At 69.5% G+C, this 52,723-nt stretch carries 59 protein-coding genes (1 of these 59 cut by a window edge); 37 read left to right on the top strand and 22 right to left on the bottom strand.

Going from position 1 to position 52,723, the window contains the following annotated elements; genetic code table 11:
- Positions 1-1,800, top strand: the 3' portion of a protein-coding gene (locus ACRWK7_RS22360) for a potassium transporter Kup (RefSeq protein ID WP_431858511.1). The gene continues 99 nt to the left of window position 1, outside the view; the window shows 1,800 of its 1,899 coding nt (coding positions 100-1,899); its start codon lies beyond the left edge, outside the window; the stop codon is at positions 1,798-1,800.
- A gap of 16 nt (positions 1,801-1,816) precedes the next feature.
- Here the strand turns inward: ACRWK7_RS22360 and ACRWK7_RS22355 are convergent, their stop codons facing one another.
- Positions 1,817-2,026 carry a hypothetical protein gene (locus ACRWK7_RS22355; RefSeq protein WP_431858510.1) on the bottom strand — a complete coding sequence of 70 codons (210 nt, stop codon included), beginning with the start codon at positions 2,024-2,026 and terminating at the stop codon, positions 1,817-1,819.
- Between the two features lie 102 nt (positions 2,027-2,128).
- Here ACRWK7_RS22355 and ACRWK7_RS22350 point away from each other — a divergent pair, with 102 nt between their 5' ends.
- The gene (locus ACRWK7_RS22350) at positions 2,129-2,479 is read left to right on the top strand and encodes a hypothetical protein (protein WP_431858509.1); all 351 of its coding nucleotides are present in this window, start codon (positions 2,129-2,131) and stop codon (positions 2,477-2,479) included.
- Between the two features lie 4 nt (positions 2,480-2,483).
- Here ACRWK7_RS22350 and ACRWK7_RS22345 read toward each other — a convergent pair whose 3' ends face one another.
- Together ACRWK7_RS22345 and ACRWK7_RS22340 are read right to left on the bottom strand one after the other, a co-directional pair.
- The gene (locus ACRWK7_RS22345) at positions 2,484-3,500 is read right to left on the bottom strand and encodes a lysophospholipase (RefSeq protein ID WP_431858508.1); all 1,017 of its coding nucleotides are present in this window, start codon (positions 3,498-3,500) and stop codon (positions 2,484-2,486) included.
- The gene (locus ACRWK7_RS22340) at positions 3,487-4,485 is read right to left on the bottom strand and encodes an ABC transporter ATP-binding protein (protein ID WP_431858518.1); all 999 of its coding nucleotides are present in this window, start codon (positions 4,483-4,485) and stop codon (positions 3,487-3,489) included. The genes ACRWK7_RS22345 and ACRWK7_RS22340 overlap by 14 nt, the downstream gene beginning before the upstream one ends.
- A 147-nt stretch (positions 4,486-4,632) precedes the next feature.
- Here ACRWK7_RS22340 and ACRWK7_RS22335 point away from each other — a divergent pair, with 147 nt between their 5' ends.
- Complete coding sequence (locus ACRWK7_RS22335; RefSeq protein WP_431858507.1) at positions 4,633-4,812, top strand: zinc-finger domain-containing protein; 180 nt, start codon at positions 4,633-4,635, stop codon at positions 4,810-4,812.
- A gap of 190 nt (positions 4,813-5,002) precedes the next feature.
- On the opposite strand, the gene ACRWK7_RS22330 is transcribed toward ACRWK7_RS22335, so the two are convergent.
- The 4 genes from ACRWK7_RS22330 to ACRWK7_RS22315 form a co-directional block, all read right to left on the bottom strand.
- Positions 5,003-5,527: a copper chaperone PCu(A)C gene (locus ACRWK7_RS22330; RefSeq protein ID WP_431858506.1), complete on the bottom strand. Its 525-nt coding sequence runs from the start codon at positions 5,525-5,527 to the stop codon at positions 5,003-5,005.
- A 244-nt stretch (positions 5,528-5,771) separates the two neighbouring features.
- The gene (locus ACRWK7_RS22325) at positions 5,772-6,182 is read right to left on the bottom strand and encodes a hypothetical protein (RefSeq protein ID WP_431858505.1); all 411 of its coding nucleotides are present in this window, start codon (positions 6,180-6,182) and stop codon (positions 5,772-5,774) included.
- Between the two features lie 79 nt (positions 6,183-6,261).
- Positions 6,262-6,651: a response regulator gene (locus ACRWK7_RS22320; protein WP_431858504.1), complete on the bottom strand. Its 390-nt coding sequence runs from the start codon at positions 6,649-6,651 to the stop codon at positions 6,262-6,264.
- Positions 6,648-8,153, bottom strand: a complete 1,506-nt coding sequence (locus ACRWK7_RS22315; protein ID WP_431858503.1) for a sensor histidine kinase — start codon at positions 8,151-8,153, stop codon at positions 6,648-6,650. The genes ACRWK7_RS22320 and ACRWK7_RS22315 overlap by 4 nt, the downstream gene beginning before the upstream one ends.
- Positions 8,154-8,574: 421 nt before the next feature.
- Between ACRWK7_RS22315 and flgB the strand changes: the two genes are divergently transcribed.
- The 9 genes from flgB to alaS all read left to right on the top strand — a co-directional run bounded on the left by flgB (position 8,575) and on the right by alaS (position 18,788).
- Positions 8,575-8,982 (top strand): flagellar basal body rod protein FlgB, encoded by a 408-nt coding sequence (gene flgB / locus ACRWK7_RS22310; protein ID WP_431858501.1) that lies wholly within the window; start codon positions 8,575-8,577, stop codon positions 8,980-8,982.
- A gap of 46 nt (positions 8,983-9,028) precedes the next feature.
- The gene (flgC, locus tag ACRWK7_RS22305) at positions 9,029-9,439 is read left to right on the top strand and encodes a flagellar basal body rod protein FlgC (RefSeq protein ID WP_431858500.1); all 411 of its coding nucleotides are present in this window, start codon (positions 9,029-9,031) and stop codon (positions 9,437-9,439) included.
- A 26-nt stretch (positions 9,440-9,465) separates the two neighbouring features.
- Entirely contained in the window at positions 9,466-9,771 is a 306-nt protein-coding gene (locus tag ACRWK7_RS22300; RefSeq protein WP_431858499.1) for a flagellar hook-basal body complex protein FliE, read from the top strand.
- Positions 9,772-9,793: 22 nt separating this feature from the next.
- On the top strand, positions 9,794-10,069 hold the full coding sequence (locus tag ACRWK7_RS22295) for a flagellar biosynthetic protein FliQ (RefSeq protein ID WP_431858498.1): 276 nt from the start codon (positions 9,794-9,796) through the stop codon (positions 10,067-10,069).
- Positions 10,069-10,839: a flagellar biosynthetic protein FliR gene (fliR, locus tag ACRWK7_RS22290; RefSeq protein WP_431858497.1), complete on the top strand. Its 771-nt coding sequence runs from the start codon at positions 10,069-10,071 to the stop codon at positions 10,837-10,839. Before ACRWK7_RS22295 ends, fliR begins: the two co-directional genes overlap by 1 nt.
- A 17-nt stretch (positions 10,840-10,856) precedes the next feature.
- Positions 10,857-11,936, top strand: a complete 1,080-nt coding sequence (gene flhB, locus ACRWK7_RS22285) for a flagellar biosynthesis protein FlhB (RefSeq protein WP_431858496.1) — start codon at positions 10,857-10,859, stop codon at positions 11,934-11,936.
- Between the two features lie 54 nt (positions 11,937-11,990).
- Positions 11,991-14,480 carry an ATP-binding protein gene (locus tag ACRWK7_RS22280; RefSeq protein WP_431858517.1) on the top strand — a complete coding sequence of 830 codons (2,490 nt, stop codon included), beginning with the start codon at positions 11,991-11,993 and terminating at the stop codon, positions 14,478-14,480.
- A gap of 228 nt (positions 14,481-14,708) precedes the next feature.
- Positions 14,709-15,791, top strand: coding sequence for a recombinase RecA (gene recA / locus ACRWK7_RS22275; protein WP_431858495.1), 1,083 nt, complete (start codon positions 14,709-14,711; stop codon positions 15,789-15,791).
- Between the two features lie 327 nt (positions 15,792-16,118).
- On the top strand, positions 16,119-18,788 hold the full coding sequence (gene alaS / locus ACRWK7_RS22270; protein ID WP_431858494.1) for an alanine--tRNA ligase: 2,670 nt from the start codon (positions 16,119-16,121) through the stop codon (positions 18,786-18,788).
- Here alaS and ACRWK7_RS22265 read toward each other — a convergent pair.
- Positions 18,785-19,186 carry an Mpo1-like protein gene (locus ACRWK7_RS22265; protein ID WP_431858493.1) on the bottom strand — a complete coding sequence of 134 codons (402 nt, stop codon included), beginning with the start codon at positions 19,184-19,186 and terminating at the stop codon, positions 18,785-18,787. The genes alaS and ACRWK7_RS22265 overlap by 4 nt on opposite strands.
- 102 nt (positions 19,187-19,288) lie before the next feature.
- Between ACRWK7_RS22265 and ACRWK7_RS22260 the strand changes: the two genes are divergently transcribed.
- The gene (locus tag ACRWK7_RS22260) at positions 19,289-20,134 is read left to right on the top strand and encodes an AAA family ATPase (protein ID WP_431858492.1); all 846 of its coding nucleotides are present in this window, start codon (positions 19,289-19,291) and stop codon (positions 20,132-20,134) included.
- A 271-nt stretch (positions 20,135-20,405) separates the two neighbouring features.
- On the opposite strand, the gene ACRWK7_RS22255 is transcribed toward ACRWK7_RS22260, so the two are convergent.
- Positions 20,406-20,624 (bottom strand): DUF3072 domain-containing protein, encoded by a 219-nt coding sequence (locus tag ACRWK7_RS22255; RefSeq protein ID WP_431858491.1) that lies wholly within the window; start codon positions 20,622-20,624, stop codon positions 20,406-20,408.
- 97 nt (positions 20,625-20,721) lie between these two features.
- Positions 20,722-21,153 carry a CBS domain-containing protein gene (locus tag ACRWK7_RS22250; protein WP_431858490.1) on the bottom strand — a complete coding sequence of 144 codons (432 nt, stop codon included), beginning with the start codon at positions 21,151-21,153 and terminating at the stop codon, positions 20,722-20,724.
- Between the two features lie 192 nt (positions 21,154-21,345).
- On the opposite strand from ACRWK7_RS22250, the gene ACRWK7_RS22245 reads away from it, so the two are divergent.
- The 5 genes from ACRWK7_RS22245 to ACRWK7_RS22225 all read left to right on the top strand — a co-directional run bounded on the left by ACRWK7_RS22245 (position 21,346) and on the right by ACRWK7_RS22225 (position 24,719).
- Positions 21,346-22,026: a MotA/TolQ/ExbB proton channel family protein gene (locus tag ACRWK7_RS22245; RefSeq protein WP_431858489.1), complete on the top strand. Its 681-nt coding sequence runs from the start codon at positions 21,346-21,348 to the stop codon at positions 22,024-22,026.
- Entirely contained in the window at positions 22,019-22,630 is a 612-nt protein-coding gene (locus tag ACRWK7_RS22240; RefSeq protein ID WP_431858488.1) for a hypothetical protein, read from the top strand. Before ACRWK7_RS22245 ends, ACRWK7_RS22240 begins: the two co-directional genes overlap by 8 nt.
- 5 nt (positions 22,631-22,635) lie before the next feature.
- Positions 22,636-23,142 carry a hypothetical protein gene (locus ACRWK7_RS22235; RefSeq protein WP_431858487.1) on the top strand — a complete coding sequence of 169 codons (507 nt, stop codon included), beginning with the start codon at positions 22,636-22,638 and terminating at the stop codon, positions 23,140-23,142.
- Positions 23,143-23,332: 190 nt separating this feature from the next.
- Positions 23,333-24,160 carry a hypothetical protein gene (locus tag ACRWK7_RS22230; RefSeq protein ID WP_431858486.1) on the top strand — a complete coding sequence of 276 codons (828 nt, stop codon included), beginning with the start codon at positions 23,333-23,335 and terminating at the stop codon, positions 24,158-24,160.
- A gap of 70 nt (positions 24,161-24,230) precedes the next feature.
- Entirely contained in the window at positions 24,231-24,719 is a 489-nt protein-coding gene (locus tag ACRWK7_RS22225; RefSeq protein WP_431858485.1) for a YajQ family cyclic di-GMP-binding protein, read from the top strand.
- A gap of 4 nt (positions 24,720-24,723) precedes the next feature.
- On the opposite strand, the gene ACRWK7_RS22220 is transcribed toward ACRWK7_RS22225, so the two are convergent.
- From ACRWK7_RS22220 to ACRWK7_RS22195, 6 genes are all read right to left on the bottom strand, one after another.
- Complete coding sequence (locus ACRWK7_RS22220) at positions 24,724-25,050, bottom strand: hypothetical protein (protein ID WP_431858484.1); 327 nt, start codon at positions 25,048-25,050, stop codon at positions 24,724-24,726.
- A gap of 37 nt (positions 25,051-25,087) precedes the next feature.
- Positions 25,088-25,864, bottom strand: coding sequence for a sulfotransferase (locus ACRWK7_RS22215; RefSeq protein WP_431858483.1), 777 nt, complete (start codon positions 25,862-25,864; stop codon positions 25,088-25,090).
- Between the two features lie 136 nt (positions 25,865-26,000).
- Positions 26,001-26,756 (bottom strand): metallophosphoesterase, encoded by a 756-nt coding sequence (locus ACRWK7_RS22210; RefSeq protein WP_431858482.1) that lies wholly within the window; start codon positions 26,754-26,756, stop codon positions 26,001-26,003.
- A 109-nt stretch (positions 26,757-26,865) separates the two neighbouring features.
- Positions 26,866-27,339 carry a hypothetical protein gene (locus ACRWK7_RS22205; protein WP_431858481.1) on the bottom strand — a complete coding sequence of 158 codons (474 nt, stop codon included), beginning with the start codon at positions 27,337-27,339 and terminating at the stop codon, positions 26,866-26,868.
- Between the two features lie 365 nt (positions 27,340-27,704).
- Positions 27,705-28,694, bottom strand: coding sequence for a hypothetical protein (locus ACRWK7_RS22200; protein ID WP_431858480.1), 990 nt, complete (start codon positions 28,692-28,694; stop codon positions 27,705-27,707).
- 55 nt (positions 28,695-28,749) lie between these two features.
- Positions 28,750-30,045: an NAD(P)/FAD-dependent oxidoreductase gene (locus tag ACRWK7_RS22195; RefSeq protein WP_431858479.1), complete on the bottom strand. Its 1,296-nt coding sequence runs from the start codon at positions 30,043-30,045 to the stop codon at positions 28,750-28,752.
- Positions 30,046-30,257: 212 nt separating this feature from the next.
- On the opposite strand from ACRWK7_RS22195, the gene ACRWK7_RS22190 reads away from it, so the two are divergent.
- The 11 genes from ACRWK7_RS22190 to ACRWK7_RS22140 all read left to right on the top strand — a co-directional run bounded on the left by ACRWK7_RS22190 (position 30,258) and on the right by ACRWK7_RS22140 (position 40,153).
- Positions 30,258-31,601 (top strand): glutamine synthetase family protein, encoded by a 1,344-nt coding sequence (locus tag ACRWK7_RS22190; RefSeq protein ID WP_431858478.1) that lies wholly within the window; start codon positions 30,258-30,260, stop codon positions 31,599-31,601.
- Positions 31,602-31,610: 9 nt separating this feature from the next.
- On the top strand, positions 31,611-31,964 hold the full coding sequence (locus ACRWK7_RS22185) for a nucleotidyltransferase domain-containing protein (RefSeq protein WP_431858476.1): 354 nt from the start codon (positions 31,611-31,613) through the stop codon (positions 31,962-31,964).
- Positions 31,939-32,409, top strand: a complete 471-nt coding sequence (locus ACRWK7_RS22180) for a hypothetical protein (RefSeq protein WP_431858475.1) — start codon at positions 31,939-31,941, stop codon at positions 32,407-32,409. The genes ACRWK7_RS22185 and ACRWK7_RS22180 overlap by 26 nt, the downstream gene beginning before the upstream one ends.
- Before the next feature lie 69 nt (positions 32,410-32,478).
- Entirely contained in the window at positions 32,479-33,579 is a 1,101-nt protein-coding gene (locus tag ACRWK7_RS22175) for an AI-2E family transporter (RefSeq protein WP_431858474.1), read from the top strand.
- A gap of 218 nt (positions 33,580-33,797) precedes the next feature.
- Positions 33,798-34,895 (top strand): extracellular solute-binding protein, encoded by a 1,098-nt coding sequence (locus ACRWK7_RS22170; RefSeq protein WP_431858473.1) that lies wholly within the window; start codon positions 33,798-33,800, stop codon positions 34,893-34,895.
- Positions 34,896-34,981: 86 nt separating this feature from the next.
- A complete protein-coding gene (locus ACRWK7_RS22165) occupies positions 34,982-36,133 on the top strand; it encodes an ABC transporter ATP-binding protein (protein WP_431858472.1) in 1,152 nt (383 codons plus the stop codon).
- Positions 36,130-37,050: an ABC transporter permease subunit gene (locus ACRWK7_RS22160; RefSeq protein WP_431858471.1), complete on the top strand. Its 921-nt coding sequence runs from the start codon at positions 36,130-36,132 to the stop codon at positions 37,048-37,050. The genes ACRWK7_RS22165 and ACRWK7_RS22160 overlap by 4 nt, the downstream gene beginning before the upstream one ends.
- Entirely contained in the window at positions 37,047-37,883 is an 837-nt protein-coding gene (locus ACRWK7_RS22155) for an ABC transporter permease subunit (protein ID WP_431858470.1), read from the top strand. Before ACRWK7_RS22160 ends, ACRWK7_RS22155 begins: the two co-directional genes overlap by 4 nt.
- 107 nt (positions 37,884-37,990) lie before the next feature.
- Positions 37,991-39,043: an agmatine deiminase family protein gene (locus ACRWK7_RS22150; RefSeq protein ID WP_431858469.1), complete on the top strand. Its 1,053-nt coding sequence runs from the start codon at positions 37,991-37,993 to the stop codon at positions 39,041-39,043.
- 164 nt (positions 39,044-39,207) lie between these two features.
- A complete protein-coding gene (locus ACRWK7_RS22145; RefSeq protein WP_247878061.1) occupies positions 39,208-39,501 on the top strand; it encodes a hypothetical protein in 294 nt (97 codons plus the stop codon).
- A gap of 16 nt (positions 39,502-39,517) precedes the next feature.
- Positions 39,518-40,153: a DUF1345 domain-containing protein gene (locus ACRWK7_RS22140; RefSeq protein ID WP_431858468.1), complete on the top strand. Its 636-nt coding sequence runs from the start codon at positions 39,518-39,520 to the stop codon at positions 40,151-40,153.
- 81 nt (positions 40,154-40,234) lie between these two features.
- Here ACRWK7_RS22140 and ACRWK7_RS22135 read toward each other — a convergent pair whose 3' ends face one another.
- Positions 40,235-40,699 carry a GNAT family N-acetyltransferase gene (locus tag ACRWK7_RS22135; protein ID WP_431858467.1) on the bottom strand — a complete coding sequence of 155 codons (465 nt, stop codon included), beginning with the start codon at positions 40,697-40,699 and terminating at the stop codon, positions 40,235-40,237.
- A gap of 73 nt (positions 40,700-40,772) precedes the next feature.
- On the bottom strand, positions 40,773-41,402 hold the full coding sequence (locus ACRWK7_RS22130) for an ATP-dependent Clp protease proteolytic subunit (RefSeq protein WP_431858466.1): 630 nt from the start codon (positions 41,400-41,402) through the stop codon (positions 40,773-40,775).
- 164 nt (positions 41,403-41,566) lie between these two features.
- On the opposite strand from ACRWK7_RS22130, the gene ACRWK7_RS22125 reads away from it, so the two are divergent.
- Both ACRWK7_RS22125 and ACRWK7_RS22120 read left to right on the top strand, forming a co-directional pair.
- Positions 41,567-42,406, top strand: coding sequence for a glycosyltransferase family 2 protein (locus ACRWK7_RS22125; protein WP_431858465.1), 840 nt, complete (start codon positions 41,567-41,569; stop codon positions 42,404-42,406).
- A gap of 58 nt (positions 42,407-42,464) precedes the next feature.
- Positions 42,465-42,776 carry a polyhydroxyalkanoic acid system family protein gene (locus tag ACRWK7_RS22120; RefSeq protein ID WP_431858464.1) on the top strand — a complete coding sequence of 104 codons (312 nt, stop codon included), beginning with the start codon at positions 42,465-42,467 and terminating at the stop codon, positions 42,774-42,776.
- Between the two features lie 8 nt (positions 42,777-42,784).
- On the opposite strand, the gene ACRWK7_RS22115 is transcribed toward ACRWK7_RS22120, so the two are convergent.
- A complete protein-coding gene (locus tag ACRWK7_RS22115) occupies positions 42,785-43,102 on the bottom strand; it encodes an STAS domain-containing protein (RefSeq protein ID WP_431858463.1) in 318 nt (105 codons plus the stop codon).
- Positions 43,103-43,317: 215 nt separating this feature from the next.
- On the opposite strand from ACRWK7_RS22115, the gene ACRWK7_RS22110 reads away from it, so the two are divergent.
- The 3 genes from ACRWK7_RS22110 (at position 43,318) to ACRWK7_RS22100 (ending at position 48,179) form a co-directional block, all read left to right on the top strand.
- Positions 43,318-43,710: a hypothetical protein gene (locus tag ACRWK7_RS22110; RefSeq protein ID WP_431858462.1), complete on the top strand. Its 393-nt coding sequence runs from the start codon at positions 43,318-43,320 to the stop codon at positions 43,708-43,710.
- A 149-nt stretch (positions 43,711-43,859) separates the two neighbouring features.
- Positions 43,860-45,062 carry an efflux RND transporter periplasmic adaptor subunit gene (locus ACRWK7_RS22105; RefSeq protein ID WP_431858461.1) on the top strand — a complete coding sequence of 401 codons (1,203 nt, stop codon included), beginning with the start codon at positions 43,860-43,862 and terminating at the stop codon, positions 45,060-45,062.
- A gap of 3 nt (positions 45,063-45,065) precedes the next feature.
- The gene (locus ACRWK7_RS22100; protein ID WP_431858460.1) at positions 45,066-48,179 is read left to right on the top strand and encodes an efflux RND transporter permease subunit; all 3,114 of its coding nucleotides are present in this window, start codon (positions 45,066-45,068) and stop codon (positions 48,177-48,179) included.
- Positions 48,180-48,210: 31 nt separating this feature from the next.
- Here the strand turns inward: ACRWK7_RS22100 and ACRWK7_RS22095 are convergent, their stop codons facing one another.
- A complete protein-coding gene (locus tag ACRWK7_RS22095; RefSeq protein ID WP_431858459.1) occupies positions 48,211-48,555 on the bottom strand; it encodes an endonuclease domain-containing protein in 345 nt (114 codons plus the stop codon).
- Positions 48,556-48,611: 56 nt separating this feature from the next.
- Positions 48,612-49,031 (bottom strand): bacteriohemerythrin, encoded by a 420-nt coding sequence (locus ACRWK7_RS22090; protein ID WP_431858458.1) that lies wholly within the window; start codon positions 49,029-49,031, stop codon positions 48,612-48,614.
- 154 nt (positions 49,032-49,185) lie between these two features.
- Between ACRWK7_RS22090 and ACRWK7_RS22085 the strand changes: the two genes are divergently transcribed.
- Positions 49,186-49,932 (top strand): Fic family protein, encoded by a 747-nt coding sequence (locus ACRWK7_RS22085; protein WP_431858457.1) that lies wholly within the window; start codon positions 49,186-49,188, stop codon positions 49,930-49,932.
- A gap of 206 nt (positions 49,933-50,138) precedes the next feature.
- Here the strand turns inward: ACRWK7_RS22085 and ACRWK7_RS22080 are convergent, their stop codons facing one another.
- Positions 50,139-50,654, bottom strand: a complete 516-nt coding sequence (locus tag ACRWK7_RS22080; RefSeq protein WP_431858456.1) for an adenine phosphoribosyltransferase — start codon at positions 50,652-50,654, stop codon at positions 50,139-50,141.
- Between the two features lie 160 nt (positions 50,655-50,814).
- Between ACRWK7_RS22080 and ACRWK7_RS22075 the strand changes: the two genes are divergently transcribed.
- The gene (locus tag ACRWK7_RS22075; protein ID WP_431858455.1) at positions 50,815-51,954 is read left to right on the top strand and encodes an MlaE family ABC transporter permease; all 1,140 of its coding nucleotides are present in this window, start codon (positions 50,815-50,817) and stop codon (positions 51,952-51,954) included.
- 3 nt (positions 51,955-51,957) lie between these two features.
- Positions 51,958-52,723: ABC transporter ATP-binding protein (locus tag ACRWK7_RS22070; protein ID WP_431858454.1), on the top strand; the 766-nt coding region annotated here is incomplete at its 3' end.

Raw genomic sequence — 52,723 nt, 5'->3', positions numbered from 1 at the left:
AGCCCGCTGTACACCCTGCGCGAATGCTTCTCGCCGGAGCACGGGCTGCCGCTGACGCCGGAGAACATCCTCGGCATCATGTCGCTGATCGTGTGGGCGCTGATCGTCACGGTGTCGGTGAAGTACGTGCTGTTCGTCATGCGCGCCGACAACAAGGGGGAGGGCGGCATCCTGTCGCTGCTGGCGCTGGCGACCAGCAGCCGCCCCGACGCCACCGGCCGCCTGACCAAGCTGATGGCGCTGGGCCTGTTCGGCGCCGCGCTGTTTTACGGCGACGGCATGATCACCCCGGCCATCTCGGTGCTCTCCGCGGTCGAGGGCCTGGAGGTGGCGCAGCCGGCGCTGCACGAGGTGGTGGTGCCGGTCACCGTCTGCATCCTGATCGTGCTGTTCGCGATCCAGAGCCACGGCACCGGCAAGGTCGGCACGCTGTTCGGCCCGATCATGATCGCGTGGTTCGCCACGCTGGGCCTCGCCGGACTGGTCGAGGTGGTGCAGGAGCCGCACATCCTCGGCGCCGTCAACCCGCTGTACGCGATCAACTTCTTCCGCAACAACGGCGTGATCGCCTTCCTGGTGCTGGGCTCCGTCGTGCTGGCGGTCACCGGCGGCGAGGCGCTGTACGCCGACATGGGCCATTTCGGCCGCATCCCGATCCGCACCGCGTGGTTCTACGTGGTGCTGCCGTCGCTGCTGCTGAACTATTTCGGGCAGAGCGCGCTGCTGCTCGGCGACCCGGAGGCGGTGCGCAGCCCCTTCTACCTGCTGATGCCGGAGTGGGGCCTGTACCCGATGATCGGGCTGGCGACGCTGGCCACCGTCATCGCCAGCCAGGCGGTGATCTCCGGCGTGTTCTCGCTGACCCGGCAGGCGGTGCAGCTTGGCCTGTGCCCGCGCCTCGACATCCGCCACACCTCCAGCGAGGAGGAGGGGCAGATCTACATCCCGCGCGCCAACTGGGGCCTGCTGCTGGGCACCATCGGGCTGGTGGTGTGGTTCCGCTCGTCCTCGAACCTCGCCGCCGCCTACGGCATCGCGGTGACCGGCGACATGGTGATCACCACCATCCTGGCGCTGGTGGTGGCGCACCGCCGCTGGCGCTGGCCGGTGCCGGCCTGCCTGGGGCTGGGCGGGCTGTTCCTGTCGGTGGACCTGTCCTTCTTCTCGGCCAACGTCATCAAGATCCCGCACGGCGGCTGGGTGCCGCTGGTGATCGCGGCGATGACGCTGGGCCTGATGTCGACGTGGCGGCGCGGCCGCGCCGTGCTGGCCCGCCGGCTGGCCGAGGAATCGCTGCCGCTCGAGCAGTTCATTAAGCGCACGGTGAAGTCCAACGACATCCACCGCGTCAAGGGCACCGCCGTGTTCATGACGTCGAGCGGCGACACCGTGCCGATCGCGCTGCTGCACAACCTGAAGCACAACCAGGTCATGCACGAGCGCGTGATCTTCGTGACCGTGCTGGTCGAGGACGTGCCGCGCGTGCCCGCCAAGGACCGCGTGCTGGTCGAGGGGCTGGCCGAGGGTTTCTACCGCCTGACGGTGCGCTACGGCTTCTCGCAGGAGCCGAACATCCCCAAGGCGCTGCGCCTGTGCAAGGCGTTCGGCCTGGAGTTCGACCTGATGGCGACCTCGTTCTTCCTCGGCCGCGAGACGCTGATCCCGCGCATCAACCCGCAGATGGCGCAGTGGCGCGAGAAGCTGTTCGTGGTGATGTCTCGCACGGCGGTGTCGGCCACGGACTTCTTCAAGATCCCGCCGAACCGCGTGGTCGAGCTGGGCACGCAGGTGCAGTTGTAGGGGAGCGGGCGGCGCCTCAGGCCGCCGGCTTGCGCGGCGGGTTGACCGGCGCCATCAGCGCGGTGAAGCGCTGATCGATGGACTGCATCCACGCCGCCATGATGGACATCTGTCCCTTCAGTTCGCGGATGTCGCCTTCCATGGCCGTCTGCCGTTCGGACTGACGTTCAAGGACGGTCAGCACCGTGTCGAGCTTGCTCAGGATCTCGGCATCGCGCTCCGACATATAGCGCGATAAGACCCCTGTGCCCAGCCGCCGCCAAAGCCCTTGCGCCGCCGTCCCCGATCGTTTGAGATGGCCGGACCGCATTCGACCAGGGGCCGCTCCATGCGCAAGGCACTCGTTCTGGCATCCATGCTGGCCCTGGCGTCCCCGGCCGCGCAGGCGGCACCGCCGGGCGTCATCGGCTGGGGCTGCTCGCTCGCCGGCACGGCCGCGGTCACCGCCGCCGTGGTGATCAACGCGCAGACCTTGAGCAGTGTGGTGTCGGGCGCCGCGGTGGTGCCGCTCAGCCCGGCGCTGCTGTACGGCGGCCTGGGGGCGATCATGGTGTCCAGCGTCTGCGCGCTGGGCTACCACGTGGCGCCGGTGTTCGTGCCGTCCGGCAGCCCGGCCCCCGCGCCGGCGCCGGCCCTCCCGGCGACCGGCGGCGGCCGCATGGCGCAGCTGGAACCCTGAGCGCTCAGCCGCCGGACGCGGACCGGTTGCCGGAGGCCACCAGCTCGCGCGGGGCGCGGTCGGCGCCGCTGGCCAGGGGGATGTCGGGCGTGCGGATCCATGAGGCGACGTCGCGCACCACGGCATCGCCCTTCAGGTCGCGCAGCAGCATGTGGTAGCCGTCCGGGTAGACCGCCACGGTGTGCCGGGCGTTCAAGCCCAGCGCCGCGATGGCGCGCTTCACCGGCCGGGGCGGCAGCACCTGCTCGTGCGCGCCGTACAGCACCAGTGTCGGCACCTGCAGGTGGTCGCAGGCCTGCAGCGCCTCGTCCATCAGGTCGGTCAGGCCCTCCAGCGCATCGACGCGGCTGCCCTTGATGACCAGCGGGTCGCGGCCCAGCGCCCGCAGCATCTCGATGTTGTCGGAGGGCTGGATCTTCAGCCCCTTGGGCGCCGTCACCGTCATGCCCGGCACCAGGTTGTAGCTGATCCACAGCGCCGCGCGCGGAAAGAAGCCCATGGTCTCGCGGCCCCAGACGGCGGGGGCGACCAGGATGGCGCCGTCCACCTTCGGCGCGTCGCGCCGCGTCAGGGTGGCCAGCGTCACCGCCCCGCCCATGCTCTCGCCCATCAGGTAGACCGGCACGTCCGGGTGCTTGGCGCGCACCAGCTCGACCGCGGCGTGGGCGTCGGCGACCATGGTGTCCTTGCCGGCCCAGATGCCGGGCGCGGAGCCGGCGCCGAAGCCGCGCTGGTCGTAGGCGTAGGTGGCGATGCCGTAGTCGGCGAAGCTCCGCCCCGTGCCCTCGAACGCCTTGGAGTAGTCGTTGAAGCCGTGCAGCGCGACGACCGCGGCGCGCACCGGCTGCTGCTCGGGCAGCCAGGAGCGCAGCGGCAGCGCCACGCCGTCCGCGGCGATGATGGCGGTGTCGGTCATGCGGGCCGGCGTCACGCTCGTCCCCATCGGCTGGTAGTTGGCGGCGCAGCCGGCCAGGACGGCAGCGGCAACAGCCAGGGCGGCGATCCGGTCACGCAGCGCCACGGGATACCTCGTTGTCATGGGCGCCGGCGGTGAGCTGGAGGAAGATGTCCTCCAGGTCCGACTCCTCGGTGGAAAGATCGACGACGGACAGCCCGGCCGCCCGCACCGCCGCCAGGATGGCGTCGGCCTTCTGCCGGCTCGGCTGGTAGCGGACCACGAGGCGGCGCGGCTCCGGCAGCTCGGCGTGCAGCGCGGCCAGCGGCTCGGGCACGGCTTCCAGGTCGCGGTCCAACTCGAAGGTCACCGCCTTGGCGTCCACCCGGCGCAGCAGCTGCGCCTTGGGCTCGCAGGCGACGACCTCGCCGTGGTTGATGATGGCGATGGTGTCGCACAGCTCCTCTGCCTCCTGGAGGTAGTGCGTGGTCAGCAGCACCGTGGTACCGGCCTTGTTCAGGCGGCGCACGTGCTCCCACAGCAGGCGGCGCAGCTCGATGTCGACGCCGGCGGTCGGCTCGTCGAGCACCAGCACCGGCGGCGTGTGCACCATGGCCTTGGCCACCATCAGGCGCCGCTTCATGCCGCCCGACAGGGTGCGGGCGTAGGCGTTCGCCTTGTCGGACAGGCCGACGGCGGCCAGCAGCTCGTCGGTGCGGCGCTCGCCCTTCGGCACGCCGTAGAGGCCGGCCTGCAACTCCAGCATCTCACGGGGCGTGAAGAACGGGTCCATGTTGAGTTCCTGCGGCACCACGCCGATCGACGCACGCGCCTGGCGCGGGTTGGCGTCGATGTCGGTGCCCCAGATGCGGACCTCGCCGGCGGTCTTGTTGACCAGCCCGGCCATGATGTTGATCAGCGTCGACTTGCCGGCGCCGTTCGGCCCCAGCAGCCCGAACAGCGAGCCGCGCGGGATCGTCAGGTCGATCCCCTTCAGCGCGTGCTTCGGGCCGGTGCGGCCGGAGCCCTGGTACATCTTGGTCAGGCCGCGGATCTCCACGGCGTTGGCGGGAAGGGGGATGGGGGACACGGGAACGGTGGTCTCGGCCATGGCGTCGGTCGGGCTCGCGGAAAAGGTCACGTCCGGTGAGTTTAAGACCATTGATCGGAAATGCGCGATCGGTATGATCCCGCCGCATCCCACCGCATCTTAGCGTCGGGTTGCTCCGAAGTGTGTGTCAATAAGGGGAACGGTCCCATGCAGCCCATCGAAACGATCCAGGTCGAGACGGAAACGGTCGGCTGCGACGGCGGCGGCGGCGCCCTCGGGCATCCGCTGGTCTACCTGACGCTCGGCAAGGAAGGCCGCGTCGACTGCCCGTATTGCTCGCGCCGCTTCACGCTGAAGGAAGGCGCCAAGGTCGCGCACGGCCACTGACCGGTCCGGCGACCGGACGACGTGCGCCCGCCCCCTGGCCTTCTGGACAGGGGTGACGGCGGCGCCCGGAGGTGGTTGAAGCGACGGAGCCGCCCGCATATGGCGGTGTTCCGTCGCTTTTCAACAGGGTACGCCCCGCGTTTCTCGACTTCGCCCCGGACGGCTCGCCGCCGCCCGGGGTTTCCGTGTTTCAGTTGGTCTTGTGCTGGGCGCCGCCCTGGTGCATGGGCTGGCCATGCTGCGCCGGAGCGCCGGGATGCATGGATTGCGCACCGGGCGCCGCCATGGCGCCGGCCTCCTGCACCGGCACCTGGACGGTGACCGCGCCGGCCTTGGCGAAGGTCAGCGTCACCGGGAAGCTGGCGCCGGGCTTCAACTGCTGCTTCAGGCCCATCAGCATGATGTGGTTGCCGCCGGGGCGCAGCACCTGCGGCTCGCCGGGGGCGACCTCGAAGGCCTCGACCGGGCGCATCTTCATGACGCCGTTGTCCATCAGGTGGGTGTGCAGTTCGGCCTTGTCGGCGACCGGGCTGCTGGCCGAGACCACGCGGTCCGGCTCCTTGCCGGTGTTGACGATCTCCAGGTAGCAGGCGCCGTTCGGCGCGCCCGGCGCGCTGGCGCGGGCCCACGGCGACGAGACGGCGATGTCGGCGGCGACCGCCGGGGCGGAGAGAGCCAGCGCGCACAGCGCGGCCAGCGTGGGCAGAACCTTCATGGCGATGTCCTCAATGGTTTGTTAGCCCCTCCCCCCTTGCGGGGGAGGGGTTGGGGAGAGGGGGGCGCGGGCGAAGCCCGCAGGTGCGCTTGCCACCCTCTCCCCAACCCCTCTCCCGTCAAGGGAGAGGGGCTTGAAAGCGGCGCCGGTGCGGTCGCGGCGCGCCCGGGGCCGTCCCGCGGAGGAAGGAGCGGACGGACCAGGGGCGCGGCCGGCGGCGCACCGGCGCCGCGGCGGTCGGGAATCAGGCGCGGGCCGGGGGCGCGTGGCCCGGCGGGCCGTCCATGTAGGGCGGCTGCACCACGTCGAAGGACACCACCGGCTGCCGGTCCGCCGCGGGCGGCGGCGGGGGCGGGGCCAGCGCCAGAGGCGGCGGTGGTGGCGCGACCGAGCCGGGCGCGGCGGTGCAGTCCAGGCAGTGCACGGGTTCGGCGGCCGGTTGCCCTCCGGCGCTGCCACCCCCGTCCTGCGCCGGGCCCGCGGCCGGCGTGACCGAGCAGATCTCGTCCAGCTCGCCCGCCGCCGCCTTCGTGGCGTGGATGGCCAGCGCGGTCTGGGCGAGCAGCGCCAGCACCGCCAGTCCCGCGGCCAGCCGCCGCCACGTCCCGGCCGGGACGGCGTCGGTGGTGCGGGTGCTGGGCTTGGGCAGGCGCATGAGCTCCGGTCGGACGATCGTTGCGGCCCGCACAGTACCACAGCGTTGCGGTCGGACAACTGCGGCAATAGGTCCGCGTTCAGCCTGTCAGCGCATGCATCAGTCCGCGCACCAGCGAGGACTCGGTGAACGGCTTCTGCACCATCGGCCAGCGGCGGTAGCGGCGCAGGAGGTTGTCCTGGGCGTAGCCGGTGACCAGCACGAAGCGGATGCGGCGGGCGTCCAGCGCCTCGGCCACCGGCAGCACCTCCTCGTGCGTCAGGTTGATGTCCAGCGTGGCGCCGTCCAGCGGGGTGTCGTCCAGCAGCTTCAGCGCCTCGCGCGTCGTCGCCACCGGGCCGATCACCTCGCAGCCCTGGTCCGTCAGCGTGTCGGCGATCATCATGGCGACCAGCGCCTCGTCCTCGACCACGAGGATCCGGCGCCCGGCCAGCGGACGGGCCGGCCCGGTCTCAGTCGTGGCGCTCACTCCTGGCCGTCCCTCTCCAGGGCCCCGTACGGCACGCTGATGGCGCAACGCACGCCATCCGGCTCGAAGGCCAGTTGGATGCTGCCATTCAGGTCGTAGGCCAGGCCCTGCTCGATGACGCGCGAGCCGAAGCCGCGGCGCGTCGGCGGCGCCACCGGCGGGCCGTCGTGCTCGCACCACCGCACCTCCAGCCGGCGCTCGCCGCCGCCGGCGTCGGCCAGCGACCATGTCACCTCGATCCAGCCCTGCGGGACCGACAGCGCGCCGTACTTGGCGGCGTTGGTGGCCAGCTCGTGGAAGGCGAGGCCGAAGGCCACCGCCGCCTTCGGGCCAATGCGCAGCGGCGGGCCCGACAGCCGCACGCGGCGCTGTCCGCCGGTCTCCTGGGGGGTCGTTTCGTACGGCGCGGTCTCCAGCTCGATCAGCGTGCGCAGCTCGGCGCCCAGCCATTGCGTTTCGGTCAGCAGGTTGTGCGCCTGCGACAGCGCCGCCAGACGGCTGGTGAAAGCGACGCGGAACGCCTCCGGCGCCGGGGTGTGCCGCAGCGTCTGCATGGCGATCGACTGCACCGTCGCCAGCGTGTTCTTCACCCGGTGGTTCAGTTCGTTGATCAGCAGCCGCTGGTGCTCCGCGGCGCGGCGCTCCTCGGTGATGTCCAGCGTTGTGCCGAACAGCCGCACCGGCATGTCGTCCTCGAACGCCGCCCGGCCGCTCTCCGCCACCCAGTGCTCCATCGGGTCGGTCGGGTGCAGCACCCGGTACTCCACCGTGTAGTCGGCGGCCTCGCCGGCCAGGATGCCGGCGATCGCCTCGGCGCGGATGTGGCGGTCGGCGGGGTGGATGGTCGCCTCGAACACGGCGCGGTCCATGGGCGACCCGACCGGGACGTTCTGCGGCAGGCCGCGCAGCACCCGGCAGCGCTCCGACACGATCATGGTGTCGTCGGCGAGGTCGAGGTCCCAGGTGCCCAGCCGCGCCAGCGCGACGGCGAGGCGCAGGCGCTCCTCGCTGCGGCGCAGCCCGGCCTCCATGTCCTTGCGGCGCAGCACCTCGCGGGTCAGCGCGTGGACCTTCTCGGTCAGCATGGCGAAGCTTGCCGCCGCCTGCCCGTGCGGCCGGCAGCGCAGCAGAACGGTGCCGGACGGGCCGTGCGCCCCGCGCACCGCGGCGCCTTCGCAGGCGAGGCGTGCCTCGGCGGCCCCGGCGCCGCGCAGCGCCAGCGCGCCGGGGATCGGCTGCGGGGTGGCGGCGCACCGCCGCAGATAGGCGGCCAGCTCGTCCGCCGGGGTGGCGGACAGCTCGGCCAGCGACCGGCCGGCCAGCGCGCCGCGCGGCTGCCCGGCGTGGGCGGCGAAGGCGTTGTTGGCGTGCAGGATGCGGCCGTCGCCGCCGACCAGCGCCGCCGGTTCCGGCAGCAGGTCGATGACGCCCTCGGCGGTGGCGCGCTCGGTGGCGACCTCGGCAAGCGTGGCCGTCGTGTCGTTCTGGATTGCCGTGCTCATTGCGGGGGTCAGTGTCGGCTGCCAGGGGCGGTGCGCACATACAGCGACCATGGAAATATGTCGCGCCCGTGTGGAATGTCGAGACCACACACCTCTATGCGGACATCGATCGGAGCGGCCATCGATGACTTCTCCCGTACTTGCGTCAAAGTCCTCAGTTCGGCTATGGTCTTGCAGCAATTCAGGAATTTGCCGCTGAGCGGACCGTAGCATGGGGCGTCGGCGGGCGGACACCTACCCGATCGTTTTACCCATTCTGGAAGTGGTGCGGGCAGGGCCGGAAACTCCCCGCAAATTGCGTAAAATCCACGATATTCAGGCTTTGTTAACGAAGAACGGCGAGGATCGGACTGACCCGGTGTGCCGGGCGTCCCGCGCCGGTGCGGGGCGGGATCATCCCTGGTGGACGGGGCAGGGCGCCATGGACCTCAGCAACCTCGGGCTTTTCAAGCTCATGTCGCGGAAGATGGACTGGCTGACCCAGCGCCAGGAGGTCGTCGCGCAGAACATCGCCAACGCCGACACGCCGGAATTCAAGGGCCGCGACCTCAAGCCCTTCAACTTCCGCGACGCGCTGGCCGACAGCCGCCGCCTGACCCCGACGGCGACCAGCCCGACCCACTTGGCTGGCACGGTGCCGGCCGGCGGCAGCAACAAGGAACAGCGGGTGCGCAACCCGTACGAGACCGCGCCGGACGGCAACAACGTCGTCATCGAAGAGCAGATGATGAAGCTGTCCCAGAACAGCATGGACTACCAGACGATCACCAACCTCTACCGCAAGCAGGTCGGTCTGCTGAAGACCGCCATCGGTCGTGGCGGCCAGTAAGGTTTTGCGGGATTTAGGGCGGCAGGATTAAGGGCGGAGGTGTCGGATGGATCTCTACAAGGCCATGACGGTGTCGGCGGCGGGCATGAAGGCGCAGGGCACGCGCCTGAAGGTCATCGCCGAGAACCTCGCCAACGCCAACACCACGGCGGAGACGCCGGGCGACATGCCGTACCGGCGCAAGGTCGTCACCTTCCAGAACATGCTGGACCGGCAGTCCGGCGTGGACACCGTGCGCGTCAACAAGATCGACGTGGACAAGAGCGACTTCCAGCGCAAGTACGACCCTTCGCATCCCAGCGCGGATTCGGAGGGCTACGTGCTGATGCCGAACGTCAACACGCTGGTCGAGGCGATGGACATGCGCGAGGCGCAGCGCTCCTACGAGGCCAACCTGTCGGTCATCGAATCGTCGCGCCAGATGCTGAACCGCACCGTCGAACTGCTGCGCACCTGATAGTCTGAATTCCGGGGAACACCGCCATGGTCGCCAACGTCGCCAACGCCGCCGCCGCCTACGCCAGCACCGCGCTGAAGACCTCCGGCGTCGGCATGGTCCCGCGCGAGGAGGGGCCGAGCTTCGGCGCCATGCTCCAGGAGGCGGCGAAGGGCGGCATCGACACCCTGAAGAAGGGCGAGGCGCTGACCGCCAAGGCCGCCGTCGGGCAGGCCGACATCGCCGACGTGGTGCAGGCGGTGACCAACGCCGAAATGACCCTGCAGGCCGCCACCAACATCCGCGACAAGGTGATCGGCGCCTACCAGGAAATCCTGCGCATGCCGATCTGACGGCGCGCCGGGGCTTCTTCCCATGAACGAGACCGACGTCGTCGAGATCTGCCGCACCTCGATCATCACCCTGCTGATGGTGGCGGGGCCGATCCTGCTGATCGAGATGCTGTTGGGCACGGCCATCTCGGTGTTCCAGGCGGTCACCCAGATCAGCGAGCAGACGCTGGCCATCGTGCCCAAGGTGCTGGTGGTGTTCGGCCTGTCGATCCTGCTGATGCCCTACATGCTGAACGAGCTGGTGCACTTCTTCCAGGCGGAGGTCGCCGACCGGATCGTCGCCATCGGCATGCACTGATGGGCGCGCTCCAGGTCCTCGTCGGCGACCAGCTCTACGTGTGGATCATCGTCTTCATGCGCGTCGGCGCGGCGTTCATGGCGATGCCGGGCTTCGGCGACCAGTTCGTATCGACGCGCACGCGCCTGCTGCTGGCGGTGGCCGTCACCTTCGTCGTCTCCCCCGTGCTGCGCCCGCAGCTGCCGGCGGAGCCGACGCACGTCCTGCGGCTGACCATGCTGATGCTCGGCGAGATCACCGTCGGCATCTTCCTCGGCACCGTGGCGCGGCTGCTGTTCAGCGCGCTGGAGGTGGCGGGCTCGGTCATCGCCACGCAGTCGGGCCTTGCCAACGCGCAGATCTTCAACCCGGCGATGGCGTCGCAGGGCACGCTGCCGGCGGCGCTGCTTGGCTGGCTGGGGCTGCTGCTGATCTTCCTGACCGACCTGCACCACGTCATGATCATGGCGGTGGTGGACAGCTACACGCTGTTCCGGCCGGGGGCGGCGCTGCCGATCAACGACATGGCCAACATGATCGGCCGCCTGGTGGCGAAGAGCTTCGTCATCGGCCTGCAGATGTGCGCGCCGTTCATCGTCATCGGCATCCTGTTCGCGCTGGCGCTGGGCCTGCTGAACAAGCTGGCGCCGCAGATCCAGGTGTTCTTCCTGTTCATGTCGACGCAGGTGGCGCTGGGGCTGTTCCTCTTCGCCATCACGCTGTCGGCGATGATGATGTTCTGGCTGGGCTATTTCGAGTCCACCTTCATCGAATTCCTGAACCCGGCCTGAGGACGTGAGGGGAGCCCATGTCCGAAGACGCCGATGACGCCTCCAAAACAGAAGAGCCGACAGCCAAGAAGCTCGAGGACGCGCACCGCAAGGGCAACTTCCCGGTCAGCCGCGAGATCCACAACTGGCTGATGATGGCGGCGGCGCTGGTGCTGCTGATCGCGGTGATGCCGGGGACGGCGGCGGGGCTGCAGCGGCGGCTGGCCTTCTACGTCGAGCACATCCACGAGCTGACCATCGACCGCGGCAACGCCGGCATGCTTCTGCTGCGCGCGGCGAAAGACATCTTCTGGGCGCTGTGGCTGCCGGTGCTGCTGCTGATGATCGCCGGCGTGCTCGGCTCGATCGCGCAGACCGGCTGGATGGTGGTGTGGGAGAAGATCGTCCCCAACCTGGAGAAGATCAGCCCGCTGGCCGGCTTCAAGCGGGTGTTCGGCAGCATCAACCAGCTGGTCGAGCTGCTGAAGGGCATCGCCAAGATGGCGGTGGTGGGCGGCGTGGCCTACCTGGCGCTGCTGCCGATGGTGACCTCGGTCGAGCACTTCACCGGCATCGACGTCATGGCCCTGCTGGCCGAGATGAAGGAGCTGACCTACCGCCTGTTCGTCGGGGTGCTGGGGGTGCTGACGCTGATCGCCGGCGGCGACCTGCTCTGGCAGCGCCACACCTACAACAAGCAGATGAAGATGACGAAGCAGGAGGTGAAGGACGAGTACAAGCAGCAGGAAGGCGATCCCATGGTCAAGGCCAGGGTCCGCCAGCTGCGCATGGAGCGCACGCGCAAGCGCATGATGGCCAACGTGCCGCACGCCGACGTGGTGGTGACCAACCCGACCCACTACGCCGTGGCTCTGAAGTATGACCCCGAAAGCATGGGGGCGCCCACCGTGCTGGCCAAGGGCGTCGACGTCATCGCCCTGAAGATCCGTGAGATTGCGAAGGAATCCGACGTTCCCATCGTCGAGAACCCGCCGCTCGCCCGCGCGCTCTACGCCACGGTCGAGATCGACGAGGAAATTCCCGGCGAACATTATCGTGCGGTGGCGGAACTCATCACCTATGTTTTCAAGTTGAAGGGGCGTTCGGTCGGGGGCTGACGGACGCTGCCGGCGAACCGTTGCGGGTAATCTCGGGTGAACGAAGCATCGTCCATGGTGGAGGGGGCTCCGGGTCCGGCGCGCGGCCGGGGCGGGGCCGCGCCGGGGGCGCTCCTGGCCGCCGCCATGCAGCTGGCCGCCATCGGCGGTCTGGCGGCGATGGCGGCCGGGCTGGCGCTCGACCAGGAGGCGCTGGCCTGGGCCGGCACCGCGCTGGCGACGGCCGGCATCGTGGCGCTGGGCGTGCGCGTCGCCCGCCTGCGCCGCCGCGTCGCGCACGACGAGGCGCTGCTGACCGGCGCGCTGGAGGGGCTGGGCAGCGGCCAGCTGGTGACCGACGCCGCCGGCGGCACCGTGTTCGTCAACAGCGCCTTCCGCACCCTGGTCGACGCCGCCCCCGGCGAGGCGCCCCTGCAGGCGCTGGAACGCCAGCTCGGCTCCGACCCCGACAGCCTGTCCGAGTTCACCCGCGTGCGCGAGCGCGCCCGCGCCGGCGTCCCCGCGGCGGCCGAGCTGACCGTGCTGCGCGAGGGGCGCAGCCCGGAATGGCGCCGCGTCCAGGCGCAGCCGATCTCCGACTTTCCCGGCGCCGTGCACTGGCGCGTCGAGGACATCACCGCGCGCCGGGAGCTCGAGCACGTCATGCTGCGCGAGCAGGCCAAGCTCGTGGATTTCATGGACCACGCGCCGGTCGGCTTCTTCTCGGTGGACCAGGACGGCATCTTCCTGTTCGTCAACGCCACGCTGGCCAAGTGGCTGGGCTGCACCCCGCGCGATCTGGTGGACGCCGGCCGCACCCTGCACGACGTGCTGGCCAGCCCGCCGCGCAACGCCAAGCCCTACGACCTGTTCGACGGCGGCGGCCTCGAGCAGCGCGGCGAGCTGACCATGCGCGGCCTGCAGGGCCGGCGCTTCCAGGCATCGGCGGCGCAGACGGTGGTGGTGTCGGACGACGGCAGGACGGTGCACACCCGCTCCGTGATCCGCGACCTGACGCCGGAGCGCGAGTGGCAGGAGGCCCTGCGCCTGTCCGAGCAGCGCTTCCAGCGCTTCTTCGAGGACGCGCCGGTGGGCATCGCGCTGCTCAACGAGGCGGGCGTCCTGTCGGAGTGCAACCACGCCTTCCTGGCGCTGATCGGCGCCGAGGGGCCGCAGGTGATCGGCCGTCCCTTCGCCGACCTGATCGAGCCGAAGGAGCGCGACATGGTGGCCGAGCGGCTGACCAGCGTGGTCCGCGGCCACGACCCGGACGCACCGCTGGAGGTGCGCATGACGGCCGGCCGCGACCTCGTGGTGCAGCTCTACGCGCGGCGCCTCGGCGGGGTGGGCAGCGAGGGCGGCGCCGGCCTGATCCTGCACTTCATCGACATGACGGAGCGCAAGAACCTGGAGGCGCAGTTCGCCCAGAGCCAGAAGATGCAGGCGGTCGGCCAGCTGGCGGGCGGCGTGGCGCACGACTTCAACAACCTGCTGACCGCGATGATCGGCTTCTGCGACCTGCTGCTGCTGCGCCACAAGCCCGGCGACCAGTCGTTCAGCGACATCATGCAGATCAAGCAGAACGCCAACCGCGCCGCCAACCTTGTCCGCCAGCTCCTCGCCTTCTCGCGCCAGCAGACCCTGCAGCCGCGCATCCTCAACGTCACCGACGTGCTGGCCGAGCTGTCGAACCTGCTGCGCCGCCTGATCGGCGAGAACATCGAGCTGCGCATGCTGCACGGCCGCGACCTCGGCCTCATCAAGGTGGATCAGAACCAGCTGGAGCAGGTGATCATCAACCTCGTGGTCAACGCCCGCGACGCCATGCCCGGCGGCGGCAAGCTGACCGTCGCCACCTCCAACTACACCGTCACCACGCCGGAACGCCGCGAGCACGAGATCATCCCGGCCGGCGAGTACGTCTCCATCGACGTCATCGACACCGGCCACGGCATCCCCAAGGAGAACCTGCAGCGCATCTTCGAGCCGTTCTTCTCCACCAAGGAGGTCGGCTCCGGCACTGGCCTGGGGCTGTCCACGGTGTACGGCATCGTGCGGCAGACCGGCGGCTTCATCTTCGTCGATTCGGCGCCGGGCGAGGGGGCCAAGTTCTCCATCCTGCTGCCGCGCCACCAGGGCGAGTCGAAGCCCGTCGAGGCCGAGCCGCGCGAGCGCCGCGGCAGCGACCTCACCGGCTCCGGCACCATCCTGCTGGTCGAGGACGAGGACGCGGTGCGCGTGTTCTCCGCCCGCGCGCTGCGCAACAAGGGCTATCAGGTCGTCGAGGCCAAGAACGGCGAGGCCGCCATGCAGCTCCTGACCACGGAGGGGGCGAAGGTGGACCTGCTGATCACCGACGTGGTGATGCCGCAGATGGACGGTCCGACGCTGGCCCGCAACGTGCGCAAGATGCGCCCGGACATGAAGGTGATCTTCATCTCCGGCTACGCCGAGGACCGCTTCAAGGACGAACTGGACGGCGGCGACAACGCCGCGCACTTCCTGCCCAAGCCGTTCTCACTGAAGCAGCTGGCGTCCAAGGTCAAAGAGGTGATCAAGGGGTAGAAACCCTCTCCCGCCCCGGGAGAGGGTGGCGCCGCAGGCGCCGGGTGAGGGTGCAGGCAAGGATCCTGGCGCGACCCCACGCCACATTGACATTCTCACACGAACAATCTCCCCTCGGAAAACGAGAACGTTCCGTGAAAACGCCCTTGCGAATGGGAACAAAGAGAGTACATTAGCCCCTGCACCCCAGCCAGATGACCGTGTTGAACTGAGGAAGGGAAACGGGCAATGTCGTCGTCCGCACAGCTCCGATTGGTGGAAAAGGACTCCATGGACAAGCAGAAGGCCCTGGACGCCGCGCTGAGCCAGATCGAGCGCGCCTTCGGCAAGGGCTCGATCATGAAGCTCGGGGCGCGTGAGGCGATGGTCGAGACGGAGGTGATCTCCACCGGCTCGCTCGGCCTCGACATCGCTCTCGGCATCGGCGGCCTGCCGCGCGGCCGCATCATCGAGATCTACGGCCCGGAAAGCTCGGGCAAGACCACGCTGGCGTTGCACGCCATCGCCCAGGCCCAGAAGAACGGCGGCACCTGCGCCTTCGTGGACGCGGAGCACGCGCTCGACCCGACCTACGCGCGCAAGCTGGGCGTGAACGTCGATGAGCTGCTGATCTCGCAGCCCGACGCCGGCGAGCAGGCGCTGGAGATCGCCGACACGCTGGTGCGCTCCGGCGCTATCGACGTGCTGGTGGTCGATTCGGTGGCGGCCCTGGTGCCGCGCGCCGAGCTGGAGGGCGAGATGGGTGACAGCCACGTCGGCCTGCACGCCCGCCTGATGAGCCAGGCGCTGCGCAAGCTGACCGGCTCGATCAGCAAGTCGCGCTGTCTGGTGATCTTCATCAACCAGATCCGCCTGAAGATCGGCGTGATGTTCGGCAACCCGGAGACCACGACGGGCGGCAACGCGCTGAAGTTCTACGCCTCGGTCCGCCTGGACATCCGCCGCATCGGCGCGATCAAGGACCGCGAGACGGTGGTCGGCAACCAGACCCGCGTCAAGGTGGTGAAGAACAAAATGGCCCCGCCGTTCCGCGTGGTCGAGTTCGACATCATGTACGGCGAGGGCGTGTCGAAGGTGGGCGAGTTGCTCGACCTCGGCATCCAGGCCGGCGTGGTCGAGAAGTCGGGCGCGTGGTTCAGCTACGACGGCACCCGCATCGGCCAGGGCCGCGAGAACGCCAAGACCTATCTCCGTAACAACCCCGACACGGCGAAGTCCATCGAGGACAAGATCCGCGGCAACGCCGGCCTTGTCGCCGACGCCATGATGGGGACGCCGGAGACCGACGGCGACGCCGCGACGCCGGAGTGATGGGCGAGGAGCCTTGCCCCTCGCGCTCCCCACCAAGGGCCGCGAGGCCCTTGGATCCCGGGACAAGAAGGCGCTGCCCCAAAGGCGGCGCCTTTTTTATTCCCTCTCCCGCCCCGGGAGAGGGAGGGGCCCACGCGAAGCGTGGGAGGGTGAGGGTTGCTTCAAGGATCTCAGGGCGCATGCAACCAACCCCCTCCGGCCGTTTCATGGCGTTTCACGGCGTCCCATCCGCCGCTGGCCTTGTGTGGACAGCCACCCCAAGTCACGTTAAAAGCACCCGTTCGGCCTAATTTCGGCCCGATCCGCGCACCGGAGCCTGACGATCCCATGCAGACCGCCAACGACATCCGCACCACGTTCCTGGACTACTTCGCCAAGCACGGCCACCAGAAGGTGGACTCGTCGCCGCTGGTGCCGCGCAACGACCCGACGTTGATGTTCACCAACGCCGGCATGGTGCAGTTCAAGAACGTGTTCACGGGTGCCGAGTCCCGTCCGTACAAGCGCGCCGCCACCTCGCAGAAGTGCGTGCGCGCCGGCGGCAAGCACAACGACCTGGACAACGTCGGCTACACGGCGCGCCACCACACCTTCTTCGAGATGCTCGGCAACTTCTCGTTCGGCGACTACTTCAAGGAAGGCGCCATCGAGATGGCCTGGGGGCTGATCACCAAGGAGTTCGGCCTGCCCGCCGACAAGCTGATGGTGACGGTCCACACCTCGGACGAGGACGCCGCCACGCTGTGGCGCAAGATCGCCGGCCTGCCGGACGAGAAGATCATCCGCATCCCGACCGACGACAATTTCTGGCGCATGGGCGACACCGGTCCGTGCGGCCCGTGCTCGGAGATCTTCTTCGACCACGGCCCGCAGGTGCAGGGCGGCCCGCCGGGCTCCGAGGACCAGGACGGCGACCGCTTCATCGAGATCTGGAACCTCGTGTTCATGCAGTACGAGCAGCTGGGGCCGGACAACCTCGTCCCGCTGCCCCGGCCCTCGATCGACACCGGCATGGGCCTGGAGCGTCTCGCGGCCGTCCTCCAGGGCAAGCACGACAACTACGACATCGACCTGATGCGGGCGCTGATCGTCGCCTCGGCCGAGGCGACCAAGACCTCGCCGGACGGCGCGCAGGCGGTGTCGCACCGGGTGATCGCCGACCACCTGCGCTCCACCTCCTTCCTGATCGCCGACGGCGTGCTGCCGTCGAACGAGGGCCGCGGCTACGTGCTGCGCCGCATCATGCGCCGCGCCATGCGCCACGCCCACATGCTGGGTGCGCGCGAGCCGCTGATGCACCGCCTCGTCCCGGCGCTGGTCCAGCAGATGGGCGACGCCTATCCGGAGCTGGTGCGCGCCCGCGCGCTGATCGTCGAGACCCTCAAGCTTGAGGAGACCCGCTTCAAGCAGACCCTCGAGCGCGGCCTGAAGCTGCTGGAAGAGGAGGAGGGCCGGCTCGACGGCAACGCAGCACTTCCCGGCGACGTGGCGTTCAAGCTGTACGACACCTATGGGTTTCCGCTGGACCTGACGCAGGACGTGCTGCGCGCCAAGGGGCGCCCGGTGGACGAGGCCGGCTTCAAGGCCGCCATGGACGAGCAGCGCCGCAAGGCCCGCGAGTCCTGGTCCGGCTCCGGCGAGGCGGCCACCGAGAAGCTGTGGTTCGAGCTCAAGGACGAGCTGGGCGCCACCGAGTTCTTCGGCTACGACACCGAGGTCGCCGAGGGCAAGGTGACGGCCATCGTCAAGGGCGACGGCCGCGTCGAACAGGCGGGCGTCGGCGACGAGGTCATGGTCATCGTCAACCAGACGCCGTTCTACGCCGAGTCGGGCGGCCAAGTCGGCGACACCGGCGTGATCTTCTCCGCCGAGGGCACCGAGGTGGCGGTCAAGGACACGCTGAAGAAGCTTGGCGCCATCTGGGCGCACGTCGGCACGGTGACCAAGGGCACGCTCAAGGTCGGCGACGTGGTCGAGCTGCGCGTCGATACGGAGCGCCGCGCCGCCATCCGCGCCAACCACTCGGCCACCCACCTGCTGCACAAGGCGCTGCAGAACCGCCTGGGCGAGCACGTGACGCAGAAGGGCTCGCTGGTGGCGCCGGAACGTCTGCGCTTCGACATCTCGCAGCCGACCGGCCTCAGCGCTGAGGACATCGCCGCGGTGGAGGCGGAGGTCAACGCCCGCATCCTCGGCAACAGCGCGGTGGTCACCCGCCTGATGAGCCCGGACGAGGCCAAGGCGAGCGGCGCCATGGCGCTGTTCGGCGAGAAGTACGGCGACGAGGTGCGCGTCGTCTCCATGGGCGGCCCGCACGGCGAGCTGGAGCGCGACTACTCGGTCGAGCTGTGCGGCGGCACGCACGTCCGCCGCACCGGCGACATCGGCATCTTCAAGATCGTCGCCGAGGGCGCGGTGGCCGCCGGCGTCCGCCGCATCGAGGCGCTGACCGCGCAGGGCGCCGCCAAGTACCTCGCCGAGCGCGAGCACCTGCTGGGTGAGGCGGCCTCGGCCCTCAAGGTCCGTCCGGAGGAGGTGCCGTCCCGCGTCGCCGCCCTGGTGGACGAGCGCCGCAAGATGGAGCGCGAGCTGGCCGAGCTGCGCCGTCAGGTGGCGATGGGCGGTGGTGCCAAGGCCGACGGCGGCTCCGCGGCCAAGGAGATCAACGGCGTGAAGTTCGCCGCCCGCGTGGTGGACGGCCTGCCGGCCAAGGACCTCAAGCCGATGGCCGACGAGCTGAAGAAGCAGCTGGGCACCGGCGTGGTGGCGCTGGTGGCGACCAACGAGGGCAAGGCATCCATCGTCGTGGGCGTCACCGACGACCTGACCGGCCGCATCAGCGCGGTCGATCTGGTGCGTGTGGGTGCCGAGGCCTGCGGCGGCAAGGGCGGCGGCGGCCGTCCCGACATGGCGCAGGCCGGCGGCCCGGACGGCTCGCTGGCCAACGCCGCGGTCGAGGCGATCGAGAAGGCGATTGCCGAGAAGGTAACCGCTTAACCTCCCTCCCAACCTCCCCCCGCTGGGCGGGGGGAGGAGCTTTTATCCCCTCTCCCGCTCAGCGGGGGAGGGTCAGGGTGGGGGCCGGAGTCGGCGACTCCATGCCGCTCCATCTCCCGTCCCAACCTTCCGCACAGCGCCAGCCCGGCCATGCGGAAGTCCCCGGCCAGCGACTTGAAGGGCGCCTCGAACGTCTTCGGCCGGTTCCGCTCGACCACGAAGTGCCCGACCCAGGCGAACCCGTAGCCCGCCACCGGCGCGGCCGCCAGCAGGCGCCAGTCCCACAGGACAACCCCGCCCACCAGCAGCCCGGTGGCCAGCACGGTGCCGGTCACGTGCAGCGCGCGGTTGACCGGGTTGCGGTGCTCGGCGAGGTATTCCGGCCAGAACTCGCCCATGCCTGTCCTCCCCTTGGAACGTTCCGAACGGTTCGTCCCTTGAAAGGATAGGCGCAATCCTGGATGGTTGCAGGCCTAGGCAGAAAGAACGGGACGGATTCGATGCGTTTCACCGGCACCGACACCTACGTCGCCACCGAGGACCTGATGGTGGCGGTCAATGCGGCGATCACGCTGGAACGCCCGCTGCTGGTCAAGGGCGAGCCCGGCACCGGCAAGACTGTGCTGGCGCAGGAGATCGCCCGCGCTTTGAACAAGCCGCTGATCCCCTGGCACATCAAGTCGACCACCAAGGCGCAGCAGGGCCTGTACGAGTACGACGCGGTGAGCCGCCTGCGCGATTCCCAGCTCGGCGAGGAGCGGGTGCACGACATCGCCAACTACATCGTGCGCGGCAAGCTGTGGGAGGCCTTCGAGATGCCGGAGGCGCCGGTTCTGCTGATCGACGAGATCGACAAGGCCGACATCGAGTTCCCCAACGACCTGCTGCTCGAACTCGACCGCATGGAGTTCCACGTCTACGAGACGCGCCAGACCATCAAGGCCCGGCAGCGCCCGATCATCCTCATCACCTCGAACAACGAGAAGGAGCTGCCGGACGCCTTCCTGCGCCGCTGCTTCTTCCATTACATCCGCTTCCCCGACAAGGAGACCATGGAGCGGATCGTCGAGGTGCACTACCCCGGCCTGAAGCCGGCCCTGCTGCGCGAGGCGATGGCGCTGTTCTACGGCCTGCGCGAGGTGCCGGGCCTGAAGAAGAAGCCGTCGACGTCCGAGCTGCTGGACTGGATCAAGCTCCTCATGGCCGAGGACGTGGACCCCGAGACGCTGCGCGCCAAGGACGCCCGCAAGCTCATCCCGCCGCTGTGCGGCGCCCTGCTGAAGAACGAGCAGGACGTGCACCTGCTGGAGCGCCTCGCCTTCATCGCGCGGCGCGAGGGGCGGTAGGAACGCCCTCGCGGCCTCCCTCGTATCTTGTGAAGCACCTGGATTGAAGCCTGGACGGCCGGCTGCAGCCGGGCCGTCCAGGCTGACGGACCCCGTTACTCCCTAGGCCGTTGAAGGCCGATTGGGAGTGCTCCTGACCTCCCCCTATCGACGATGGGGTGTGGAGCCGATAGCGAGGACAACGGGTGCCGATGGCGACCGCAGGCGAAGCGCGGTTGCCGGCCTTGCGGGCGAGCGGTGATTGGGTGGGGCGGCGAAACGACTTTGCCGCCTACTGCCCCCGCCCCGTCTTCTCCTGCAGTTCGTCGATGCGCTTCGACGCCTCGGCCTTGGAGAGCTTCGGGTCGAAGTCCTCCTTCGCCTCCTCGCTCAGCGTCTTGAGGTAGGAGGCCTGGGCGCCGGTCATCGGCTCGTCGCCGGTCACCCAATCCTCCGGCGCCTTGTCGCGGTTGGAAAAGGCCTCGCCGGCCTTCGGGTCCTGCTTGTTCATCGGTCCACTTCCCAGGTATTGAGAACATAACAAGAACAATTTGGGCGCAAAAAGGTTCCGGCGCGGCGATCCGCGCCGGAACGCTGGGGCTAATCCGTCAGCGCTTCGACCTGCCCGGTTGGCTGAGGTCCTCGACGGTCTGGCCGACCACGTCGTCGTCGGTGGTCCGGGTGGCGAGGTCGCCGACGGCCACGACACCGACCAGCCGCTTGTCGCGGTTCATCACCGGCAGGCGCCGGATCTGCTTCTCCGACATGATGGTCGCGGCTTCCGACGAGTCCTGGTCCTCGAAGACGAACGCGGTGCCGGGGCTCATGGCGTCGCGCACCCTGGCGCTGTTCGGGTCCTTGCCGTCGGCCACCGCGCGCACGGCGATGTCGCGGTCGGTCAGGGTGCCGACCAGACGGTCGTTCTCGCCCACCGGCAGGAAGCCGATGTCGGCGTCGCGCATCATGCGCGCGGCTTCCTTCAGCGGGGTGTCGGGGCTCACCGTCTCGACCTGTTTGGTCATGATCTCACGGATCTTCATGTGAATCCTCCGTGGTGCCGAATAAGGACAGTGGACCTGGAGCAACCGCGCGGCACCTCGAAAGTTCCGGGGTAGACCGCGCCACCGCTGGCTTTACCCAGCTTCAGCGCTGGAACCTTCATACAAGGTCGCGGGTTCATGGCGATGAAGGGCACGGGTCCTTCGTCCCGCACTCCGGCGAGGGTGACGCCGATGAACCAGTGGCTTTTGTGGAGCCGCTTCGCCGCCATCAACCTGTTCGGCGTCGCCGGGCTGGTGCTGGCGTGGATCAACGGCTGGATCGCGGTCATCATCGAGACCGACACCAGCTACATCTGCACCATGATCTTCGCGCTGTTCCTGGTCGGCATGGCCGCAACGGCGTGGCGCATCGAGAAGCTCACGTCCGAGCTCGACTGCATCGAGCGCGGCGAGGGCGGCCGGCTGGATCACTACCGCCAAGCCCTGTCGGGCGTGGGCGGCAGCGCCACCCGCTCGCTGGAACTGCGGCTGTTCGGCCGCATCGCCTTCATCCGCCAGATCTCCAACGCGCTGGTCATGCTGGGCCTGATCGGCACGGTGGTCGGCTTCGTCATGGCGCTGGAGGGCGTCAGCGCCAGCGGCGCCGGCGACGCCAGCAGCATCGGCGGCATGGTCGGCAACATGATCAAGGGCATGGGCGTCGCCCTCTACACCACGCTGGTCGGCTCGGTGCTGAACCTGTGGTTGGGGGCGAACTTCCAGATCCTGGTCACCGGCACCGCCAATCTGGCGGCGGCGCTGATCGACCGCGTCGGGCACGACGGCCCCGGTGACGGTGCGGCCCGGGTGACGCCGGCCGCGGCGACCATCGGACGCGGCCCCCTGGCGTCGGGCGAGGCCGCCCATGTTTGACCCCCTGGGGGACGACGACGGGGGAACCGGCACCGTCTTCCGCGACATGATCACGCTGGCGCTCGCCGGGTTCATCTGCATGGTGCTGCTGCTGCTGCCGCACATCAACCCGAAGGGCAAGGAGGGCACCGGCGTCTCCAGCGAGGAGCCGCCCGGCAACGTCATCGTCGAGGCCCGCTGGGACGACAAGCTGCGCACCGACGTCGACCTGTGGGTGCAGGCGCCCGGCGATGTACCAGTCGGCTATTCCAACAAGTCGGGCCTGATCTTCAACCTGCTGCGCGACGACCTCGGCAGCTACGCCGATCCGACCGAGGTGAACTTCGAGACGTCGTACAGCCGCGGCGTTCCGCCTGGAGAGTACACCGTCAACATCCATCTGTTCCGCAACCTGGAGAACATCTACCCGATCTGGGTGCGGGTGGTGGCGCGCATCAAGAAGGAGACCGAGGCGGGGGCCGCCACGCTGGCCGCGACGCGCGTCCGCCTCGACCGCGAGGGGCAGGAGGTCACCGCCTTCCGCTTCACGCTCAACGATAAAGGCGACTTGGTTCCAGGGAGTATGAACGCCGTCTACAAACCGCTGCGCTCAGCGAGGAAGTGACTCCCATGGAAAGCCTCACGCTGCTGTTCGTCGTGTTCGCCGCGCTGGCGCTGATGCTGGTGCTGGTCGCACTGCGCTGGGCCCGCAACGGGCGTGGCCGCACCTTCATCCTGGCGCTGTTCGCGCTGATGCTTCCGGCGGCCTACGCGGCCCCGGCCAGCCTGCTCGGACGCGCCAAGCCGGTGACCATGGAATGGCTCAACGGCAAGGTAAAGGAGGCGACCGTGCTGAGCGCCACCTTCAAGGAGAACGACGCAATCTACGTCACGCTGCTGTGGCGGCAGGCGCCCGACCTGTACAAGCTGCCCTGGAATCAGAAGATGGCCGAGCAGCTGCAGCAGGCCATGCGCGAAGCCGAGCGCAACGGCACCCAGTCGGTGATGAAGCTGCCCTTCGAGCAGAGCTGGGACGACCGCGAGCCGCGCTTCTACGCGCTGCCGCAGCCGAAGATGCCCGACAAGCCGCAGGACAGCGGCGGGGTGGAGTTCCAGCATCCGGGGCAGCGGACGTAGTCCGGCGGCTTTCGCGCCCCTCCCTGTCCCTTCCCCGCCCGACGGCGGGGGAGGGAGTTCCGCTGTGGAACGCATAGCAACCTAAGGTTTCCGAACGGATAGCGCCGATCGCGTCGGCGCCCTCTGCTTCCGCGGCGTCGGCTCCTCCCCGTCCTGCCGGTACTATGTCCCTGGGAGCTGGAGGGGACGCATGGCGAGGCACATCTGGAACCGGCTGCACAACGACTACCTGCGCACCGACCGCCGCGACGACTACCGTGCCTTGCTGGACCTCGCCGTGCGCCACGGCTACCGCCTGCTGACGGTGGGGGCCTACGCCGCCCTGCGCCGCAGCGGCGAGCCGGAGGGGGACGGGCGCCGCATCCTGATCATGCGCCACGACATCGACACCGCCCCCCGCGTCGCCCGCATGTTCGCCGAGGAGGAGGCGCGGGTCGGCGGCCGCGGCTCCTACTTCTTCCGCCTGCAGACCGCCGACGTGCGGGTGATGCAGGAACTTGCCGACGCCGGGCACGAGGTCGGCTACCACTACGAGGAGCTGGCGACCGTCGCCAAGGAGCGCGGCGCCAACGGCAAGGACCGCGTGCCCGAGATCCTGGAGGAGGCGCGCGAGCGCTTCGCCCAAAACCTCGCCCGGCTGCGCGCCCGCACCGGGCTGCCGCTGCGCATCGCCGCCAGCCACGGCGACTTCGCCAACCGGGCGCTGGGGGTGAGCAACACGTTGCTCCTCGCCGACCGGCACGTGCGCGAGCGCGCCGGCATCGACCTGGAGGCCTACGATCCGGAGGTCGAGGACGGGCTGGCCTTCCGCACCATCGACATGACCTACCCGCTGGACTGGCGTCAGGGCAAGGACCCGGCGGCGGCGCTCCGCGCCGGGCTGGGGCCGATACTGGTGCTGACCCACCCGCGGCAATGGGGCCGGCAATGGTACTGGAACGCGCGCGAGGACCTGAAGCGCGCCGCCGAGGGCGTGCTGTTCAGCGCCGGCCTGCCGCAGGTGTGGCGGCGCGCGTGAGCCCTCTGGACGCGCGGGCGCCGCCCCGTTAGGGTCGCGGCCGCATCGCGGGATCAGCGGAGGAACAACCATGCCGTCGTTCGACATCGTGTCCAAGACCGAGATGGCCGAGGTGGACAACGCCCTTGCCGGCGTCCGGCGGGACATCGAGCAGCGCTACGACTTCAAGGGCTCCAAATGCTCGCTGGAGCGGGCGGAGAACGACATCACCGTGCTGGCCGACGACCAGCCGAAGCTGGACACGGTGCACGAGCTGCTGCGCGTCCACATGACGCGGCGCAAGGTGGACGCCAACTTCCTGGACTTCTCCGCCAAGGTCGAGCGCGCCGCCGGCGACACCGTCCGCCACGTGGTGAAGATCCGCCAGGGCATCGCCCAGGACCTCGCCAAGAAGATCGTCAAGGCGATCAAGGACAGCAAGATGAAGGTCCAGGTGGCGATCCAGGGCGACGAGCTGCGCGTCACCGGCAAGAAGCGCGACGACCTCCAGGAGGCGATCGCCTACGTGCGCGGCATGAAGCTGGAGCAGCCGTTGCAGTACGTGAACTTTCGGGATTGAGCGCTCAGCGCGGCTGCGCGCCCAGGTCCTCGAACACCACGCCCTTGTCGGTCGTCTGGAAGCGCCCCTTGCCGTTGACGGTGAGGGGCTTGTCGCCCGGTTGCGGCGCGAAGGTGGCGGCGTAGTAGCAGTCGTGCAGGCCGGGCCTGCCCTTGGTCTCGACGCAGCCCTGCTTGCGGAAGGAGTCGAACTGCCGGAAGCCGGGGCGGCCCTGCGCCTCCAGCGTGCGGCGGGTGGTGGCTTCGACGGCCTTGCGCATGTCGGACTCGGACGGTTCGCCCGAACACCCCACGAGCGCGAGGCACGCCAGCGTGATGGCGGTGATCCTCATCCGCCTTTGGTATCACATCCGGGCGTCCTGTGCAGCCTCAGCTTGCGTAGCCGAACTGGCGCAGCAGCGGCCCCTGGTGCTGGAGCAGCCGCTGCATCGCCCGACCGTCCAGCGTCGTGCGCGGTTCCGCCGGTTCCGGCAGCCGCGCCCGGCAGGCGGCGAGCGCCTCGGCGCCGGCGTCCAGCTCCAGGAAGCGCAGGGCGGCGCCGAGGTGGGTGTCCGGGTCCGCCATGAGGTCTTCCCAGCGCAGCTCGTAGCAGCGCTCCGGCCGGCTGGCGCCGAAGCCGCAGGCGGTGCGGGTGGCGTCGGTCCAGGCGTAGGATGCCGCGTCCGCCGCGGCGTACCACGCGTCGCCGCCCGGCTCGGCGGCCGCCTCGTCCAGGGCGGCGGCGACCGCCGCGCGGCCGTCGCGCACCACGTGCAGGATCGTCAGGCCGGGGAACATCAGCTCCCAGAAGTCGAGGTTGTGGGCGTGCACGGCGGCGGCGCAGCCGATCATCCGCACGCCGTCGCCCGGCTCCAGCTTGGCCAGCGACAGCGCCACCGCGGTGCGCACGAGGTGCAGGAAGTCGCCCTGGGTGAAGGCCGCGGCACCACCCTCCAGCCCGTCGTTGTAGTCGCCGACCACGTCCTTCAGCGGCACCGCGAAGCGGTCGGTGAAGTGGCCGTCCGGGGCGAGGCGCAGCTGCGGGTGGGCGTCGAGCAAAGCGCGCACCGCCTCGTGCCCGCTGTGCGGCGCCCCGACGACCAGCAGCAGCGGCCGGGAGAACACCACCGCGAGGCGGTCGTCGAGGGGGGCGAGGCGGGTTGGCATGGCGGCGGTTCCAGGGTGGGGAGATCGTTTGCCCCCTCCCTGACCCTCCCCCGCTTGGCGGTGGAGGGAATGGCGGCGGGGCCCCCTCTCCCGCGTCGGCGGAGGAGGATGGGAGGGGGCACACCCTACGCCGATTTCACGTGCTAAGGAACCGCCGCTCCGTGCCCTCCAGCACCAGGCAGGTCAGGCGGTTGGTGGCGAAGGCCCCGGTGTCGATGCCGATGCGGTTGGCGCGCAGCTCCGGCTCCGGGGAGATGGTGTGGCCATGCACCACCACCTTGCCGTGGTCGGCGGCAGAGCGCAGGAAATCGTCGCGGATCCACAGCAGGTCGTCCTCGCGCTGCCGCTCCAGCGGCACGCCGGGGCGGATGCCGGCGTGCGCGAAGAGGTAGTCGCCGATGGTGACGCTGGTGCGCAGCGAGTCCAGGAGGCCGCGGTGCGCCGGCGGCAGGCGCAGGCGGAACTGCTCCTGCGCCTGCGCGAGGTCCTCGGGCGGCGAGTCGGCGTGCGGCGGCGGCACGTGGTAGCTCGCCAGCGTCGCCGTGCCGCCGAAGGTCAGCCAGTTCGGGCCGACGCGGATGTCCTCCAGGAACGCCAGCATCGACGCCTCGTGGTTGCCCTTGAGGTGGATGGCGCCGAAGCCCGGTGGCGGGCCTTCGGCCAAGCGCTCGATCACCCCGCGCGAGTGCGGCCCGCGGTCGACATAGTCGCCGAGGTAGACGATGTACTTCACCAGTTCCGGCGCCGCGGCGCCGTCGGCCTCGACCAAGTCGAGCAAGTGGTCGAGCAGGTCGAGCCGCCCGTGCACGTCGCCGATCGCGTAGACGCGCAGGCCGCGCGGCACCGCCGCCGGCGCCGGCTCCGTCCTCTGCCACCGTGCGAAGCTGAACAAGGCTCACCCTCCGGGAACGACCCAAGGCCGGCGGACGAACGTCCGCCACGCAACAGGTAGGGCCGGAAACGCGCATTGCGAGGGTTCTTCGCCGCTCGCGGGTGCGGCCTCACCCCTCGGAGGCCAGCCGTTCGAGCGCCACCCTCAGCCGTTCGAGGGAGACCTCGACCGTGCGTTCGCCGAGGCTCACCCAATGGTAGACGCGGGTGCGGGTGCGCGGCTCGGCCGCGAAGTCGATGCGCAGCACCCGCGCGGCGGGCGCGCAGGCCAGGCGCAGCCGCCGCGGCTCCTGCACCGCGACGGGGGAGGGGACGGCGCCGTCGAAGGCGACGCGCGCCGGATGGTCGGCGGCGAGCGGGCCGTCGAAGGCGACGGTGAGCGCCGTGCAGGCGGCGTCGCGGGTCAGCGTGACGGTGACGCTGCCGCCGGGACCGCGCAGTTCGGGATAGCCATAGAGCGCGCTGACGCTGCACCGCCGCTCGGCGCCCTGGCCGAAGCAGCCGCCGGACCACACGCCGTCGTCCGCCCTCACCGGCATCGCCGCGAGCATCGCCGCCGCCAGGACCGCCGCCAACCGCACCATGCGTGCACCGCCATCGACTTGGTGGCGCACCATAGGACGCAGGCGATTGCGAGGGGGTTAATGGAGCTCCATGACGCGCTGGCGCCGGTTCTCCCTTCATTCGCCGCCAGATGGTTGCGGCATGTATGGTTTCTGTGAGAAAAAACAAATTATTTCAATAACATAATCGTCATCCCCGCGAAGGCGGGGATCCAGTGCTCGCGTCCGCGAGCCACACGACTCATGTCGCCCCTGTCGGGGCTCTGTCCTGGATCCCCGCCTTCGCGGGGATGACGGGAAAGTATCTATCTTTCCAGCAGCTTACCGCCCTGCAACAGCTGTGCATGCCGCAGCGCCGGGCGGGGACTCCTCCGCCGTTCCGCCGGCTATTTCCGCTCCCAGACCTTCGTCTCGATGAAGTGGCTGGCGAGGAAGCGGTAGGTCATCTTCTGCAACTGCTCGACCTGTTGCGAGCGCTCGATCGGCACGCCGTCCCAGGCCTGCAGGACATCCTCCCACTCCATCAGGCGGGTGCGCAGGTCGTCGCGGATCTTGCGGATGAAGTTCACCGTCGCGTCGAAGGTCCGCAGGGCGCCCATGATCTCGCCGGTCTGGGCGTCGGCCTGCTCGAAGATCGAGTCGTACATCTTCAGCGGCTTCTTGATCAGCCCCGCCATGCGCTGCAGTTCGGAGCAGAAGGTGCGGTCGGCGCGGTAGATCTGCTGCAGCTTGACGAACGCATCGCTCAGCGCCCGGATGCTCTTGAAGCGGTCGCGCAGCGCCTCGATGTAGGACAGCTCCTGCGTCAGGTCGTCGATCCGGTCGTGGATGTACTGCTCGGCGTTGTCGCTGTGGATGCCCAGCTTCTCGGCCAGCTGGATGAAGGCGGTCTTCAGGCGGTCCTTGGTGTTCGGGTCCTCGACGATCTGCTCCAGCTCCTCCAGGTCGACGACGATCATCTCCGACCCGGTGATCCAGGACACCAGCTGCACGGTCAGCCGGCCGCGCGCGATCATCCGGTGCCGGTCGTCCACGGACCACGACGCGGTGCCGTCCAGCAGCTCGCCGGGGATCTTCTCGCCGGGCCGGATCTGCTTGACGTAGGCCAGCCCGCGCTCCACGAGGCCCAGCAGGCGCGCGTCCTGGCCGTCCTCCTCGATGGAGAAGGAGTCCTTCAGCGTGTTGAAGGGCAGCGCCGCCTTCAGGTCGCCCAGCAGGATGTTCAGCACCGGCTGCTTGCTGGTCGGCTCCAGCGCGAAGTAGGCCGCCGGCAGGCTGAACACCCTGTGCTGGAAGTCGAAGTGCGTCTCGCGCATCGGCTTCGGGGCGGAGTCCACCGCGTCGGCCGGGGCCGTGGTGTTGGAGACGTCGGTCATGCGGGCCCGGTCGTAGGGCGGGGGCCTCGCAGCCCACCGGAGTAGATCGTCGAGCCTACAACAGATCGCGCAGCCGGAACCACAACATCGCGAGCACCAGGGCCGGCGTGCGCAGCCCGGGGCCGCCCGGAAAGCCGCGGTGCGGGATGCGGGCGAAGACGTCGAAGCGTTCGGCCGTGCCGGCGGCGGCCTCGGCGATCACCCGCCCGGCGATGCCGGCCAGCGCCACCCCGTGCCCGGAATAGCCGTGCGCGAAGTACGTCGTCGGGCTGAGCCGGCCGAGGTGCGGCAGCCGGTTGATGGTGATCGCCACCCGCCCGCCCCAGACGTGGCTGGTCCGCACGCCGGCCAGATCGGGGAAGACGCGCAGCATCTTGCGCCGCATGCCCAGCTCCACCCCCGGCAGGTCGCGGCCGGAGTAGCTGACCCCGCCACCGAACAGCAGCCGGTGGTCCGGCGTGCGGCGGAAGTAGTTCATCACGAAGTTCATGTCGCACACCGCCACGTCGCGCGGCAGCAATGCCAGCGCGCGCTCCGCCCCCAGCGGCTCGGTCGCCAGGATGTAGGTGGCGACCGGCATGATCCGGTCCGCCAGCGCCGGGGCCACGCCGCCCCCCGAAGAATTGTTGAGATAGGCGTTGCCGGCCAGCACCAGCACGCGCGCCCGCACACGGCCGGTCGCGGTCACCGCCTCCGGCCGGTCGCCGGTGGAGAGGGACAGCACGCGCGAGCCCTCGAAGATCCGCACCCCCGCCGCCGCGCAGGCGTCGGCCAGCCCCAGCGCGTAGTTCAGCGGGTGCAGGTGCCCGCTGCCCCGGTCGAGCATGCCGCCGACGTAGCCGGGGCTGCGCACGTAGTCGGCCAGTGCCGCGCGGTCCAGCCGCTCCAGCGCCGGATAGCCGTAGCCGTCGCGCAGCTCCGCCTCGGCCTCGACCAGCTCGGCGAGGTGGCGGTCCTTCAGCGCCGCCAGCACGTGGCCCCAGGTCAGCCCGCAGCGGATGCCGTGCCGCTCCACCCGGTCGCGCAGCAGCGTCTTGGAGTCCTCGACGAGGTCCCACAGCTTGGCCGCGTCGTCCCGGCCGACGAGGGCGGCGATCTGGCCCATCGACTTGTTGTAGCCGGTGATGACCTGCCCGCCGTTGCGGCCCGAGGCGCCCCAGCCGACCCGCTCCGCCTCCAGCAGGGCGACGCTCCAGCCGCGCTCGGCCAGCTCCAGCGCCGCCATCAGCCCGGTGTAGCCGCCGCCGACCACGCAGGCGTCGCAGTCCAGCGTCCCCTCCAGCACCGGGTGCTCGGGGTGCGGGTTCGCGGTATCGGCGTACCAGGACCGGATGTGGCTGCGGGCGATCATGCCCTCCGCAGATACGGGTCTTGTGTGACAGCGTCAATCGCGCCGGCGCGCATGGCCGCTTTCACGCCCCTCTCCCTTGACGGGAGAGGGGCTGTGGGCCGCCCCGCCGGCACCATCGGAAGTTCACTGGCGCGTTTCCCGGCGCGGGGCCATACTTCGGTGACGCGAAACAGCAGGGAGGCGTCTGCCGCATCGGGGCGGACCGGGTTTGCATGGCGTTCATGGACGACTTCATCAAGAAGAACCGCATCACCGAGGTGGAATGCCTCGTCCCCGACCAGTCGGGCATCGCGCGGGGCAAGATCGTTCCCGCCGAGAAGTTCCTGCGCATCCTGCGCGACCGGGGACTGCGGCTTCCCGAAGCGATCTTCGTGCAGACCGTCACCGGCGAGTACCCGGACGACGAGGACGTCACCTCGGACGAGAACTCCGACATCTACATGATCCCGGACGAGCGGACGATCCGCTTCGTCCCCTGGTACGAGGAGCCGACCGCCCAGGTCATCACCGACTGCGTCTACGCCGACGGCAACCCGGTGGACTTCTCGCCGCGCCACGTGCTGAAGCGCGTGCTGAAGCTGTACGAGGAGCGCGGCTGGAAGCCGGTGGTGGCCCCGGAGCTGGAGTTCTTCCTGGTCCAGATCAACAAGGACCCGGACTACCCCCTGATCCCGCCGGTCGGGCGCAACGGCCGGATGGAGAGCGGCCGGCAGGCCTTCGGCATCGACGCGGTCAACGAGTTCGACCCGATCTTCGAGGAGATCTACGATTTCTGCGAAGCGCAGGACATCGACATCGACACCCTGACGCACGAGGCGGGGGCGGCGCAGATCGAGATCAACTTCAACCACGGCGACGCGCTGGAACTGGCCGACCAGGCCTTCCTGTTCAAGCGGACGGCGCGCGAGGCGGCGCTGCGCCACCAGATCTACGCCACCTTCATGGCCAAGCCCATGCAGGGCGAGCCCGGCAGCGCCATGCACATCCACCAGTCGGTGGTGGACGCGGAGATGGGCCGCAACCTGTTCGCCAACCCCGACGGCAGCGACAGCGCGCTGTTCATGGCCCACGTCGCCGGCCTGCAGAAGTACCTGCCCTACGTGATGCCGCTGCTGGCGCCGAACGTGAACTCGTATCGGCGGCTGGTGCCGAACTCCGACGCGCCGATCAACGTGCACTGGGGGCGCGACAACCGCACCACCGGCCTGCGCGTGCCGGTGTCGGCGGCCGACGCGCGCCGGGTGGAGAACCGCGTGGCCGGGGCGGACGCCAACCCCTACCTCGCCATCGCCGCCTCGCTGGCCTGCGGGTATCTCGGCATGGTGCAGGGGCTGGAACCGAACGACCCGGTGAAGGGCTCGGCCTACCGGCTGGCCTTCACGCTGCCGCGCCACCAGGGCGACGCGCTGGCGAAGTTCAACAGCTGCAAGCCGGTCAAGGAGATCATCGGCGAGAAGTTCGTCGACGCCTTCACCTGCGTGAAGGAGGCGGAGTGGGAGGCCTACCACCGCGTCATCAGCTCGTGGGAGCGGGAGAATCTGCTGCTGAACGTGTAGAGTGCCGGCATGGCCCAGGCTGCACCCGAAACCCGACTTGACCGCCTGTTCCGCGAGCGTGCCGAGGCGCGTCGGCGCGAGGCCGCGCGTCTGGCTCTGGCTGCGCTGGACGCGCTGGAGCGGGTGGGCGTCCGGGCGGTGGTGGTCGGGTCGCTGGCGCGCGGGCGCTTCCTCGGCCACTCCGACGTGGACCTGTTCGTCGAGGATCGCGGCGCGCTGGCGCCGGAGGCGGTGATCGCCATCGTCGAGCGGGCGATGGGCGATTTCCCCTTCGACGTGATCTTCGGCGACCGCGTGCCCGACGCCGACCGGCCGTTCATCCTGGAAAGGACCCTCGATGCGGCCGATCTTCGCGCGCCTTGAGCATCAACTCGCCAAGGCCGAACAGGAGCTTGGCCGCATCGAGGAGGCGGTCCGCCTCTTCGAGGGCATGGAAACGACGCCCGCGGCGACCTGGGCGCGGCGCATGAGCATCGCCGGCGGTGTCGAGGGCGTCTATTCCGGCTTGGAAGGCGTTCTGAAGGGCATCGCCGAGGACATCGACGGGCACGTTCCCCAGGGCGCGGCTTGGCACGCGAAGCTGCTGGAAACCTTGGCGCTGGACATTTCCGGCGTGCGGCCGGCGGTCCTGTCGCCCGACACCTACGGGTTGCTGGACGAACTGCGCCGGTTCCGGCACGCCGTGCGCAGCAACTACGGCATGGATCTGCGCGACTCCGACATCGGCGCCAACCTGGACCGTGTCCGTCGCGTGGTTCCGCTGTTCCGCCGCGACTTCGACGCGTTCGTCGCCGCCATGACCGGCTGACGCATTCGCAAGATCCCATCCCCCCGCCCGCGCGTTACTCCACGGTGTTGGAAACGCGAGGAGAGGGGCATGGCCGTTCCGCGGCACGCCGAGGCTTCCGAACGGCCGCACCGTCCCGCCGCCCCGGCGCCCTGGTCGCGGCGCACGGCGCGGCTGGCGTTCGCGGCGGCGCTGCTGGCGCTGGGCGCTTGGGTGGCACGGGGCTTCCTGGGGGCGGTGACCTGGGCGGTCGTCATCGCCGTCGCCGTGTGGCCGCTGCACCGCCGCCTCGCCGAACGGCTGCCGGGCGCGGTGCTGGCGCCGCTGCTCTCCACTGTGCTGGCGTCGCTGCTGGTGCTGCTGCCGCTCTCCGTCGTCGCGGTCGAGGTGGTGCGCGAGGCGCAGATGGTCACCGGCTGGCTGGCCCAGGCGCAGGAGAAGGGCATCCCGGTGCCCGAGTGGGTGGAGCGGCTGCCGTTGGTCGGCCAGCAGGCGCTGGGCTGGTGGAAGGCCAACCTCAGCGACCCGAACGCCGCGGGCGGCCTCCTGAAGAGCTTCGACACCAACGCTCTGGCCGGCTGGACCAGCAGCCTGGGCGGCGAGGTGCTGCACCGGCTGCTGCTGTTCTTCGTGACGCTGGTGGCGCTGTTCGGGCTGTTCCGCGAGGGCGCGTGGCTGGCCCGCCGCTGCCTGGAGGCCGCCGACCGCTGGCTCGGCGACCCGGGCGAGCGGCTGGCCGGGCGCATGGCGGCGGCGGTGCGCGGCACCGCCATCGGCACGCTGGTGGTGGCGGTGGGGGAGGGCGCGGTGATCGGCGTCGGCTATTGGGTGGCGGGCGTGCCGCATCCGGTGCTGTTCGGCGTGATGACCGCGGCCTGCGCCATGCTGCCGTTGGGCGCGTGGCTGGCCTTCGCGGTGGCCTCCCTGGTCCTGCTGGCGCAGGGCGACTCGATGGCCGCGGCGGCGCTGTTCGGCTTCGGTGCTGCGGTGATGCTGGCGGGCGACAACTTCGTGCAGCCGGCGCTGATCGGCGGCGCCGTGCGCCTGCCGTTCCCGTGGGCGCTGGTCGGCATCCTGGGCGGGCTGCAGACCTTCGGGCTGCTCGGCCTCGTGCTGGGGCCGGTGGTGATGGCGGCGATCCTGGTGCTGTGGCGCGACTGGGGCGACGTGGCGCCGCCGAAGCCTTCCTGAAGGCTCGTTCTGCCCCCTCCCTATCCCTCCCCCGCTTCGCGGTGGAGGGGAACTCCGCGGCTCGGCTCCCTCCACCGCAAAGCGGGGGAGGGTCGGGGAGGGGGCATTCACGGCCCCGTCCACCGTTGACAAGCCCCCCGTCCCACAGTGCAATGCTGCCCGCGTCGGGCCGGGCCTTGGTCGGGCGTCACTTCGAAGCGAATCGGGGGGCATCCATAATGAAGAAGACGTTCGCTCTGGCGCTGGCCGGTGCCGTCGCCGCCGTTGCTCTGGCCGGCGCCGCGCAGGCGCAGACCAAGAAGCCGGTCAACATCTACATCTGGAACGACTACCTGGGCGAGACGACGCTTGCCGACTTCACCAAGGCGACCGGCTACCCGACCAAGGTCGATCTCTACGACAGCCTGGAACTGCTGGAGCAGAAGGTGCTGGTCGGCAAGTCCGGCTACGACGTCATCGTCCCGACCGCCGAGCCGACGCTGTCCAACATGATCAAGGCCAAGGTGCTGGCGCCGCTCGACAAGGCGAAGATCCCGAACCTGAAGAACGTCGATCCGGCGATGCTCAAGCTGGTCGAGAAGTCGGACCCGGGCAACAAGTTCGCCGTGCCCTACCTGGGCGGCACCGTCGGCATCGGCCTGGTGCCGGAGAAGATCAAGGCCGTCGCCCCCGACGTGGCGCTGGACAGCTGGGACCTGATCTTCAAGCCGGAGGTCGCCAAGAAGGTCGCCGCCTGCGGCATCACCCTGATGGATTCGGCCATCGACGTGATCCCGTCGGTGCTCAACTACCTCGGCCTCGACCCGAACTCCGAGAAGAAGGAGGACCTGGACAAGGCCGAAGCCGTGCTGATGGCCGTGCGCCCCTACATCAAGCAGTTCGTCACCGGGCAGAACATCAACCTGCTGGCCGCCGGCGACGCCTGCGTGGTGATGGCCTACAACGGCGACGTCAACCAGGCCGGCGCCCGCGCCAAGGAGACCAAGGCCGACCACACCGTGCAGTACCTGGCGCCGAAGGAAGGCGTGCAGGTCTGGTGGGACACGCTGGCGGTGCCGGCCGACGCGCCGAACAAGGAGGGCGCGTTCGCCTACATCAACTTCGTCCTCGACCCGGCCAACATCGCCGGCGTCACCAACACGGTGAAGTACGCCAACGCCGTGCCGTCCTCGCCGATCGACGCCGAGGTCAAGGGCAACCCGGCCGTCTACCTGCCGGAAACGGCCAAGGTGAAGCTGTTCAGCCTGAAGGCCATCAAGCAGTCCACCGACCGCGCCCGCACGCGGGTCTGGACGAAGGTCAAGACCGGGAAGTAAAAGGCGCCTCAGAGACGCCGCAGCGCCCCGGTCCGTCCTCGCACGAACCGGGGCGTTTTCCTGTGCAGGGGAGGGACCCGCCGATCATGGCCCAGCCGCCGATCCGCAAGCCGACACGACTGGAGCCCTGGCAGGATCCCGCCCAGGCGCCCTACGTCCGCATCGAGCGCGTCACCAAGCGCTTCGGCGACTTCCTGGCGGTCGATGACGTGTCGCTGGACATCCACCGCGGCGAGTTCTTCGCGCTGCTCGGCGGCTCCGGCTCCGGCAAATCGACGCTGCTGCGCATGCTCGCCGGCTTCGAGACGCCGACCGAGGGCCGCATCTTCATCGACGGCGCCGACATGGCCGGCATCCCGCCCTACGAGCGGCCGGTCAACATGATGTTCCAGTCCTACGCCCTGTTCCCGCACATGAGCGTGGAGCAGAACGTCGCCTTCGGCCTGAAGCAGGACCGCCTGCCGCGCAGCGAGATCCGCGACCGCGTGGCCGAGATGCTGGAGCTGGTCCAGCTCTCCCCCTTCGCCAAGCGCCGGCCGCATCAGCTCTCGGGTGGGCAGAAGCAGCGCGTGGCGCTGGCCCGCAGCCTCGCCAAGCGGCCGAAGCTGCTGCTGCTCGACGAGCCGCTGGGGGCGCTCGACAAGCGGCTGCGCGAGCAGACGCAGTTCGAGCTGGTGAATTTGCAGGAGAAGCTGGGCGTCACCTTCATCGTGGTCACCCACGACCAGGAGGAGGCGATGACCATGGCCAGCCGCATCGCGGTGATGAACCACGGTGCGGTTGCCCAGGTCGGCACCCCGACCGAGGTGTACGAGTACCCCAACTCCCGCTTCGTCGCGGAGTTCATCGGCTCGGTCAACCTGTTCGAGGGGCGGGTGGTCGAGGACGAGCCGGACCACGTGCTGATCCGTTCGGCCGACGCCGGCTGCGACCTGTACGTCAGCCACGCCGCCCCGGCACCGGTCGGCTCGACCGTGCACGTGGCGGTGCGGCCGGAGAAGATCACGCTGTCCAAGGAGCCGCCGGCCGACGCTGAGGCGCGCAACACCGCGCGCGGCGTGGTGCGGGAGATCGCCTATCTCGGCGACGTGTCGATCTATCTGGTGGAGCTGGCGAGCGGCAAGACGGTGCGCGTCACCGCCACCAACCTGGCCCGCCGCGCCGACCTGCCGGTGAGCTGGGACGACGAGGTGACGCTGACCTGGCGCCCATTCGCCGGCGTGGTGCTGGCGCGATGAACCTCGTGCGCCGCCTCGTCCGCTCGGGCCGTGCGCTGGTCACCGGCGTGCCGTTCGTCTGGCTGGTGCTGTTCTTCCTCGTCCCGTTCCTGATCGTGCTGCGCATCAGCTTCTCGGAAGCGGTCATGGCGCAGCCGCCCTACACGCCGCTGCTCGACTGGGTGCAGGGCGAGGAGGGGGAAGGGCTGAAGCTGCTGCTCACCCTCAACCTCGGCAGCTACCTGCGGCTGGTCCAGGACGACCTGTACGTCGTGGCGTACCTGTCGTCGCTGCGCATGGCGGCGGTGTCGACGCTGCTCTGCCTGCTGATCGGCTACCCCATGGCGTACGCCATCGCGCGGGCGCGGCCGGCGCGGCGCGGGGCGCTGATGATGCTGGTCATCCTGCCGTTCTGGACCTCGTTCCTGATCCGCGTGTACGCCTGGATCGGCATCCTCAAGGCCAACGGCACGCTGGCCAACCTGCTGGCCTCCGTCGGCCTGGCGGACCCGTCGTTCGAGCTGCTGTACTCCGACGTCGCGGTCTACATCGGCATCACCTACTCGTACCTGCCCTTCATGATCCTGCCGCTGTACGCGTCGCTGGAGAAGCTCGACCCGACCCTGCTGGAGGCCGCCGCCGACCTCGGCGCCCGCCCGTGGGAGGCGTTCCTGCGCGTCACCCTGCCGCTGTCGCTGCCGGGCATCATCGCCGGGTCGCTGCTGGTGTTCATCCCGGCGGTGGGCGAGTTCGTCATCCCCGAGCTGCTGGGCGGGCCGGACACGCTGATGATCGGCCGGGTGCTGTGGAACGAGTTCTTCTCCAACCGCGACTGGCCGGTCGCCTCGGCGGTGGCCATCGCGCTGCTGCTGTTCCTGGTGGTGCCGATCATGGTGTTCCAGTACGTGCAGGGCCGCCAGCAGGAGGCCGGGCGATGAGGCCGCTGTTGTCTCCCCTCACCTGGGCGCTGTGGTTCGGCTACGCCTTCCTGTACGTGCCGATCGCGCTCTTGATCCTGTATTCGTTCAACGAGTCGCGGCTGGTGACCGTGTGGGGCGGCTTCTCGACCAAATGGTACGGCGAGCTGCTGCACAACGAGCAGCTCCTCGATTCCGCATGGCTGTCGGTCCAGATCGCCGCGCTGTCGGCGTCGCTGGCGGTGGTGCTGGGCACGCTGGCGGGGCTGGCGCTGGCGCGCTTCGGCCGCTTCCGCGGGCGCACGCTGTTCGGCGGCCTGATCTCGGCGCCGCTGGTGATGCCGGAGGTGATCATCGGCCTGTCGCTGCTGCTGCTGTTCGTCGCCATGGAGCAGTGGATCGGCTGGCCGGACGGCCGCGGCATGACCACCATCACCATCGCCCACACCACCTTCACCACCGCCTACGTCGCGGTGATCGTGCAGTCGCGCCTCGCCGGCATGGACGGCAGCCTGGAGGAGGCGGCAATGGACCTCGGCGCGCGGCCGGCCAAGGTGTTCTTCGTCATCACTCTGCCGCTGATCGCCCCGGCCATCGTGGCGGGCTGGCTGCTGGCCTTCACGCTGTCGCTGGACGACGTGGTGGTGGCGAGCTTCGTGTCGGGGCCGGGCTCCACCACGCTGCCGATGACCATCCTGTCCAGCGTGCGCTTCGGCGTCAGCCCGCAGATCAACGCGCTGGCGACCATCATCGTGCTGGTGGTGGCGACCGGGATCTTCGTCGCCAGCCTGCTGCTGTCGCGCCGCGAGCGGCAGCGGCGGCGCGACGAGCAGATGGCGCTTCAGGGCGGTTGAGGCTTTTCCAAAAGGCTGGTCCCCAAAGACCGGCCATTGCCAAAACCGTGCGCCGATGGTTACGTCATGACGGGCCCGGTGCCCGAAAATGTCACAGGAGGGATCGCATGACCACCCCGGCGGCGGAAGGTCTGCACATGCCCGGCGAGTGGGAGCCCCACGCGCGCTGCTGGATGGCGTGGCCATGCCGGCCCGAGACGTGGCCGGCGCCCGCGGAGGACGAGGACGGCGACCGTCTGGAGGCCGCCCGTGCCGTCTACGCCGAGGTCGCCCGCGCCATCACCCGGTTCGAGCCGGTGACCATGGTCTGCGACCCCGACGACGTGGCGGAGGCGTCGCTGGCCTGCGGCCCCGGCATCCAGATCCTGTCGATCCCGATCTCCGACAGCTGGATCCGCGACACCGGGCCGAGCTTCGTGACCGGGCGCAACGGCCGGGTTGCCGGCGTGCACTGGCGCTTCAACGCCTGGGGCGGCAACTACCCGGAGTGCGCCAAGGACCAGGAGGTCGGCCGCCTCGTGCTGGAGCACCTGGGGCTGGGGCGTTTCGAAGCGCCCCTGGTGATGGAGGGCGGCTCGTTCCACGTGGACGGGCAGGGCACGCTGCTGACGACCGAGCAGTGCCTGCTCAACCCCAACCGCAACCCGACCCTGTCCAAGGCGGAGATCGAGCGGCACCTGAGGGACTTCCTGGGCGTCTCCAGCATCATCTGGCTGGGCGAGGGCTACCAGGACGACGAGACCGACGGGCACATCGACGAGATCGCCTGCTTCGTCCGGCCCGGCGTGGTGCTGGCGCTGACCACCGACGACCCGACCGACGCCAACTTCAAGGCGTTCCAGGACAACCTGGACCGCCTGAAGAAGGCGCGCGACGCCCAGGGGCGCGAGCTGGAGGTGATCCCGGTCCGGCAGCCGGCGCGGCGCGACCAGGGTGGCGTGCGCCTGACCCTGAGCTACACCAACCTCTACATCGCCAACGGCGGCGTGGTGATGCCGGCCTTCGAGGATCCGGCCGACGACGAGGCCTACCGCGCGGTGCGCCGCGCCTTCCCCGACCGCGAGGTGATCCAGATGGCGGCGCTGGACATCGTGCGCGGCGGCGGCGGCATCCACTGCATCACGCAACAGCAGCCGCTGGGTCCGCAATCGGCGGGGTAGGGGCGTTTCCGCGCCGATATCCCTTGTGACAACGCGGATTCGTGGTAGAATTGGCTTGCGTGAAAAGCGCGCTTGTGCAGCCCCGATTGCTGCGCAGATGTTGCAGTGTGGTTTTTGCGGGCCAAAGTGCCGGCAGTCGCCGCGGCTTCATCGAAAGCACCGTCATGGACCTGACCCCGGCCGTCGCGCCCTTCGTGGCGAAGCCCCAGCAGCCGATCACACCGGCGGCCCAGGCGGCGCTGTCCCCGGCGATGGCCGCCGCGCAGCAGACGGTCCATGTCGTTCGCACCCAGACCATCCAGGCCCCGCAGGCCACCGGCAAGACCGAAGGCTCGCGCGACACCCGCACCGGCACCGAGACCGGGCAGTCGGTCGATCCCGGCGCCGGCGCCGTCACCGCGCGGGCGAACGGCGCCCACCACCAGCCGCGCGGCTCATTGCTCGACGTGCACGTCTGAGCTGGATTGGTTGCCGATGCGGGCATCCTTCCGGCATCTGCTCAACCGCCCGACCCTTCTGACCGCCATGACCGTCGCCGCCGCCCTCGATGCGGTGCTGCTGCCGTTCCTGCGTCCGGTCACCGCGTTCCTGCTGGGCTGGTGCGTCGGCATCAGCGTCTACATGGCGATGACGCTGCGACTGATGGCGAAGGCCACCGTCGATACCATCCGCCACCGTGCCCGGCTGCTGGAGCAGGGGCGCGGCAGCATCCTGGCCGCCATCGTGACCGTGGTCATCGCCGCGGTGGCGGCCATCGTGCTCGAGATCGCGCAAAGCCGCGGCACGCCGCACGCCGCGTTCAGCGCCACGCTGGGCGGCGTGACGATCCTGCTGTCCTGGGCCTTCCTGCACGTGGTGTTTGCCCAGCATTACGCGCACGACCACTGGCTCGGCGAGCCGCAGCTGGAGTTTCCCGGCACGCAGACGCCGGATTATCTGGAGTTCCTGTACTTCTCCTTCACCGTCGGCATGACGGCGCAGGTGTCCGACGTCACCACCCGCGGCGCGGCGGTGCGGCGGCTGGTGCTGCTGCACGGGATCCTGTCGTTCCTGTTCAACACCGCCATCCTCGCGCTGGGAATCAACATCGCGGCGGGGCTGTTCGGTTAGATCGGAGTCCGGTTCATTTTAAAGCCCCCCTGGAGGGGGAGGGGTTGGGGACAGGGGCTTCACGACGAAACGGAACGTGCTCTAGGCGGTGCGCCGTTGCAGGACCATGTCCACGTGCGGGATTCCCGCGTCGTCGTACGGCGCGCTCACCGTCTCGAACCCGAAGGCGCCGTAGAAGCGCTGCAGATGCTCCTGCGCGCTGATCGCCACGGCCGCGTCGGGGTGCCGTCGGGCGAGGAACGCCAGCCCCTCCGCCACCAAGTCACGCCCCAGTCCCGTTCCGCGGGCGTTCTCGCCGACCACGACGCGGCCCAGCGACGCCGCCTCGCCGACGATCCCCGGCGCGAAGACGCGCAGGTAGCCGTGCAGCGCACCATCGTCGCCGCACGCCAGCAGATGGTCGGCCTCCCGGTCGCGGCCGTCGATGTCGGCGAAGAGCGACGCCTGCTCGATCACGAACACGCGCTGGCGAAGCTCCAGCACGGCGTACAGCTCGGGCGTGGTGAACTCGCCGAAGCGCAGCCAGCGGAGGGTGAGGGGCGGCATCGCGGTCTCCTGCGCGCATAAAAAATCCCCCTCCCCGGAACCGGGAAGGGGGATCGGGTCGAAAGGGACGGGCTTACTTGAACTCGTCCATGCTTTCGATGACGTTGGGGACGATGCCGTACTCGCGGGCTTCGTCGGCCAGCATCCAGTAGTTGCGGTCGGTGTCCTTGGCGACCTTCTCCAGCGACTGGCCGGTTTCACGCGCGATGATCTTGTTCAGACGCTCGCGCATGCGGATGATTTCCTTCGCCTCGATGGCGATGTCCGTCGCCCGGCCGCCGGTGCCGCCCAGCGGCTGGTGGATCAGGAAGCGGGTGTTGGGCAGGCAGAAGCGGTTTTCCTTCTTCGCCGCCAGGAAGATGTGGCAGCCCGCGCTGGCGACCCAGCCGGTGCCGAGCATCTTCACCTCGGGCTTCACGAAGCGGATCATGTCGTGGATGGTGTCGCCCGCCTCGACGTGGCCGCCGGGCGAGTTGACGATCACGCGGATCGGGTCGTCGCTCTCCTGCGCCAGCGCCAGCAGCTGCGCGGTCACGCCCATGGCCAACTTCATGTCGATCTGGCCGAAGATCAGGACGGTGCGGGCCTTGAACAGGTTCTGCTGGACCGCGGCGAAGGGAGGCGGCGTGGCTTCCTTGTCCTTCTTCTCGTCCGGCTCTTCACCCGGCTCGTCATCGAACCAGTAGGTCCCGGCGTGCGCCATTGTGTGTCTCCCTGGTGTCGGTCTCGCTCGTGCGGCGTACGCACGTCCACTCCCCACATAGCCCGTCTTGGCCGCGGGTTCAACGCCCCCCGTTGCGCCCCCGTGTTGACAGCGCCCACGCGCCCGGCCGCTAATGGGCAAAGACAAAGCGAGGGGGTTGGGGGATGGACGGTGCTGGGGTCTCGGTGATCGTCCCGGCGTACCGGGCGGAGGCGACGATCGGCCGCGCGGTGCGCAGCCTGCTCGCCCAGACCCACGCGGACTGGGAGGCGGTGATCGTCGCCGACGACGGCGTCGACTACCGCGCGCTGCTGGCCGCCGAGGGGCTGGCCGACCCGCGCCTGCGCTTCGCCGCCACCGGCCGGGTGGGCAGCGGCGCGCCGGCCACCCGCAACGTCGGCCTGCGCGCGGCGCGCAAGCCGCTGGTGGCGCCGCTCGACTCCGACGATCTGTGGTCGCCACGGCGGCTGGCGGTTCTGGCGCCGCTGGCGCTGGCGCGCGGGGCGGCGGCCGACAACGTGGTGGTGGTGCGCGAGCGCGACGGGGCGGAGCTGTCCACCCTGTTCCCGCGGTCCGACAGCGTCGGCGAGCTGACCGCCGACCGGTTCCTCGCCACCTCGGTGCCGATGTTCCTCGTGCTGCGGCGCGACCTCTGCCCGGATTGGCCGGAGGACGTGACGTTCTGCGACGACGTGGTGTTCAACGTGCTGGCGCTGGACCGTGTCGGGCCGATCCCGCTGGCCTACGCGCCGATGTGCGAGTACCGGCAGCGCGAGGGCTCGATCACCTTCGCCGCCGACGCCGCCGCGCGGGCCGAGGCGTGCTACCGCCACGTGCTGGAGCGGCTGGCCGGCGACGGCTTCGGCATCCGCGACGAGTCGCTGCGCCGCCGCTTCGCCGCCGCGGTGGAGGCCAAGCGCGCGCTGAACGCCGCCTACGAGGCGGCGCACGCCGCGGGACGCGTCGCCAACTTCCAGGAGTTCATCGCCCTGCAGGGCGGTTAGGAGCAAAACGCCGCTCCGCGCTGTTCACCCGATAGGCTTCACCCCAACCGGATTCGTCATGAGCAAGCCTTTGACCGTCACCATCCCGCACCAGCTCGGCAAGCAGGGGGCGATGACGCGCATCCGCGACGGCATCGGACAGGCGCGCACGCAGCTCGGCGGCATGGGCGCCGCGGTGGAGGAGACCTGGACCGAGGATCGCCTCGCCTTCCGCGTCGCCGTGCTGGGCCAGACGCTGACCGGGCGCATCGACGTGCACGAGGAGTCGGCCTATGTGGAGGTCGACCTGCCCTGGGCGCTCGCCCTGCTGGGCGGCAAGATCCGCGACCGGCTGCACCGCCAGGGCACGCTGCTGCTCACCAAGAAGTAGCCGGCGGCTCACTCCTCGATCGTCATGATCCGCTTCATGCGCGTCACCTCCAGCACGCGGCGGACTTGGCCGGACGCGGCGCGCAGCACCAGCGTGCGGTTGGCGCGCCGCATCTCCTCGTGCGCGATCAGCAGCATGCCCAGCCCGGCGGAGTCGATGTGCTGCAGCGCGCTGACGTCCAGCACATGGCGCGGCGTGCGGTGGCGCAACAGGCCGTCCAGCGCGGCGCGCATGGACGGGTAGGTCTCGAAGGTCAGGTGCCCCCGCAGGTAGGAAACCCCATCGCCTTCGCGCAGATCGCAGGATGGGGTGCCGTCGGTGGTCATGCGCGTCTTCCTTGCCGATCATTGGGTGGTCCGCGCCCCGCAGCGCAACAACCGTGCCAGGACACGGGCCTGGACGGCCCGAGGCGCACACCGGCGCAGGCGCAGCGCATTTTCTGAAAATTGGAAGAATCGTCCGGTGCCGACCCGGAATCGAGAATGCCCGGGTATGCAAAGGAAGGGTTCGTTAACCAAGTCCGCGCTACCCTCCGTGGGCGATGATGGACACATCCCGCCTGCTGGCATCCGAGAAGTACTGGCTGAAGCGCGCCCGCGTGCGCCTCGCCATGGTTGCCGACGCGGCGCCCGAGCTGGGCGCGCGGGTGGCGGCGGACGGGTCGGTTCTGGCCGACATCCGCGTCGAGGACGGATTGATCCGCGCCCTGCTGCCGGCCGGCAGCGCGCCGTGCTGCTGCCGCGGAGTCGACCTGGAGGGGGCGTGCGTGCTGCCGCTGGAGGCCGGCGGATCGCTGCGCGCCGGCGGACCGGCCGACCTGCTGATCGACCGCGGCGCGGAGCGCCGGCTGGTGCTGCGCGGCGGGGCGATCTCCACGGAAGGCTGCGATCTGGAGGTGGCGTGCTGCTGCACGCCGGGCGGAGCGCTGGAATAGGATGTGGCCTTAGGTCATCTGGCCTAGACCCCTGCCAAGCGTCTCGACATCGGAACTGAACTGAACGATATAGTTCAGTCCAGATGGCAGATCCCCCTTAAGGCGGCTGCCCAAGAAATCACGCCTCCCTCCCGGGTTCAGAGAGTTCCATGCGCCCTTCACGCCTCATCGCGCTTCTCATCCTCATTGCCGTGGCCGGCGGGGGCTGGTGGTTCTTCGTCAAGAACGGCGGCACCCTGGGAGATCTCACCGCGAAGCTGCCGCCGTCCATGGGTGGCGCGTCGCCGGGCGCGCCTCCGGGCGGCAAGCCGGGCGCCCCGCCGGCCGGCGGTCCTCCGGGCGGCGCCCCGCCGCCGATGCCGGTGGAGGCGGTGCCGGTGCGCGTCGGTGCGATGGCGCGGACGATCACCGCGGTCGGCTCGCTGCTGTCCAACGAATCGGTGGTGATCCGCCCCGAGGTCGCCGGCCGCATCGCCGAGATCGCCTTCAAGGAAGGCCAACGGGTCGCCCGCGGGGCGGTGCTGATCCGCCTCGACGACACGGTGGCGAGGGCGACCCTGGCGCAGGCGCAGGCGAGCATCAACTTCGACAAGGCCGAGCTGGCCCGCGCCGAGGAGCTGCTGCGCCAGAGCGCCGGCACCGCGCGCAACCGCGAGCAGGCCGCCGCCAAGCTGCAGGCCGACCAGGCCGCGGTGCAGCTGGCCCAGGCGCAGCTGGAGAAGCTGACCATCACGGCGCCGTTCGACGGCGTGCTCGGCCTGCGCAAGGTGTCGGTCGGCGACTACGTCTCGGCCGGCAAGGACATCGTCAACCTCGAGGCCATCGACACCCTGAAGCTCGATTTCCGGGTGCCGGAGGCCTACCTGCCGGCGGTGCGCGTCGGGCAGACGCTGGCGGTGTCGGTGGACGCCTTCGGCGGCCGCAAGTTCGAGGGCGAGGTCTACGCCATCGACCCGCTGATCGACGTGAACGGCCGCGCGCTGGCGGTGCGCGCCCGCGTGCCGAACACCGACGGCGCGCTGCGCCCCGGGCTGTTCGCCCGCGTCACGCTGACGCTGACCATCGACCAGAACGCCGTGCTGGTGCCCGAGCAATCGGTCGTCGCCTTCGGCACCGACCAGTTCGTCTTCAAGGTGGTGGACGGCAAGGTGGCGCAGACCAAGGTCAAGCTGGGCGACCGCCGCAACGCCGAGGTGGAGATCATCGAGGGCCTGAAGCCGCAGGACGTCGTCGTCACCGCGGGCCAGCTGAAGATCCGCGACGGCGCGCCGGTGATGGTCATCGATCCCACCAAGGCGCCCCCGGGGGCGCCGCCGGGTCCGCAGGCCAACAACAAGCCGGCCGGAGGCTGACGCATGGTCCTCTCCGACATCTCGATCCGCCGGCCGGTGCTGGCGACGGTGATGAGTCTGGCGGTGATGCTGATCGGCATCGTCTCGTACCAGCGTCTGGCGGTGCGCGAGTACCCGAAGATCGACGAGCCGGTCGTCACGGTGGAGACCACCTACAAGGGCGCCTCGGCCGAGATCATCGAATCGCAGGTCACCCAGCCGCTAGAGGACTCCCTCGCCGGCATCGAGGGCATCGACGTGATGTCCTCGATCAGCCGTCAGGAGAAGAGCCAGATCACCGTGCGCTTCCGCCTGGACCGCAACGTCGACGTGGCGGCCAGCGACGTGCGCGACCGCGTCGGGCGCGTGCGCGCCATGCTGCCGAACGAGATCGACGAGCCGGTTATCGCCAAGGTCGAGGCCGACGCGCAGCCGATCATCTATCTGGCGTTCTCATCCGACCGCCACTCGCCGCTGGACGTGACGGACTTCGCCGACCGGTATGTCAAGGACCGCCTGCAGAACCTGCCCGGCGTGGCGCAGGTGCGCATCTTCGGCGAGCGGCGCTTCTCCATGCGCGTCTGGCTCGACCCGCAGCGCATGGCCGCCTACAAGATCACACCGCAGGACGTCGAGAACGCCCTGCGCAAGCAGAACGTCGAGATCCCGGCCGGCCGGGTCGAGAGCGCGGCGCGCGAGTTCACCGTGGTGTCGGAGACCGACCTGCGCACGCCCGCGCAGTTCGACAACCTGATCCTGCGCGACGTCGACGGCTACCTCGTGCGCCTGAAGGACGTCGGCCGCGCCGAGCTGGGGGCGCTCGACGAGCGCGTCTCGGCCCGCTTCAACGGCCGGCAGGCGGTCGCCATCGGCGTGGTCAAGCAGTCCACCGCCAACCCGCTGGACGTGTCGAAGGCGGTGCAGGCCGCCTTCCCGGCGATCCGCGCGGCGCTGCCCGAGGGCATGGCGGTGGACGTCGCCTACGACAGCTCGGTCTTCATCGCCAAGTCGATCGACGCGGTGTTCCAGACGATCTTTGAGGCGATCGTGCTGGTCATCCTGGTGATCTTCTTCTTCCTGCGCTCGTTCCGCGCCACGCTGGTGCCGCTGGTCACCATCCCGGTGTCGCTGGTCGGCGGCTTCGCGCTGATGCTGCTGTTCGGCTTCTCGATCAACACGCTGACGCTGCTGTCCATGGTGCTGGCCATCGGCCTCGTGGTGGACGACGCCATCGTCATGCTGGAGAACATCTTCCGCCACGTCGAGGAGGGCATGCCGCCCTTCCAGGCGGCGCTGAAGGGCTCCAAGGAGATCGGCTTCGCGGTGGTGGCGATGACCATCACGCTGGCCGCGGTGTACGCCCCCATCGGCTTCATGACCGGCCGGACGGGGCGCCTGTTCACCGAGTTCGCGCTGACGCTGGCGGGCGCGGTGATCGTGTCGGGCTTCGTGGCGCTGACGCTGTCGCCGATGATGTGCTCCAAGCTGCTGAAGCACCAGACCAAGCACAACATCTTCTACAACCTGATCGAAGCCTTCCTGAACGGCCTGACCAACGGCTACCGCGCGGTGCTGCGGCTGTCGCTGAAGGCACGGCCGCTGGTGCTGATCGTCGGCGCGCTGGTCGCCGGCGCCAGCTGGTGGCTGTTCAACAACATCAAGTCGGAGCTGGCGCCGGTCGAGGACCGCGGCACCATCGTCGGCATCGCCATCGCGCCGGAGGGCTCGACCCTCGACTACACCCAGAAGTACGCCACCATGATGGAGGGGCTGTTCCGGCAGATCCCCGTGCTGGAGAAGTTCTTCGTGGTGGTCGGCTTCCCGGTGGTGAACCAGGGCATCGCCTTCGTCCGTCTGGTCGATTGGGACCAGCGCGACGTGAAGCAGCAGGCGATCACCGCCCAGCTGTTCCCCAAGATGTTCGGCATCCCCGGCATCCTGGCCTTCGTGACCAACCCGCCCTCATTGGGCCAGAGCCCGATCGACAAGCCGGTCAACTTCGTCATCCAGACGACGCTGCCCTACGACGAGCTGCAGAAGCTGGTCGACGCGATGATGGCCGAGGCGCGCAAGCACCCGGGCATCACCAACCTCGACACCGACCTGAAGCTGAACAAGCCGGAGCTGCGCATCTCCATCGACCGCGACAAGGCCGCCGACCTCGGCATCGACGTCGAGACGGTGGGCCGCACGCTGGAGACCTTCCTGGGCGGCCGGCAGGTCACCCGCTTCAAGAAGGAAGGCAAGCAGTACGACGTCATCGTCCAGGTCGATAAGGTGGACCGCCGCAACCCGGACGACATCGCGTCGATCTACGTGCGCGGCACGCCGCCGGTCTCCGCCGCCAGCGGGGTGGCCACCACCCTGGGGCCGATGGTCTCGCTGTCCAACCTGGTGAAGATCGACGAGCGGGTGTCGCCGAAGGAGCTGAACCACTTCAACAAGCTGCGCTCCGCCTCGATCACCGCGACCCTGGCGCCGGGCACCTCGCTGGGCGAGGCGCTGAAGCACATGCAGGACGCCGCGGCGCGCGTGCTGCCGGTGACGGCGCAGACCGACTACGCCGGCCAGAGCCGCGAGTTCCGCGAGTCGGCGACCGGCCTGTACTTCGTCTTCGTGCTGGCGCTGGCCTTCATCTACCTGGTGCTGGCGGCGCAGTTCGAGAGCTTCATCGACCCGTTCGTCATCATGCTGACGGTGCCGCTCTCCATGACCGGCGCGTTGGCGGCGCTGCTGTGGAGCGGGGCGACCATGAACGTGTACAGCCAGATCGGCCTCGTTACGCTGGTCGGCCTGATCACCAAGCACGGCATCCTGATCGTCGAGTTCGCCAACCAGCTCCAGCGCACGGGCGTGGAGATCCGCAAGGCGGTGGAGGAGGCGGCGGTCCTGCGCCTGCGCCCGATCCTGATGACGACCGGCGCCATGGTGCTGGGCGCGGTGCCGCTGGCCAACGCGCACGGGGCGGGCGGCGAGAGCCGTCAGGCGATCGGCGCGGTGATCGTCGGCGGCATGCTGCTCGGCACGTTCCTGACGCTGTTCGTGGTGCCGACGGTGTACAGCTACATCGCCAAGAAGAAGCCCTTCCCCTCGGAGGCCGACGAGGCCGCGGCCTACGGCGCGCACCCGGCGGAGTAAAAGCCCCTCTCCCCTTGAGGGAGAGGGGCTATCAGCCGTCTCGGGAAAAGCTGGGATCCTCCGCAGCCGCCAGGATCGTAGCGACCACATCGTCCAGCCGTGTGAGCACCTCCGGATTCCAGAACCGCAACACCCGGAATCCGGCAGCTTCGAGATAAGCGGTCCGTGCAGCGTCAATCTGCGGTCCATGTTGCCCGCCATCGACTTCGACAACCAAGCCGCGCTCGAAGCAGATGAAATCGACGATGTAGCGGCCGATGGGCTGCTGGCGCTTGAACTTCAGGCCGTTCAGGCGTTGGTTGCGGAGAGCACTCCAGAGCAGGCGCTCGGCGTCGGTCGAACTTCGGCGGAGGCTCTTGGCGCGCGTGGTGGACATCTCGCGTCGGCGCCCTCTCCCCAACCCCTCTCCCTCCAGGGGAGAGGGGCTTCCGCTCACTCCGCCTGCTCCGTCTCTTCGCTCAAGAGATAGGGCTGGTACTGCTTGTCGGTGGTCTGGATGTGCTCGATCAGCCATTCCTTCAGCAGAAGGATCAGGTCGATGCGCAGCATCATCGTGTGGTCGCCGTCCAGCTCGCCGCCCAGCTTCTCGACCTCGTCCACGAAGTAGCGGTGCGCCGCCTTGTGCGCCTCCAGGTCGGGGAAGCCGTGGCGCTCCATGAACGCCTCCTCGCGACGGAAGTGCACGTTCGTGTAGTCGCGCAGGCCCTCGATCAGCGGGATCAGGTCGTCCTTGCTCTTGGTGGCGACGCCGGTCTTCAGCAGGCCGTTGAACATCTCCAAGAGCCGCTTGTGGTCGGTGTCGAGGATCCCGACGCCGACGCTCATCGATTCGTCCCAGACGACGTGGTCCATCCGCCTTCCTCCTCGCCCCAGCCCGGCGAAAACATTAGTTGGTGCCTCCAACGCCCATCAAGGCCTAATCCGAGCGGCAAAAGCCCGCAGGCTCCCTTTGCGGGAGCGCCGCGGCGTCCTATAAAGCGGGGGAGGGCAAGACGGGGGTGGGGCGATGGCGCTGCTGGACGACATCAACGCGAAGAAGCGCGCGCTCGACGCCGCCCGGCCGCTGCCGGTCGAGGTGGTGAGCGAGTTGGCCGACCGCTTCGAGCGCGAGCTGACCATCGCCTGTGTCACCGTCGAGGGCGCCGACCTGACGCCGGAGGAGGTGCTGCATGTTCTCGGCCGTGGCGCCGTGCTGCGCAACCGGCCGCCGGAGCCGCAGCGCCTCGTGCTCAACCACGCGCAGGCTCTGCACCTGATGGCGCGGCTGGCCTACGAGGGCGGTGGGGTGATCACCGAGCGCACGGTGGCGGCCTTCCACGGCGTGCTGTTCCAGGGACTCGACGCCGGCGCCGGCCAGTACCGCGACGCGCCGCTGCCCGAGGAGGGGGAGACCGCCGACCCGGCGAAGATCCGCGTGTCCATGTCGGCGCTGAGCGGCTGGCTGCGCCGCACCGATCCCGGCGTCGAGACGGCGCTGGAGGCGCACCACCGCCTGATGATCGTGCGGCCCTTTGCGCAGGGCAACGCGGCGGTGGCGCTGCTGATCCTCAACCTGATCCTGAACCGCGCCGGCTACCCGCCGGTGGCGGTGCACCCGGACGACCTCCAGGCCTACGCCGACAGCGTCGACCGGGCGCGCACGGTGGGCGACAAGGTGCCCTACCGTGACGTCATGCTGAAGCTGCTGGGCCGCGCGCTGGACGACTGCCTGGAGGCGATGGCGCGGGCGGCGGGGGCGGAGAGCGCGTCGTAGACCCAAGGGGCGCGGCGTCGGGGGGCAAGACTTCACACGGATTGCACGGATTTTGGCACGGATTGCACGGATCTCTTCATTCGTGCCTCGGCAACGGCTTGCGGGGAAGCGCAGTACGCTGCAAGAGAAAAGAAAATCCGTGTAATCCGTGCCTCAATCCGCGAAATCCGTGTGATTTTTGCCTTGGTTGCGGATCCTCGCAAAGGTTAGGAATCGTAGCTCATCAGCACCTCGCACGGCACGTCGATGCGCTCGCGGCCGTCGAGGAAGGTCAGCTCGACCAGGAACGCCGCGGCCTGCACGTCGGCGCCGACCTGACGCAGCAGCTTGACCGCCGCGGCCATGGTGCCGCCGGTGGCCAGCAGGTCGTCCAGCACCACCACGCGCTGGCCGGGCTTCACCGCGTCCGACTGGATCTCGATGGTGTCGGTGCCGTACTCCAGATCGTATGAGTGCGTGACCTTGTCGCCCGGCAGCTTGCCGCGCTTGCGCACCATGACGAAGCCGACGCCCAGCGCCAGCGCCAGCGGCGCCGCCACCAGGAAGCCGCGCGACTCGATGCCGACCAGGACGTCCGGCTTGTAGGGACGGACCGCGTCGGCCAGCCGCTTCACCGTCTCCTGCCACGCCGCGGCGTCGGCCAGCAGCGGCGCGATGTCGTAGAACAGGATGCCGGGCTTCGGGAAGTCGGGAATGCCGCGGATGTGGTCCTTGAGGTCCATGGAGGTCGTGTCCTGAAAAATGCGCGGCCGCATACTAGCCATGCTGCGGCTTTGGCGCAAATCGCCGCGCGAAGCGTTGCATAGGTCGTGTCACGCCGGCGCGGTTGACCGGCCGGGCGGCTTGCGGCCAAGCTCGCGGTGTCCAGAAGGGGTGATGGGAATGACGGCCGGACAGGCCTGGATGAAGACGGCGCCGGGCGGTGACGGCGCGCTGCTGCTGACCGTCGGCGGGCGGTGGGACCTGCACGGCGCGCAGGCGCTGATGGGCGATCTCGACGCGCTGCGGCCGTCGGCGCCGGAGGCGGCCGTGTGCCTCGACCTCGCCGCCGTCGACGGGTTGGACACGGTGGGCGCCCTGCTGCTGGCGCGGCTGGCCGAGCGGCTGCGCGGTGAGGGGCACGCGGTGGAGGTCACCGGCGTGCGGCCCGAGCACCGCGCGCTGGTCGACGCGGTGCACGAGGCCGACCGCGCGCCGCCGGTCCAGCTGCCCGACGAGCACCCCATCATAGAAATGCTGGAGCGCACCGGCCGCACCACCGTGCGCGGGCTGAAGCGCGGGCTGGAGCTGGTCAACTTCCTGGGCGTCGTCACCGTGACGCTGGCGCGCATCGCGGTGAACCCGCGGCGGCTGCGCTACCGCTCGGTGCTGTTCCACATCGAGCAGACGGGCCTGAACGCGCTGCCGATCCTCGGCCTGCTGACCTTCCTGATCGGCGTGGTGATGGCCTACCAGGGGGCGGACCAGCTGCGCCGCTTCGGGGCGGAGCTGCTGGTGGTCAACCTGCTGGGCATCTCCATCCTGCGCGAGCTGGGCACGCTGCTGACCGCGATCATCGTCGCCGGCCGCTCCGGCTCCGCCTTCACGGCGCAGATCGGCACCATGAAGGTGAATCAGGAGGTGGACGCCATCTCCACGCTGGGGCTCGACCCCATCGAGCTGCTGGTGGTGCCGCGGGTGCTGGCGCTGATGGTGGCGCTGCCGCTGCTGGCCTTCTTCGCCGACGTCATGGCGCTGCTGGGCGGCGCCACCATGAGCTACATGACGCTGGGCATCAGCTTCGCGCAGTTCATCAAGCAGTTGCAGGGCGCGGTGGGGCTCAACACCTTCCTGGTCGGCGTCGCCAAGGCGCCGGTGTTCGCTCTGGTGATCGCCATGGTCGGCTGCTACGAGGGCCTGCGCGTCACCGGCAGCGCGGAGAGCGTCGGGCGCCTGACCACGCGCTCGGTGGTGGAGGGCATTTTCCTGGTCATCATCATGGACGCGCTGTTCTCCATCTTCTTCTCCTTCATGGGGGTCTGAGGGATGGCGCATGACCCCGTCATCCGCGTGCGCGGCCTGGTCACCCGTTTCGGGACGCAGACCATCCACGACGGCCTCGACCTTGACGTCGAGCGCGGCGAGGTGCTGGGCGTGGTCGGCGGGTCCGGCACCGGCAAGTCGGTGCTGATGAAGGAGATCCTCGGCCTGATCCGTCCGGCCGAGGGAACCATCGAGATGCTGGGCCGCGACACCGGATCCCTCGACGACCGCGAGCGCACCGCGCTGCAGGCGCGCACCGGCGTGCTGTTCCAGGACGGGGCGCTGTTCAGCTCGCTGACCGTGGCGGAGAACGTCATGGTGCCGCTGAAGGAGCACACCGCCCTGCCGCGCCACCTGATCAAGGAGGTCGCGCGCGTCAAGATCGCCATGTCCGGCCTGCCGCCCAACGCCGGGCCGAAATACCCCTCCGAGCTGTCGGGCGGCATGAAGAAGCGCGCCGGTCTGGCGCGCGCGCTGGCCCTCGACCCGGAGATCCTATTCCTCGACGAGCCGACCGCCGGCCTCGACCCGATCGGCGCGGCGGCGTTCGACGAGCTGATCCAAAACCTGCAACGGAGCCTGGGATTGACCGTCTTCATGGTGACGCACGACCTCGACAGCCTGACCTCGATCTGCGACCGCATCGCCGTGCTGATCGACAAGCGGATCAAGGTCGCCACGCTGGAGGAGCACCTGAAGGACGACCACCCCTGGATCCGCGAGTATTTCCACGGGCCGCGCGGCCGCGCGGCCCGCCGGGTGGAGGCCT

The organism is Azospirillum sp., assembly GCF_050789165.1.
Note: the sequence above shows the minus strand (reverse complement) of the source record. Positions and strands in the feature narration are given on the sequence as shown.

What these genes read in the sequence shown, in the direction of transcription:
- ACRWK7_RS22110 (WP_431858462.1), top strand. Translation starts at nt 43,318, where the DNA reads ATGATGGACACATCCCGCCTGCTGGCATCCGAGAAGTACTGGCTGAAG.
- ACRWK7_RS22295 (WP_431858498.1), top strand. Translation starts at nt 9,794, where the DNA reads ATGAACGAGACCGACGTCGTCGAGATCTGCCGCACCTCGATCATCACC.
- ACRWK7_RS22160 (WP_431858471.1), top strand. Translation starts at nt 36,130, where the DNA reads ATGAACCTCGTGCGCCGCCTCGTCCGCTCGGGCCGTGCGCTGGTCACC.
- recA (WP_431858495.1), top strand. Translation starts at nt 14,709, where the DNA reads ATGTCGTCGTCCGCACAGCTCCGATTGGTGGAAAAGGACTCCATGGAC.
- flhB (WP_431858496.1), top strand. Translation starts at nt 10,857, where the DNA reads ATGTCCGAAGACGCCGATGACGCCTCCAAAACAGAAGAGCCGACAGCC.
- flgC (WP_431858500.1), top strand. Translation starts at nt 9,029, where the DNA reads ATGGATCTCTACAAGGCCATGACGGTGTCGGCGGCGGGCATGAAGGCG.
- ACRWK7_RS22215 (WP_431858483.1), bottom strand. Translation starts at nt 25,864, where the DNA reads ATGCCAACCCGCCTCGCCCCCCTCGACGACCGCCTCGCGGTGGTGTTC.
- ACRWK7_RS22250 (WP_431858490.1), bottom strand. Translation starts at nt 21,153, where the DNA reads ATGAAGATCCGTGAGATCATGACCAAACAGGTCGAGACGGTGAGCCCC.
- ACRWK7_RS22075 (WP_431858455.1), top strand. Translation starts at nt 50,815, where the DNA reads ATGACGGCCGGACAGGCCTGGATGAAGACGGCGCCGGGCGGTGACGGC.
- ACRWK7_RS22225 (WP_431858485.1), top strand. Translation starts at nt 24,231, where the DNA reads ATGCCGTCGTTCGACATCGTGTCCAAGACCGAGATGGCCGAGGTGGAC.
- ACRWK7_RS22230 (WP_431858486.1), top strand. Translation starts at nt 23,333, where the DNA reads ATGGCGAGGCACATCTGGAACCGGCTGCACAACGACTACCTGCGCACC.
- ACRWK7_RS22170 (WP_431858473.1), top strand. Translation starts at nt 33,798, where the DNA reads ATGAAGAAGACGTTCGCTCTGGCGCTGGCCGGTGCCGTCGCCGCCGTT.
- ACRWK7_RS22200 (WP_431858480.1), bottom strand. Translation starts at nt 28,694, where the DNA reads ATGACCGACGTCTCCAACACCACGGCCCCGGCCGACGCGGTGGACTCC.
- ACRWK7_RS22220 (WP_431858484.1), bottom strand. Translation starts at nt 25,050, where the DNA reads ATGAGGATCACCGCCATCACGCTGGCGTGCCTCGCGCTCGTGGGGTGT.
- ACRWK7_RS22095 (WP_431858459.1), bottom strand. Translation starts at nt 48,555, where the DNA reads ATGTCCACCACGCGCGCCAAGAGCCTCCGCCGAAGTTCGACCGACGCC.
- ACRWK7_RS22100 (WP_431858460.1), top strand. Translation starts at nt 45,066, where the DNA reads ATGGTCCTCTCCGACATCTCGATCCGCCGGCCGGTGCTGGCGACGGTG.
- flgB (WP_431858501.1), top strand. Translation starts at nt 8,575, where the DNA reads ATGGACCTCAGCAACCTCGGGCTTTTCAAGCTCATGTCGCGGAAGATG.
- ACRWK7_RS22130 (WP_431858466.1), bottom strand. Translation starts at nt 41,402, where the DNA reads ATGGCGCACGCCGGGACCTACTGGTTCGATGACGAGCCGGGTGAAGAG.
- ACRWK7_RS22185 (WP_431858476.1), top strand. Translation starts at nt 31,611, where the DNA reads ATGGCCCAGGCTGCACCCGAAACCCGACTTGACCGCCTGTTCCGCGAG.
- ACRWK7_RS22105 (WP_431858461.1), top strand. Translation starts at nt 43,860, where the DNA reads ATGCGCCCTTCACGCCTCATCGCGCTTCTCATCCTCATTGCCGTGGCC.
- ACRWK7_RS22080 (WP_431858456.1), bottom strand. Translation starts at nt 50,654, where the DNA reads ATGGACCTCAAGGACCACATCCGCGGCATTCCCGACTTCCCGAAGCCC.
- ACRWK7_RS22280 (WP_431858517.1), top strand. Translation starts at nt 11,991, where the DNA reads ATGGTGGAGGGGGCTCCGGGTCCGGCGCGCGGCCGGGGCGGGGCCGCG.
- ACRWK7_RS22235 (WP_431858487.1), top strand. Translation starts at nt 22,636, where the DNA reads ATGGAAAGCCTCACGCTGCTGTTCGTCGTGTTCGCCGCGCTGGCGCTG.
- ACRWK7_RS22195 (WP_431858479.1), bottom strand. Translation starts at nt 30,045, where the DNA reads ATGATCGCCCGCAGCCACATCCGGTCCTGGTACGCCGATACCGCGAAC.
- ACRWK7_RS22190 (WP_431858478.1), top strand. Translation starts at nt 30,258, where the DNA reads ATGGCGTTCATGGACGACTTCATCAAGAAGAACCGCATCACCGAGGTG.
- ACRWK7_RS22355 (WP_431858510.1), bottom strand. Translation starts at nt 2,026, where the DNA reads ATGTCGGAGCGCGATGCCGAGATCCTGAGCAAGCTCGACACGGTGCTG.
- ACRWK7_RS22180 (WP_431858475.1), top strand. Translation starts at nt 31,939, where the DNA reads ATGCGGCCGATCTTCGCGCGCCTTGAGCATCAACTCGCCAAGGCCGAA.
- ACRWK7_RS22330 (WP_431858506.1), bottom strand. Translation starts at nt 5,527, where the DNA reads ATGAAGGTTCTGCCCACGCTGGCCGCGCTGTGCGCGCTGGCTCTCTCC.
- ACRWK7_RS22125 (WP_431858465.1), top strand. Translation starts at nt 41,567, where the DNA reads ATGGACGGTGCTGGGGTCTCGGTGATCGTCCCGGCGTACCGGGCGGAG.
- ACRWK7_RS22155 (WP_431858470.1), top strand. Translation starts at nt 37,047, where the DNA reads ATGAGGCCGCTGTTGTCTCCCCTCACCTGGGCGCTGTGGTTCGGCTAC.
- ACRWK7_RS22240 (WP_431858488.1), top strand. Translation starts at nt 22,019, where the DNA reads ATGTTTGACCCCCTGGGGGACGACGACGGGGGAACCGGCACCGTCTTC.
- ACRWK7_RS22135 (WP_431858467.1), bottom strand. Translation starts at nt 40,699, where the DNA reads ATGCCGCCCCTCACCCTCCGCTGGCTGCGCTTCGGCGAGTTCACCACG.
- ACRWK7_RS22325 (WP_431858505.1), bottom strand. Translation starts at nt 6,182, where the DNA reads ATGCGCCTGCCCAAGCCCAGCACCCGCACCACCGACGCCGTCCCGGCC.
- ACRWK7_RS22245 (WP_431858489.1), top strand. Translation starts at nt 21,346, where the DNA reads ATGAACCAGTGGCTTTTGTGGAGCCGCTTCGCCGCCATCAACCTGTTC.
- ACRWK7_RS22140 (WP_431858468.1), top strand. Translation starts at nt 39,518, where the DNA reads ATGCGGGCATCCTTCCGGCATCTGCTCAACCGCCCGACCCTTCTGACC.
- ACRWK7_RS22335 (WP_431858507.1), top strand. Translation starts at nt 4,633, where the DNA reads ATGCAGCCCATCGAAACGATCCAGGTCGAGACGGAAACGGTCGGCTGC.
- ACRWK7_RS22260 (WP_431858492.1), top strand. Translation starts at nt 19,289, where the DNA reads ATGCGTTTCACCGGCACCGACACCTACGTCGCCACCGAGGACCTGATG.
- ACRWK7_RS22115 (WP_431858463.1), bottom strand. Translation starts at nt 43,102, where the DNA reads ATGACCACCGACGGCACCCCATCCTGCGATCTGCGCGAAGGCGATGGG.
- ACRWK7_RS22205 (WP_431858481.1), bottom strand. Translation starts at nt 27,339, where the DNA reads ATGGTGCGGTTGGCGGCGGTCCTGGCGGCGGCGATGCTCGCGGCGATG.
- ACRWK7_RS22255 (WP_431858491.1), bottom strand. Translation starts at nt 20,624, where the DNA reads ATGAACAAGCAGGACCCGAAGGCCGGCGAGGCCTTTTCCAACCGCGAC.
- ACRWK7_RS22175 (WP_431858474.1), top strand. Translation starts at nt 32,479, where the DNA reads ATGGCCGTTCCGCGGCACGCCGAGGCTTCCGAACGGCCGCACCGTCCC.
- ACRWK7_RS22300 (WP_431858499.1), top strand. Translation starts at nt 9,466, where the DNA reads ATGGTCGCCAACGTCGCCAACGCCGCCGCCGCCTACGCCAGCACCGCG.
- alaS (WP_431858494.1), top strand. Translation starts at nt 16,119, where the DNA reads ATGCAGACCGCCAACGACATCCGCACCACGTTCCTGGACTACTTCGCC.
- ACRWK7_RS22085 (WP_431858457.1), top strand. Translation starts at nt 49,186, where the DNA reads ATGGCGCTGCTGGACGACATCAACGCGAAGAAGCGCGCGCTCGACGCC.
- ACRWK7_RS22165 (WP_431858472.1), top strand. Translation starts at nt 34,982, where the DNA reads ATGGCCCAGCCGCCGATCCGCAAGCCGACACGACTGGAGCCCTGGCAG.
- ACRWK7_RS22340 (WP_431858518.1), bottom strand. Translation starts at nt 4,485, where the DNA reads ATGGCCGAGACCACCGTTCCCGTGTCCCCCATCCCCCTTCCCGCCAAC.
- ACRWK7_RS22350 (WP_431858509.1), top strand. Translation starts at nt 2,129, where the DNA reads ATGCGCAAGGCACTCGTTCTGGCATCCATGCTGGCCCTGGCGTCCCCG.
- ACRWK7_RS22145 (WP_247878061.1), top strand. Translation starts at nt 39,208, where the DNA reads ATGGACCTGACCCCGGCCGTCGCGCCCTTCGTGGCGAAGCCCCAGCAG.
- fliR (WP_431858497.1), top strand. Translation starts at nt 10,069, where the DNA reads ATGGGCGCGCTCCAGGTCCTCGTCGGCGACCAGCTCTACGTGTGGATC.
- ACRWK7_RS22315 (WP_431858503.1), bottom strand. Translation starts at nt 8,153, where the DNA reads ATGAGCACGGCAATCCAGAACGACACGACGGCCACGCTTGCCGAGGTC.
- ACRWK7_RS22150 (WP_431858469.1), top strand. Translation starts at nt 37,991, where the DNA reads ATGACCACCCCGGCGGCGGAAGGTCTGCACATGCCCGGCGAGTGGGAG.
- ACRWK7_RS22265 (WP_431858493.1), bottom strand. Translation starts at nt 19,186, where the DNA reads ATGGGCGAGTTCTGGCCGGAATACCTCGCCGAGCACCGCAACCCGGTC.
- ACRWK7_RS22120 (WP_431858464.1), top strand. Translation starts at nt 42,465, where the DNA reads ATGAGCAAGCCTTTGACCGTCACCATCCCGCACCAGCTCGGCAAGCAG.
- ACRWK7_RS22090 (WP_431858458.1), bottom strand. Translation starts at nt 49,031, where the DNA reads ATGGACCACGTCGTCTGGGACGAATCGATGAGCGTCGGCGTCGGGATC.